Raw genomic sequence first — 55561 nt, forward strand, 5'->3', positions numbered from 1 at the left:
CCGGCGGTCGAGTTCGTCCAGGACGATGCCCGGCTCCACCACACACGTGCGGGCGTCGGCGTCCACGGAGACCAGCGCGTCACAGTGCTTGCTCCAGTCGATCACCACGGCCGCGTTCGTGGTCTGCCCGGCGAGGCTCGTGCCGCCGCCGCGGGACAGCACCGGGACGTCGAAGCGCGCGCACAGCTCAACCGCGCGCGCACCGGCCTCGACCGTGCGGGGCACGACCACGCCCAGGGGGACCTGCCGGTAGTTGGAACCGTCCGTGGAGTAGGCACCCCGGCTGCCGGGATCGAAGCGGACCTCGGCGTCGGTCCCGGCGCGCAGGGCCGTGACCAGGCCGTCGAGGGGCTCTCCAGGGACGCTTGTGCTCATGGCCGGCCTCCGGGCTGGTGCGCGGTTCCCTCCGTTACGGGCCATCGGGTACCCCGGAAGTCGACTTCCTTCGCCCCGACGATGCGGGCGCCCATGTTGCGCTCCATCATTTCCAGTGCGGCGGCCGCCAGATGGGGGTGGATCGCGGCGACCGCGTCCTGCGGCACCGTGACGTCCAGGTGGCGGATGTGCGCGTCCAGGGCGGAGTACAGGACGCACTGCTCGGTGACCTGACCGCTCAACACCACTGTCCCCACGCCGAGTTTCCACAGCAGATACGACAGGGGCGTCTCGTAGAAGATCGAGTGCCGGGCCTTGACCACGAAGAGGGATTCCTCGTCCGGCTTGATCGGCTCGACCAGGTGGGCGTGCGGGCGGGACAGCGCGGTCTCGACCAGTTCACCGTGGTGGGAGCGCCAGCGCCCGAAGTTGTCGTTGGCGTAGATCACCGGTATGCCCGCCTCCCGGGCCCGGCCGATCAGCTCCGCCAGAACGGGCACGACCCGCTCGGCGGCGGGCAGCAGCAACTCGGCGTCCTCGTGGTCGTAGGTGTTGATCATGTCGATCACGACGAGCGCGCTGCCGTCGGTCTGTCCCTGCCCGGACATGGCGTTCACCACCTCTGTGCTCAGCCCCGCAGCCGCGGCAGGACCTTGGTGCGGTAGAAGTCGAAGAACCCCTGCTGGTCCTTGCCGATCTGGTTGACGTACACGGTGTCGAACCCGGCGTCGACGAACGCCGACAGCGCCTCCGCGTGCACGTCGGGGTCGTCGCCGCACGGCACGGACCGGGCCACCTGCTCCTCGGTGACCAGCTGTGACGCCTGCTCGAAGTGGCTCGGGGTGGGCAGCACCTGCGGGAGTTCGCCGGGCAGTTGGTCATTGGCCCACAGCCGGTGCGCGGTGCGGACGGCCTCCCGCTCGTCGGTTCCCCAGCACACCTTGAGGCCGCCGTAGACCGGCTTGGCGCCGCCGCCCCCGCGCCGGAAGCGCTCCACCATGGACTCCTCGGGCATCATCGTGATCAGCCCGTCGCCGATGCGCGCGGCGACCTCGGCGGCCTGCGGGCCGAAGGCCGAGACGTCGATCGGCACCGGCTCCTCGGGCACCGTGTACAGACGGGCGTTCTCCACCGTGTAGTGCTTGCCGTGATGGCTGATCTGCTCCCCGGTGAACAGCCGCCGGATGATCTGGAGGGCCTCTTCCAGCATCTCCAGCCGTACCGGCGCCTCGGGCCAGACGGTCCCGAGGATGTGCTCGTTCAGCGCCTCACCGGTGCCCACGCCCAGCCGGAACCGCCCACCCAGCTGTACCGCGCTGGTCGCCGCGGCCTGGGCGATCACGGCGGGGTGGGTGCGCACCAGCGGGCAGGTCACCGCCGTCTCCACGGGCAGCGAGACCGCCTGGGACAGGGCGCCGATCACCGACCACACGAATGGGCTCTGGCCCTGGGCGTCGTGCCAGGGATGATAATGATCAGATATCCACAGCGACTCGAAACCGGCCTGCTCGGCCATCCGCGCCTGGTCGACGAGTTCCGCCGGGGTGTGCTCCTCACAAGACAGGAAGTATCCGAAGCCCGCCATGTTCTCTCCTGAACCACGTGTGTGACTGGGGTCCGCTGCCGAGTACCCGGTGGCCACCAGGTTGTGCACGGCGTGTCGCCCGGATGAGGAGGGGTACCGGAGAGGCGGGTCCTGGAAGACCGATCACACGGAGGTTTCCCATGGCACTGCGCGTGCTGCCCAGGAAGGCCTGGCGGAACTGGCGGCGCTCCGCCGACCTGCGGATCCCGCTCCACTCGACCGAGGTGGAGGACGCCGGCCGGCGGTTCCTGCTGTACGGCGTCCTGCCGCTGTGGGTGGTGCCCGGACTGGCGGACTGGTGGATGCACCGGCGGACCCGGATCGAGCACACCAGCGGCACCAAGGAGTCCGTGGTCCACGCGCTGATGATGACCGAGGCCGGAGTGCCGGTGCTCATGGGTCTGCTCGCCCGGGTCAACCCGCTGGTGCTCTCGGTGATGGGCGGCGCCGCCCTCGCCCACGGCGCGACGGCCCTGTACGACGTGTCGCTGGCCGTCGGCAAACGCGAGGTCCGGCCCATCGAGCAGCACATCCACAGCTTCCTGGAGGTGCTGCCGCTGACCGCCCTGGCCTTCACCGCCTGTCTGCACTCCGACCAGGTCCGCCGCACCCTGCGCGGCGGCCAGGGCCCTCAGGACTGGCGTCTGCTCCCCAAGGAGCACCCGCTGCCGGCCAAGTACCTGGCCGGGCTCGCCGGGGTGATCGTGGCCGGGGTCGCCCTGCCGTACGCGGAAGAGCTGCGTCGCTGCCTGCGCGCCGCGGCGCGCGAAAGGAGCCGTTGATGAGAAGCGGACAGGGCGCGGCGCAGGCCTCCGGCCTCCAGGTGCCCGGCCAGGATCCGCAGACGGCCGCGCGGGGACAGTTCCCGCCCGACCGCAGCCAGGCCATCCTGGAGGCCACCAAGCAGGTGGGCGCCATCCTGAAGCGGGCGGGGCACAAGTTCGCGCTGGCCGGGAGCGTGGCGGTGTACGCCCACGGCGGCAGCGGCACCCTGCAGCACGACGCCGACTTCTGTGTGCTGCCCGAGGACGCCGAGGCGGTGGCCGGGTCGTTGCGCTCGGCCGGTCTGACCGTGCGCGTCCCGCCGGAGGACTGGCTGGTGAAGACCACGTGCTTCGACCAGGACGTCGACCTCATCTTCGAACTCGCCCATCGGCCGGTCACCGTGGACCTGCTGGCCCGCGCCGAGGAACTCCCCGTCGACTCCGTGCACATGCCGGTCCTGTCGGCCACCGACCTGCTGGTGAGCCTGAGCACCGCCTTCTCGGAGCACCACTGCGACTTCGGAGCCGTACTGCCGGTGGCCCGCTCGCTGCGCGAGAAGGTCGACTGGCCGGAGGTTCGCCGCCGCTGCGGTGACGAGCCGATGCCCGCCGCCTTTCTCTACCTCCTGGAGCGGCTGGACGTCATCGACCCCGCACAGGAGCGGTGATGAACCTCGAATACCGGGTGGCCCACGTCGCCGAACGGCTCGCGGAGGGGCGGTGCGGCGAGCTGGGGGTACGGGCCGAGATCCGTGGGGAATCGGTCCTGCTGACGGGTACGGTCCCGTCGGCGGGCTGCCGCGAGGACATCCTCCGTATCGCCCACGAGGAACTGGCGGACGTACCGGTGCACTGCGACATCGTCGTCGCGGAGAACGCCCCGCCCGACCACCCGGAGGAGCTGACATGACCCGGGTCGCGGCCGTCGGCGACATCCACATGGGCCCCGACAGCCAGGGCACGCTCCGCCCGGCCTTCGAGACGCTGCCCGAGCACGCCGACGTACTCCTGCTGGCCGGCGACCTCACCCGGCACGGCACACCCGAGGAGGCGCGGGTGGTCGCCCGGGAGATCGAGGACCTGGGCGTCCCGGTCGTCGCCGTCCTCGGCAACCACGACCACCACGACGACCGCCCCGACGAGGTCACGGCCATCCTGCGGGACGCCGGAGCGCACGTCCTGGAGGGCGAGGCGGCCGTGGTGACCCGGGGGAACCTCCGGATCGGCGTGGCCGGTACCAAGGGGTTCGGCGGCGGGTTCGTGGGCCGGTGTGCCGGCGAGTTCGGCGAACCCGTGATGAAGGAGTTCGTACGGTACTCGCGCCGCCGCGCCGACGGTCTGCGCGCGGCCCTCGAAGAGCTGCACCGGCGCGAGTGCGACGTACGGATCGCCCTCACCCACTTCGCCCCCGTGCCCGACACCCTGGCCGGCGAACCTCTCGAGATCTACCCGTTCCTCGGCAGCTACCTGCTCGCCGAGGCCATCGACACGGCGGGCGCCGACCTCGCCGTCCACGGACACGCGCACGCCGGCACGGAACACGGCATGACCGGCGGGGGAGTGAGGGTGCGCAACGTCGCCCAGCCCGTCATCGGGCGGGCCTTCCACGTCTACTCCCTGAACACACGGCAGCCCGGGGAATGATGCCGCACCAGGGGTACCCGGTCTCCGACAGACACCGTCGAACAGTGAGAAGGAGGCCGGTCATGGCCCAGCACGTACGTGACATCATGACCAGCGATCTGGTGACCGTCGAACCGCAGGCGTCGGTGGCCTCCGTCGCCCGGGTGATGCGGGACGAGGACGTCGGTGCGGTCCTGGTGACCGAGGAAGGGCATTTGCGGTGCCTGGTGAGCGACCGCGACCTGGTGGTGCGGGCCTTCGCCGAGGGCGCCGACCCCGAGCAGACCACGGTGACGGAGGCGTGCAGCGCGGACCTGGTCACCGTGACCCCGGACGACAGCCTCGACCGGGCGGTCCGGCTGATGCGCGAGCACGCCGTACGGCGGCTGCCGGTCGTCGACGGCGACCGGCCGGTGGGCATCCTGTCCCTGGGTGACCTTGCGATGGAACGCGACGAGCAGTCCGCCCTGGGAGACATCAGCGCGGCCCAACCCAACACCTGAGGCGCCGGCGTTCTCAGCCGATCGGGTGCCGCCGCCCAGCCGGGCGGGTGTTTCGCGGCGGGGTGGGTACTCGCCCCGCCGCCTGCCGGGAAGGGAATGGCGGGAGTACGGCGGCGGGCCGTCGGAAGGAGGGCGCGGCGTGAAGCCTGGGCCAGGTGAGGCGGGAGAGCGGTTAGCCGACGCGGTCGACGCCCGACTGCCCGTCCACGACGGAGCCGGCCGGCTGCTGCGCAAGGCGTTCCCCGACCACTGGTCGTTCCTGCTCGGCGAGATCGCCCTCTACAGCCTGATCGTCCTGGTGCTGACGGGCGTGTGGCTGACGTTCTTCTTCACGCCTGAGATGCGGGAGGTCGTGTACCAGGGGTCGTACGTCCCTCTGCGCGGGCAGCTGATGTCGGGGGCCTTCGACTCCACCCTCCACATCAGTTTCGACGTCCGCGGCGGCCTGTTGATGCGGCAGGCCCACCACTGGGCCGCGCTGGTCTTCGTCGCCGCGATCGGGGTGCACCTGCTGCGGATCTTCTTCACCGGCGCCTTCCGCAGGCCCCGGGAGATGAACTGGGTCATCGGCGTCACGCTCTTCGTGCTCGCCCTGGCCGAGGGTTTCGCCGGCTACTCGCTCCCTGACGACCTGCTGTCCGGCACCGGACTGCGCATCGCCCAGGGCATCATGCTCTCGATCCCCGTGGTCGGCACATATCTGAGCATGTTCGTGTTCGGCTCCGAGTACCCGGGCCACGACATCGTCCCCCGGCTGTACAGCCTGCACATCCTGCTGCTGCCGGGCGCGCTGATCGCCCTGGTCACCGTCCACCTGATCCTGGTCTTCTACCTGAAGCACACCCATTGGCGCGGCCCGGGCCGCAGGAACTCCAACGTCGTCGGAAAGCCCCTGTACCCCCAGTTCACGGCCGCTTCCCTCGGCCTGTCCTTCGCCGTCTCCGGGCTGCTGGTGGTGCTCGCCGGGGTGGCCCAGATCAACCCGGTGTGGACGTACGGCCCTTACCGCTCCGACCAGGTGTCGACCGGCTCCCAGCCGGACTGGTACGTCGGTTTCCTGGAAGGCGCGCTGCGCCTGGTCCCGCCCTGGGAGACGAACTTCGCCGGGCACACCCTCATGTGGAACGTCCTGCTGCCGGCCGTCGTCCTGCCCACGCTGCTCTTCGGCGTGCTGTACGCCTACCCCTTCGTCGAGCAGCGGGTGACGGGGGAGTGGCGGCAGGAGCAGCACTTCTGCGACCGGCCCCGCGAACGGCCCGTCCGCACCGGCCTCGGCGCGGCCGGCGTCACCTTCTACGGGGTGCTGGTGCTGGCCGGCGGCAACGACGTCGTGGCGCAGACCTTCCGGATCTCGCTGAACGCCCTGACCTGGATCCTGCGCGTCTCCCTCGTCGTGGCCCCGGTCGTCGCCTTCTTCGTCACCCGCGCGCTGTGCCACGCCCTGCTGCACGCGGAACAGGAGCGGCTGACCGAGGGCGAGGAGACCGGAGCGATGCGCCAGAACATCGCCGGCGGCTATGAGAGCGACCATCGCCCGGTCACGTCGTTCCGGCCCGGCGCCCCACGCCGACCGCTCAGCCCTCCTGATCAGCCCCTCGGTTCACGTACTGGAACACCAGCCCGGCAACACCCCGGGCCAGAACACCGAAGCCGATGAGGAACAGCCACAGCCCGAACACCACCCCGGTCGCCGCGAGGGCGAACCCGAGCGCGGTGACGATCGGCCAGGGGCTGTGCGGCGGGAAGAACTCCAGCGGCCCGGCGGCGTCCGCCACCTCCGCGTCCGTACGGTCCTGCGGGCGCTGGCCCCGGCGGACGTAGTTCGTCGCGCAGAAGAACGACACCAGCGCGGCCATCCCGAACGCCACGATGAGCGCCGCCGTACCCGCCGGGTCGGCGTGCGACCACACCCCGTAGAGCGCGGCGGCGGCACCGAAGAAGAAGGCCACGCCACCGAAGAGCAGTGCCTCGACCTTCACCGCAGCCCCTCCCTCTCCGCCTGCCGGACGATCTCGGGATGGTGCAGGTCGAAGGCCGGCGACTCCGACCGCACCCGGGGCAGCGCCACGAAGTTGTGCCGCGGCGGCGGGCAGGAGGTGGCCCACTCCAGGCCACGCCCGAACCCCCACGGGTCGTCCACCTCGACCTGCCGCCCCTGGTGGGCCGTACGCCACACGTTGTAGAGGAACGGCAGCGTGGAGACGCCCAGCAGGAACGCACCGGCCGACGAGAGGGTGTTGAGAAGGGTGAACCCGTCGGCCGGCAGATAGTCGGCGTAGCGGCGGGGCATGCCCTCCGCACCGAGCCAGTGCTGCACCAGGAACGTCAGCTGGAACCCCGGGAAGAGCAGCCAGAAGTGCAGCTTGCCGAGGCGTTCGTCGAGCATCCTCCCCGTGAACTTGGGCCACCAGAAGTAGAACCCGGCGAACATCGCGAACACCACGGTCCCGAACAGCACATAGTGCAGATGCGCCACGATGAAGTACGAGTCGGTGACATGGAAGTCCAGCGGCGGCGAGGCGATCAGCACCCCGCTCAACCCGCCCAGCAGGAACGACACCAGGAAGCCCATCGCCCACAGCATCGGCGTCTCGAACGAGAGCGAGCCCCGGTGCATCGTCCCGATCCAGGCGAAGAACTTGATCCCGGTCGGCACGGCGATCAGGAACGACATGATCGAGAAGAACGGCAGCAGCACCGCCCCGGTCGCGAACATGTGGTGCGCCCAGACGACCGCCGACAGCATGGTGATGGCGATCGTGGCCCCGATCAATGGCAGATAGCCGAACAGCGGCTTGCGCGAGAACACCGGCAGGATCTCGGAGACGATCCCGAAGAACGGCAGCGCGACGATGTACACCTCGGGGTGCCCGAAGAACCAGAACAGGTGCTGCCACAGCAGCGCCCCGCCGTTGTGCGCGTCGAAGACGTGCGAGCCGAACTTCCGGTCGCACTCCAGGGCGAGCAGCGCCGCCGTGAGCACCGGGAAGGCGGGCAGTACGAGGATGGACGTGAACAGCACGTTCCAGGTGAAGATCGGCATCCGGAACATCGTCATGCCCGGGGCGCGCAGACACATGATCGTCGCGATGAAGTTGACCGCGCCCAGGGTCGTCGACACACCGGTGACCACCAGCCCCATGACCCACAGGTCCGCGCCCGCGCCGGGGGTGTAGTACGCGCTGTTGAGGGGCGCGTAGGCGAACCAGCCGAAGGAAGCGGCACCGCTCGGCACCAGGAACCCCGACACCACCATCAGGCCGCCGAACAGGTACATCCAGTACGAGAGCGCGTTGAGCCTCGGGAAGGCCACGTCCGGGGCGCCGATCTGCAGCGGCATCACGGCGTTCGCGAACCCGGCGAACATGGGGGTCGCGAACAGCAGCATCATGATGGTGCCGTGGATGGTGACGAACTCGTTGTAGGTCTCCTGGCTTACGAACTGCAGCCCCGGACGGGCCAGTTCGGCGCGCATGCCCAGCGCGAGCAGCCCGGCGAGAAGGAAGAAGCAGAACGCCGTCACCATGTACAGCCGGCCGATCGCCTTGTGGTCGGTCGTCGTCGCCCATCCCAGCAGCCGGCGCCCCAGCGGCGCCCGAGCGACGGGAGGCGTGGACTCTTCGGCGTCGCGTTGCGAGAGTTCGCTCATGGTCCTCCTCAACCGTGCCGAGCGCGGGAAGCGCCCTCGCGGGTACCCTGCCCGGCGCGGAGAGAACCGCTGGTTCCCGCAGGCGGGCGGCACACCCTGCCACGACGAAACCGGTATGCCGGACAGACGGTGCCTTATTGGCTCCGGGGCGACGCTACCGGTGACCTGGCGAATGCCACGTCCGCCACGCCTCGCTTCCTGGGCATTCGCCGCCTCGCTGTGGGTACCCGGGGCAGATGGACATGACTCTTGAGCAACTGGCCGCCGCCGGTTCGGTGGCGGGGATGACAGTGATCGTCGTGTGCGGTCTGCTCGTCACGGCCGCACTGGTATGGGCCGTCCGGCTCGGCATCGGGGTGCGACGGCGGGAGCCCGCGCCGCCCCGGCGCTCGGAACATCCCATGCCGCCCCGCACGGGACCGGTGCGCGAGGAACGTGAGATGCGTGAGCCGAACGAGGTGCCGCAGGCCGGGAGCGAGGGTGAGCGTCTCACCCCGCACCAGCTCAGCAACGCCCCCAGCAGGCCCAGCGGCAACCAGGACCGCCCGCGCTGGCAGCCCGGCTCCAGCGGCTCCTTCGGCGGCGGGGGCGGCGGCGCGAAGTGACCGGTCGCCCGAACCCCGGCCCCGGGCCGTGAGGCCCGGGGCCGGGGTTCGCCGCTTCTGTCAGAGCCTTCAGAGAAGCGAGCCGGGATCGCCGGTGTCGCCGGGGCGGATGCGACCGCGCCACGCCCCGGTCTCGCCTCCGCGCTGCTCGATGTAGTCCTTGAAGCGGTGGAGGTCTCCGTTGACGCGGCGGTCGATCAGGCCGAGCGCGTCGGCACCCTTCTCGGCCATACCGCTGGGCTCGACGTCCATCGTGAGCTCCACCCGGGTGTGCGTCTCGTCCAGGGGCTCGAACCGGACGGATCCCCGCTGCTGGGTGTCACCCTCGATCGCCCGCCAGGTGATCCGGTCGTCCGGCAGCTGGTCGACGATCTCGGTGTCGAACTCGCGCCGGATCCCGCCGATCCGCGTGGTCCAGTGGTTGTGCCGGTCGTCGAGCTGCCTGACCTCCTCGACGCCCTCCATGAACTTCGGGAATTCCTCGAACTGGGTCCATTGGTTGTAGGCCGTGTGGACCGGGACGGCGACATCCACGGCTTTCTTGACCGTGCTCATCTGTTCCTCCTTGTCGGAACGGCTCCTCACCGGGGCGCTGTCGAGTCCGACGCGCTCTCCCGTGGCGGCCGGGTACCCGGTCCCGCTTCGCGCACCCTTCCTCGTGCGGTGGAGATCCCCGATCGACCGAAACGCTGGGTACCCGATGGGGGAGAGCCGTCCTGATCGGTCCTACGTCCGTACAGTCAGGAGGACGCCGTGAACGCGGTCGTGGAGAGCGTGCGGATATCCGCCGCGGGTGTGCTGCTCGAAGCCGATGTGACCGTCCCGGAACCCGCGAAGGGCGTTGTGCTCTTCGCGCACGGCAGTGGGAGCGGCAGGCACAGCCCCCGCAACCGCTTCGTCGCCGGGGAACTGCAGGCGGCCGGGATCGGCACCGTTCTCGCCGACCTGCTCACCCGGGAGGAGGAGAACGTCGACAGGGTCACGGGGAGGCTCCGCTTCGACATCGGCATCCTCGCCGCGCGCCTGATCGACCTCGCCGACTGGCTGCGGTCGTACCGGCCCGCCGCGCACCTCGGGCGCGGGCTCTTCGGTGCGAGTACGGGTGCCGCGGCCGCCCTGGTCGCGGCCGCGGAGCTTCCGGACGCGATCCGTGCGGTCGTCAGCCGGGGCGGCCGGCCGGATCTGGCCGCAGGATCACTGGCGTCGGTCCATCAGCCCACCCTGCTCATCGTCGGTGAGCGGGACCCGGAGGTCCTGCGCCTGAACCGGGCGGCGATGCGGGAGATGCCCGGCGAGACCCGGCTCGAAGTCATACCCGGCGCGACCCACCTGTTCGAGGAACCCGGCACCCTGGAGCGCGTGGCCCGGCTGGCCGGTGACTGGTTCACGCGCCATCTGCCCGCGTAGGCCACCGCCGGTCACGGAGCGGCCCGGAGTCGGTCGCTGTACGGGGAGGACGTCAACCGCCCGGGCGCCTGACGGTTTCCCCGCACGGACTCAGAGGGCGTGGAGCAGCCAGGTCAGCCGCAGCTCACGGGCCGTCAGCGTGGCCGCCTCGCGGAGCTGGTCCGCCTCGGATCCGGGCGGGAGCTCGCCCGCGAGGGTGAGGGCCGCCGCTGCCGTCTGCGGACGGGCCCCGAGGGCTGCCCGCAGGTGGTAGGAGCGGCGCAGGCCGGCGATGCCCTGTTCACGGTCCTGCTCCAGGAGGTGCCCGCCGAGGTGGCGTGCGGTGTACGACTCCAGCAGCGTGTCACCCTGCTCCAGGGCGTGCTTCTGGGCCCGCTGGTAGGCCGGTACGGCCGTGGCGGGGTCCTGGTCGACGTTGTCGGCGAGCACGCCGAGCCAGAACGTGGCCCAGCCGGCCAGCCGCGCATCGGCCGCCGCGGCGGCGAAGTCCTCGCGGGCCCGCCGCCGGTCCTCGGGCAGCGGGTCCAGACCGAACAACAGCCGGGCATAGCGCACTTGCGCGCCGAGGAACCCGGCGAACACCGGGTCGGACGGCAGCAGCGCGCCCACCGCCTCCTCGGCCGCCGCGGCTCCTTCCAGCCGCCACCAGAAGCGGTCCACCAGGATCTCGGCCCGCTCCGCCGGCGCCTCCGCCGGCAACAGCGCGAGCGCCTCGTCCCACCGGCCCGCACGGTGCAGCATTCGCGCGAGGGCGGGTCCACCGTCCATCATGTAGGCGGCATCAGTAGTCATGGTGCCTACCCTTCCGGCGCGGTAGGTAGGTGGTCAAGTGCGTTACGTCGACTACATCGGGAACCTGACCCGGCTCGCGGTCGAATTCGTCAACGGCGACGGTCCCAGCGAACTCCGCCAGGAGATGTTCCGCCAGCACCGGGTCCGCGAACCGGACAGCGCCCGGCTCGCCACGTTCCTGCCCGGGCTGCGCGACGCCGTCGCGGCCGCCGCCCAGGGCGCGCCGACCGGCCCCGTCAACGCCCTGCTCGAACAACACCCACCGCTGGTCCGGGTCGACGACCACGACGGTGAGGGCTCGCCGCATCTGCACTTCGCCCCGAACGGCGAGGACGCCGTGACCTGGCTCGGCCGCAGCTGCGCCGCCGCCCTCGCACACGTCGTCTGCGGCGACCCGGCCGTGACCATCGGCCGCTGCCACGCCGCCGGCTGCGAGCGCTTCTATGTCGACGACTCCCGCAACCGCGCCCGGCGGTTCTGCTCCAATGCCTGCGCCAGCCGCACCACGGTCGCCGCTCACCGCGCCCGCCGTAGGGCGGCAAGCTGACCCGTGGCGCGGGGCGCGGGGCGTGACCAGCCGGTGATGGCCCACTGCGGCGCCAAGCGCCGGACGGCGTCGGGCTCGTCCGTCTCGCCGCTCAGTCGGTGTGGGCGGCGCAGTGTTTCAACAGGTCGGCGACGACCGGGTCGACGACTCGGTAGCGCACCACCCTGCCCTCCTTGTCGCCCGCGACGGTGCCGGCGGCACGCAGCAGGCGCAGGGCCTGGGAGACGGCCGGGTCGTTCATGCCGGTCGCGATGGCGAGGTCGGAGACGGCGAGAGGTCCTGCCTGGTGCAGGGCCAGCAGAAGGGCGAGGCGTCCTGGGTCGGCGAGCAGGGAGAAGCGGTCGGCCCAGGTGCGGACGTGGGCAGGCTCGCCGATGGCGGCGATCGCGTCGCAGACACGGTGGCCGTCGATGGTGCGGCGGTCCGCACGGTCGGCCGGGACGAGATGCATGAGCTCATCCTCGCAGGCGCCCGTATGTGATCTTCAATACCTGCACACCTACGCAGCTATGCAGGGGAGTGCAGGCCCCTCTAGGGTGGGCGGGCTGCGGTGTTCGGGAAGCCGGTGCGAAGCCGGCGCGGCCCTCGCCACTGTGAATCGGGGAGTTCCCCGCCCATGTCCCGGAAGGGACAGCCACTGGCCGTCTTATCACGGCCGGGAAGGCGGGCGCGGGAACGCACGACCCGTAAGCCAGGAGACCGGCCGCGGCATCTCACGAGTTGATCCACGAGGTGCTGGAGCGTGACCGAATGACCCTGCCCAAGACATCCCTGCCCGCGACCAAGCCCGCCGCCTTCCGCTGGCGACGCGAGGACACCGTCAAGACGGCGGGGCTGATGGCGGTGATCGCCGCCCTGCATGTCCTCGCCTTCGGCATCCTGTTCCTTCTCGTCGTCCCCGGACACTACGAGGTCGGCTCCAAAGCCTTCGGCATCGGGCTCGGCATCACCGCCTACACCCTCGGCATGCGGCACGCCTTCGACGCAGACCACATCGCCGCGATCGACAACACCACCCGCAAGCTGATGGCCGACGGCAAGCGGCCGGTGTCGGTCGGGTTCTGGTTCGCGCTCGGGCACTCCAGCGTGGTGGTGGTGATGGCCGCGCTGGTGGCGGGCGGCGCCCAGCTCGCGGGCACGCTCATGAACGACGACTCCCGCACCCACCAGACGCTCGGTGTCATCGGTACGACCGTCTCCGGGTCCTTCCTGTACATCATCGCCGCCCTCAACCTCGTGGCCCTGCTGGGCATCCTGAAGGTGTTCCGGGCGATGCGGGCCGGGACGTACGACGAGGCGGAGCTCGAACAGCACCTGGATTCCCGCGGTTTCATGAACCGTGTCCTCGGCCGGCTCACCAAGTCCATCACCCGGCCCGGCCAGATGTACCCCCTCGGCTTCCTCTTCGGCCTCGGCTTCGACACCGCCACCGAGGTCACGCTGATGGTGATGGCCGGCTCGGGCGCGGCGGCGGGCCTGCCCTGGTACGCGGTCCTCAGCCTGCCGCTGCTCTTCGCCGCCGGTATGAGCCTGTTCGACACCCTCGACGGCACCTTCATGAACTTCGCCTACCAGTGGGCCTTCTCGAACCCGGTCCGCAAGGTGTTCTACAACCTCACCATCACCGGCCTGTCGATCGCCGTCGCCTTCTTCATCGGCACCATCGAACTGGTCGGCGTCCTGCACGACAAGCTCGGCCTGAGCGACGCGGTCACGGGCTGGATCTCCGGCCTCGACCTGGACAACGTCGGCTATGTCATCGTCGGCCTGTTCGTGGGCGTGTGGGCGGCGGCCGTGGCGTACTGGAAGGTGGCGAAGGTGGAACAGAGGTGGACGGCCCGGCCGGCCGGGGGTGGCTGACGTTGCGCCGGCGAACCGCCGGCGGGCCGGGAAGCCTCGACGCCTCCCGGCCCGCCCCACGTCCTGCGCCGCAGGCGCATGCGTCAGGGCAGGGCGATGCCGTCCAGCTTGCCGGCCTTCGCGTCGGAGACCAGGTTGGAGAACTGGTCGAAGCTCATCTGGACGCGCTGGCCGAAGTCGTCGGTCAGGACGATCCGCTGTTCGGCGGGGGCTTTGGGGTCGACGAAGAGCTGGGGACAGCCGCAGTCGCACTCGCCGCAGAACGTCGCGACGGGTTCAAGTCCGCTGGTGTCGGTCATGGTGCTCCACCTCCGTGGGCGTGGGATGGCGATGCGCCGCTGTCGGGGGTCGGCGGTCGCGGGGGACTGCCCGGGGGATACCCCGCGTGAGCCGGATGGACGCCCGTCCCCCGGTGGATGCGGGGGCGCGACCGGCGGGGGCGTGCGCTTGTGCTCCTTCGGCCGCTTCCGTTGCCTCGATTCCTCCGCAAGAGCCGGGAACTGAACGGTGCCCGCGTCCGACTCGTATGGAGGAGGCAGGTTGACCAGGTGGGACTCGGGCGGTGGTGTCATGCGAGGGCAGAGGGAGAGACCCTCGGGTCGCGTGGCAAGATCGGCGGACATGAGTGTGTCCCTCCCGGTACGGAGCCTGCGCGCGGCGGTGTTCGCCGTGCTGTGCGTGCTGCTCGCCGTCGGGGCGCATGTGCTGGCCATGGGCGGGGCCCCACGGGTGTGGGTGCAGGTCGCCGGCGGCGTGCCGGTCTTCGTGAGCGGCTGTCTGCTGGGCGGCCGGGAGCGGTCGCTGGCCGGCATCGGAGGTGGGACGCTGGCCGCGCAGGGCGGACTGCATCTCGTGTTCGACGCGGTACGGCCCCATGCCGGAATGACCCTGCAGGGCATGCAGCGCATGACGATGGCTCCACACGCCCATGCCCAAGCCCACGCGCTGACTCCGCACGCCACCGCCGCTCACGTCGGAGCGGCCCTGGTGCTGACGTGGTGGCTGCGGCGCGGAGAGGCCGCGCTCTGGTCGCTGCTGCGGCGGGCGGTCGCGTTGGTGCCGGGGCTCGCCGCCTGGTGGCAGGTGGAGCGCGGGCTGCGGGGCCGCCCGGTGGCGCCGGGCCCGGCCATGGTGCGGGCTGCCGACGGGACGCGGTCGCCGCGGCCGACGCGGCTGCGGTACGCCGTGCACCGGCGCGGGCCGCCGACAGGGATGTCGTACGCCGTCAGACCCCGACATCCCTTCCTCAGCACGGAGATCACTCACCCATGTCCACGACACGTACCGCCCTGCGCCGCGCCGGCGCCATCACCGCCCTGACCGCCGCCGGAGTCCTCGCCGCCGCCGGTGTCGCCTCCGCGCATGTCACCGTCCACCCGGAGAGCTACGCCAAGGGAGCCACCGACGGTGTGCTGACTTTCCGCGTGCCCGACGAGGAGGCCACGGCCTCCACCACCAAGGTGCAGGTCTTCCTGCCCACCGACCACCCCGTCCTCGGCGTCCTCGTCTCCCCGCAGGACGGCTGGACCGCCAAGGTGACCAACACCAAGCTCAAGACGCCCGTGAAGACCGATGACGGCACCATCACCGACGCCGTCTCCGAGATCACCTGGACCGGCGGGAAGATCGGGGCCGGGGCCTACGAGGACTTCGACGTCGCCTTCGGGCAGCTTCCCGACGACACCGACCAGTTGACCTTCAAGGCGCTCCAGACGTACTCCGACGGCAAGACCGTCCGCTGGATCGAGGAGGCCCAGAGCGGTGGCGGCGAGCCGGCGAACCCGGCGCCGGTCCTCAAGCTGACCGCGAAGGGTGCCGCCGACAGCAGCGCCGTCGCCACCTCGTCCGCGGCCCCGAAGAACGCCGGCACCTCCACCTCGAACACGGCCGGCAGTGACTCGACGGCCCGGAGCCTCGGCAGTGCCGGGCTGATCGTGGGCGTGCTGGGGCTGGCCGCGGCGGGGTACGCCGTCGTGCGCGGCCGGTCGAGCACAGGATCACGGGGCGAGTGAGGGGCCGTCCTGCCGACGGGGGCCCGTCGGCAGGGCAACGCCCCATCGGCAACAGCCTTACGCCCAAACGGCGCCCGTCACACGTTTGCCACGGAACTCGGGCCCCGTCCGCTCCGACTACTGAAGCGGTACGGCTCGATCCGACCGACGCCGTACAACGCGATCTGGAGACCCGGTGATGGACGAGTCCCTGCCTTCCTCCTCCGGCTCGGGCGCGGTGGCGCTGCGCAAGCTGGTGCCGCCGCCCGCGCTCTGCGGCTTCCTCCTGATGCTGGCCCTGATCTTCACGGTGTCATACGCCGTCGGGGCCTCCGCGGGACCCGTCGCACCCGGCATGCACGGCACCGGCACAGGCACGAGTTCCGGCGATGGCGGCGGCACGCACACCGGCACCGGCACCGGCGACGGGGGCGGGACGGACGACGACACGGACGACATGGGGAACATGCACGGGGGAGGCAACTGATGAGTGCCGAACCAGTGGTGACCGTAGTGACCACCCACCTGACCGTAGGCGGAATGACCTGCGCGGCCTGTGTGAAGCGCGTCGAGATGAAGCTCGGCAAGCTGGACGGGGTCACGGCGGCCGTCAATCTGGCCACCGGGCGGGCCCGGGTGAGCCATCCGCCCGAGATCAGCCCCGGCGAACTCGTCGCCGCGGTCGAGAAGGCCGGGTATACGGCAGCCCTGCCCGAGCCGCCGAGGAAGGATCGGCGCGAGGAGGCCGTGGACCAGGAGTCCGAGGGCGCCCGGCAGGAGCGCGAGCGGCTGCTGATCACCGCGTTGCTGGCGCTGCCGGTGCTCATGCTGTCGATGGTGCCGGCGCTCCAGTTCCGCAACTGGCAATGGCTGTGCTTCGTGCTCGCCGCGCCGGTCGCCGTGTGGGGGGCGTGGCCGTTCCACGCCAGGGCCGTACGGGGCCTCCGGCACTCCGCGGCCACCATGGACACGCTGGTGTCGCTGGGTGTGGTGGCGTCCTTCTCCTGGTCGGCGTACGCGCTCTTCCTCGGCGGCGCCGGTGATCCCGGGATGCGGATGCCGTTCAGCCTGGTGCCCTCGGCCTCGGACGGCGTGGCGCACCTCTACCTCGAAGCGGCCGTCGGCGTACCGCTGTTCGTGCTCGCCGGGCGGTTCCTGGAGGCTCGGGCGCGGTGCGGAACCGGGGCGGCGCTGCGGTCGCTGGCCCAGCTCGCGGCCAGGGCGGTCGCCGTACGGGAGGGAGATTCCGAACGGCTCGTCGCCGTCGAGGAGTTGAGGGTCGGGCAGGTCTTCGTCGTACGGCCCGGCGAGCGGATCGCCACCGACGGCGAGGTGACACAGGGAAGTTCGGCGGTGGACCTGTCCCTGGTCACCGGGGAGACCGAACCGGTCGAGGTCGGGCCCGGCTCGGCGGTGGTCGGCGCGGCCGTCAACTCCGGCGGGCTGCTGCTCGTCCGGGCCACCGCGGTCGGTGCGGACACCCAACTCGCCCGGATCACCCGGCTGGTGACCGAGGCGCAGGCCGGCAAGGCGAAGGCGCAGCGGCTGGCGGACTCGGTCGCCGGCGTCTTCGTACCCGTCGTGATGGCGCTGGCCGTCACGGTGCTCGGGTTCTGGCTCGGCGCCGGGGCCGATCCGCAGGCGGCGATCACCGCGTGCGTCGCCGTCCTGGTCGTGGCCTGCCCCTGCGCGCTGGGCCTCGCCACACCGACCGCGCTGCTGGCCGCCACCGGGCGTGGTGCCCAACTCGGCATCCTCGTCACCGGCCCGCAGGCCCTGGAGGGGCTCCAGCACCTCGACGCCGTCGTCCTGGACAAGACCGGCACCCTCACCACGGGCCACATGAGCGTAGCCCGGATCACCGCCGTACCGGACGGACTCGGCCGGGAAGCGGCACTGCGGCTGGCGGGAGCCGTCGAGCGGGCTTCCGAGCACCCCCTGGGACACGCCATTGCCGGCTACGCCCGGCGCGAGCTGGGCCAACCACTCCCGGAGGTCGACGAGTTCCGCGCGCTGCCGGGGCGGGGCGTACGCGGCCGGGTCGAGGGACGGCTGGTCGAAGTCCTCGCGCCCGACGACGAGTTGCCCGCCGGTCTGACGGTGGACGAGGCCGCGGCGTACACGCCGGTGCTGGTGTTCGTGGACGGTGTCGCCGAGGCCCTCGTCGAGGTGGGGGACGTCGTGCGATCCGGCAGCTACCGGGCCGTCGACCGGCTGCGGCGGCTCGGCGTACGGCCCGTGCTCGCCACCGGCGACCGGGAGGCACCCGCCCAGGCCGTCGCCAAGGCCCTGGGCATCGACGAGGTGCACGCCCGCTGCGCCCCCGAGGACAAGGCCGACCTCGTACGAGACCTCCAGGAGCAGGGCTACCGGGTCGCCGTCATCGGCGACGGCGTGAACGACGCCGCCGCACTAGCCTCCGCCGACCTCGGCATCGCCATGGGCACCGGCACCGACGTGGCCATCGGCGCCGCCGACGTGACCCTCGTGCGCGGTGACATCGAGGCCCTGGCGGACGCGGTACGGCTGGCCCGGCGCACCCTGGGCACGATCCGTGCCAACCTCGTCTGGGCCTTCGGCTACAACGTCGTCACCGTGCCGCTCGCCATGGTCGGCCTGCTCAACCCGATGCTGGCGGCTGCCGCGATGTCGGTCAGCTCGCTGCTGGTCGTCAGCAACAGCCTGCGGCTGCGCGGCTGGCAGCCCTCGCCCGTCGCCGCCCGGAGGCCTGCCCGATGACCACACCGTCCCTCCGGCGGCCGACCCGCCGCCGCCTCACCGACACCCTGCCCGCCGCCGTCGCACCGGGCGCCGCGTTCAGCCTCCCCCTCGGGGCCATGGCGACATGGGTCGCGGCCGGACGCCAGCACCGCTCACCGTGAATCCCTTTCTTCACGCCTTGACTTAACATCGGGGACATTGCTTGGATCTGAAGTCGGCGTTCCCTGTGAGCCGTTGGCGACGCAGCGGTCACGCGCCTGGTTCGGCACGGCAACAACTCCCGATCCACCAGAGCCCAGGAGCAGCTGTGAGACGTACGCTCACCACGATCTCGGCCGTAGCTGTCATGACACTGCCACTCATCGGAGCGGTCCCGACCGCGCGGGCCGACCGAGCCGCGGACGGGCACACCGGGCACGGCCAGGTCGTGACCGGCACCTACTCCACCGCCGGCGTGCAGGCATGGCGGCCCCTGCCGATCGTCAGGACGGGCACGGACACCGGCGGACCCGTCGACGCCACCGTGGTCGCCGACCCCAGCGCCCTCCGGCAGCAGTACACGGGCATCGGCTTCTCCCTGGACGAGACCAGCGTGTCCAACCTGTGGAAGCTCACCCCCGCCGAGCGAACGAAGGCCATCCGGCTGCTGGTCGACCCCGAGCACGGCGCGGGACTCGACCGGTTCCGGCTGACGATCGGCAGCCCCGACCTCATCGAGCACCTCCCGTTCTGGTCGGAGGACGACCTGCCCGCCGGAGTCACCGAGGACTTGGGCCTGAAGCACTTCTCCATCCAGCGGGACCTCGACCTGCACATCATCGACACGATCAAACTGATCCGGCGCTACAACCCCCACGCCACGTTCTTCGCGTCGGCGTGGAGCGCGCCGGCCTGGATGAAGACGAACAACCGGTTCCTCGGCGAGGTCGCCCTCAAACCCGGGAGCGGCACGGACTACTACCAGGTCGGCAAGTTGCGGGACGACTGCATCGGCGTGTTCGCCCGGTACTACGTCAAGTTCGTGCAGGCGTACGCCCGGCAGGGCATCCGCGTCGACGCGCTGACCCTGCTGAACGAGCCGGGCATGGACGTCGTCTACCCGGCCATGGACATCAGCGTCGCACAGCAGCAGAAGCTGGCCCTGGCCATCAAGCGTGAACTCCGTACCGCCCACCTGGGCACCCAGCTCTATGTGCATGACTTCAACTTCTGGGACTGGCACGACCCCAACAGCACCGCGACGAAGAACTACTACCGCATCCTCGAGGACGCCCCGGACGGCTCGGTGACCGGCGCTCAGGTGCGCAAGGCGGCGGACGCCATCGCCTTCCACCCCTACTGGGGCGACCCACGCGTCATGCGCGACGCCTACGAGGAGACCGGAAAGCCGGTCCAGCTCACGGAGACGAGCGACCTGTCGCCCACGACCGTCCTCGACGACTTCCGACTCGACGCCGGTTCCTACATCCTGTGGGCCCAGACCACGGACCAGGACGGCGGCACCCTGCACTGGACGCCGTCGAGGGACAACAACATCGACTGGGACCAGGTCGCGGCCACCACCAAGTGGCCCGACCGGCTGGTCACGGTGAACACCGGCACGCGGGACTTCACGGTCCGCGACGAGCTGTATCAGCTCGGGCAGTTCGCGAAGTACCTCTCACCCGGTGATGTGCGCCTGGAGTCCAGCGCCGCGGAAGACGGTGTCAGCAATGTGGTCTACCGGACCCGCGACGGCGGTTACGTGGCCGTCCTCGGCAACGGCGCAGCCACCGACCGCACGGTCCGGATGGCCGTCGGCGGCCAGACGTTCGTCGTGACCGTACCGGCGGGCTCCTTCGCCACCTACCGGTGGCAGGGCAAGGCCCCCACGGGCTTCCGCAACCACGCCCCGGTCCTCGCACCGGCCGCCGACGTCGTCGCCGACCAGTACGGCACCACACAGACGCAGTTGAAGGCCACCGACCCGGACGGCGACCGGCTCTCCTACTACGCCACCGAGCTGCCCGACGGTGTCACCCTCGACCCGGCGACCGGCCTGGTCACGATCCGCCCGACGGCCACCGGTGAGCATGACCTGACCTTCTACGCCACCGACGGCAGGGCGCACGACAGGGTGACCCTGCACCTGACCGTCCGCCCGCACGCGACACCCGTGGGCGAGAAGATCGAGGCCGAGTCCTACACGGACCAGCACGGCTGGCCGGCCGACGGCAGCAACTTCATCGAGAGCAACCCGGCCGCCAGCGGCGGCAGGAACGTGGGCTGGACCGCCGCCGGCCACTGGCTGACGTACCGCGTCGAGGCGCCGCAGACCGGCTCGTACGATCTCGAACTGCGCGTCGCCAACGGCACGGGCGCCACCGCGGCGAACGCCGTGTCCCTCCGCGAGGACAGCGGCACGACCCTGGCGACGGCGTCCGTGCCGTCCACGGGCGGCTGGGGAAGCTACCAGTCGGTGCACGTTCCCGTCGCTCTCCGGGCCGGAGAACAGACGATCACCGTCTACTGCGAGACCGGCGGCGTCAACCTCGACTACCTGCGCCTCACCGCTTCCTGACAGCCTCGCCGCGTTCTTCGAGCGCTGACTGCGCGGCCGTACCGGCGAGCAGGAAGAGCGTGGCGCTGAGTTCGGTGGCGGCGGCCCCGATCAGTACCGCATGGGCAGGCCGAGCAGTCCGCGGGTGCGCATCGAAGGGCGCCGGCGCAGTTCGTCTGCAGGGACGTCGAGCTCGAGACCGGGGAGGAGTTCCAGCAGCGCGGCGAGGGCGATCTCGGTCTCCAGACGGGCGAGTGGTGCGCCTAGGCAGTAGTGGATGCCGTGGCCGAGGGCCAGGTGACCGGAGGCATCACGGCCGATGTCGAGCCGGTCGGGCTCGGGGAAGCGGCGCGGGTCGCGGTGGGCCGCAGCCAGGGACAGCAGCACTGTCTCGCCCGCCGGGACGGTGACCAGCTCCGCGGGGTCAACGGCGGCCGGGGCAGGGGGTGTTGTACGGGCGTCCATGGCCGCACCCTAGACAGCGGACCGGGGCACCGGGGCCTGGCGGGGCCTCGGTTGCTTCATGCGGGGAGCCAGGACAGGCCGTGGGCGGACGGGGGGCCGGGGCGTCCAGTGGAGCCCCGCATGGTGGTCGCCGGGGACGTCCACGCCGTCGTGCGGCCGCGGCTGGTGCGGCCGCCAGTCTCCGTCGGGTGCGATGCGCAGCGTCTCGGCGGTGGACCGCCCGCGCGTCAACAGGGCCGGGACCGAGGACGGCCGGGGCAGCCAGCCCTCCGTCACCCGCGCATATCCGCCCCGACGAGCAGCAGGCGGCGTTCCAGGGAGGCCGAGCACCACCTGCACCGTCCTGCCGTCGGCGGACCGGCCCGGTGGCGCACCGCGCCGCTCCCGGCCCCGGGCGGCGCGAGGCAGGCGCATGGTGCGGTGCTGGACCCGCCCGAGGGGCCACGGCGCGGTCCGGGCCATCGAGACGCTGGAACCGTGGTGGCTGCCCGCTTTGCGGGTCGGTCTCCGACGGTTCGGGCTGAAGATCCGCCCCAGGAAGTTGCAGTGGCTGCCAGAGCGGCGTTTTCTGGAAGTATCCGAAGGTGAAACATGAGCGCCTAGGGTTGCGGCATGAACCGGGGGCTCTGTCTCGGTGTGTTTCTCCTGGCCAGAGCCTCGGTCTGTGAGGTCCGTCGTCGTCACCCGGCGTTCGACGCGGAGGTGAACCAGGTGAAAGCCGTTGTCTACGAGAAGCCCTTCAGCGTTGCTGTCAGGGAAGTCGAAGATCCGCAGATCCAGCACCCGAACGACGTGCTGGTACGGGTCACATCGACCGCCATATGCGGATCCGACCTGCACATGTACGAGGGCCGTACCGCAGCCGAGCCGGGCATCGTCTTCGGGCACGAGAACCTCGGCATAGTCGAAGAGGTCGGCTCCGGCGTGGTCTCGCTGTCCAAGGGCGACCGCGTGGTCATGCCCTTCAACGTCGCCTGCGGATTCTGCAAGAACTGTCTGGCCGGCAAGACCGGCTTCTGCCTCACGGTCAATCCGGGCTTCGCCGGCGGAGCCTACGGCTATGTGGCCATGGGCCCGTACACGGGCGGCCAGGCAGAGCTGCTGCGGGTGCCGTTCGCCGACTTCAACTGTCTGAAGCTGCCGCCGGGCGACGAATTCGAGACCGACTTCGTCCTGCTCGCCGACATCTTCCCGACCGGCTACCACGGCTGCGAACTCGCCAAGGTGAGTCCTGGCGAGAGCGTCGCCGTCTTCGGAGCCGGCCCGGTCGGGCTGATGGCCGCGTACTCCGCGCTGCTGCGCGGTGCGGCCAAGGTGTTCTCGGTCGACCGCGTGCCCGAGAGGCTCGCCAAGGCCGAGGAGATCGGTGCGATACCGATCGACTTCACCAAGGGCGACCCGGCCGAGCAGATCAAGGAACAGACCGGAGGCGAGGGCACCGACAAGGGCGTCGACGCCGTCGGTTACCAGGCCCAGTCGCACGACGCCAGCCACGAGGAACCCGCCGTCGTCCTCAACAGCCTCGTCGAGACGGTACGGGCAACCGGCATGCTCGGCGTACCGGGCCTGTACGTCCCGTCCGACCCGGGCGCACCCGACGAGCACGCCAAGCGCGGCCAGCTACTGGTCTCCATCGGCAGGATGTTCGAAAAGGGCCAGCAGATGGGCACCGGTCAGTGCAACGTGAAGCTGTACAACCGCCAGCTGCGCGACATGATCATCGCGGGGCGGGCCAAGCCCAGCTTCGTGGTCTCCCACGAACTGCCCCTGGAGGAGGCGCCCGTCGCGTACGAGAAGTTCGACAAGCGGATCGAGGGCTACACCAAGGTCGTCCTGCATCCCGGCCACGCCCTCGCGGCGTAGGACCGTCAACACGGCGCGGCGGGTCGGCTCCCGTGGCCGGCCCGCCGCGAGCCGCGTCCTCAGCGCTCGGCGGCACGGCCCGGAGGCGGCTCCGGCTGCCGGGACCCGTTCCCGCCGGTTCCCGCGTCCGCAGGAGCCGCGGCGAGGGCGGTGATCCACTCCCCGGGCGAGGGCTCGCTCACCCGTTCCTCTCCCTGCGGCACGTGTACGACCGTGTATCGACCGGACGCCGCGAGCCGGCGCGGGCGGCTGTCGGTCTCCTCACCCGCGCGTGGGTGCGGCACCGAAGTAGCCGACGACACCCCGCCCGCGTACCAACGCCGCCTCGGCCGCCTCCACGAACCGCACCCCCGCCGCATTGTGATAGTGCCAGGAAGGTGTGTCTCGTACTTTTCACGGCCGTCATGCAGTCAATACGCGCCCTGTCGTCAGCGGGCCCGGACCCCGACAGAGCGAAAGGGGCGACGTGAAACTCGCGTCCCTGGCCGTCGACGGCGCCCGGCGCTCCGGCGTCGTGAACGGATCCGAGCAGACGGTCATGGTGCTGCCGACGGAGACCGGCACCGCCGACGACATCGTCCGCGGCGGCCAGGAAGCCCTCGAAGCGGCCCGTACGGCGGCACCCGGCGGGACCGTGCCGTCGCCCCAGGTCCGCCTGGAATCCCCGCTGCACCGCTTCAACCGCGACATCCTGTGCACCGGCTGGAACTACTGGGACCACTTCGAGGAGTCGAAGGGCAGGCGCGAGGGACAGCTCCCGGACGGGCGGCCCGAGCATCCCACCTTCTTCACCAAGGGCCCCGACACGGTCATCGGCCCGGCCGACGACATCGCCTACGACCCCGACCTCTTCGCCCAATGGGACTACGAGGCCGAGATCGCGCTGGTCATCGGCCGCGACGGACGCTCGATCCCCGAAGCGAAGGCCGTGGACCACGTCTTCGGCCTTCTCGTCGCCAACGACGTCTCCCAGCGCGATCTCCAGCGGGCGCACGGCGGCCAGTGGCTCAAGGGCAAGAGCATCGACGCGACCATGCCGCTCGGGCCCTGGCTGACGACGGCCGACGAGATCGACGACCTCGTCGGCCTGCGGGTGCGGTGCGAGGCCAACGGCCGGCTGCTGCAGAACGCGACCAGCGGCCAGATGGCCTTCTCCTTCCCCTGGATCATCGCCGAACTCAGCCACCGTATGACCCTGGGCGCCGGGGACGCGGTCCTCACCGGCACACCGAGCGGCATCGGCAGCGCCCGCGAGCCGCACCTCTTCCTCGCCGACGGCGATGTGGTCGCGACCCGGGTCAGCCGGCTCGGCGAACTGCGCAACACCGTGCGCCTGACCCGAGCCCGGAGTCCGGGACGCCTACCTCGACGAGGGGTCCGGACCGGTCGAGTTCGCGCGGACGGTGTCCGCGCACGCCCGGTACCGGTTGATCGCCCGCTGCAGCTCCGCCCCTTCCAAATCCGGTACGGAAGCGCCCTGTGCGTACTTCAGGACGTGCTCGGCGACGGTGCGGAGCTTGGTGTTGGTGCGCTGGGACACATCACGCAGCACCCGCCAGGCTTCCTCCGGGGGGATCCGCCCGTAGGCGACGACAGCGCCGATGGCCTGGTCGATGACGGCATGCGAGGTGACGGCCTGCCGCAACTGGGCGTTCTCGGTCAGGAGCTGCTCGTGTTCCGCAGCGAGAGCGGTCGCCGACAGGAGCCGCAACGGCTGCGTGCGGGAGATCGCGAAGAAGGCCATGAGCCGCCTCTACGAGGGATGGGCACCGGGGTCGGTTCTACGACTGCCCCCGGAGAAGTCCCGTACGCGAACCGAATCCGGCCTGGTGGAGCGGGCAGGCGTCTGCCGGACCACAAGGCCCGGCAGACGCCCGCCCGTCCGGTCCCGTCGCCGCTAGCCGTGACGCCCCGCGGCCTGGTACTCGTCCGTGGCGGGAGAGGAGCCGGCGTCGGCCCCCGGCTCCGCCCGGTCCGCGTGGCCCGGCCACCAGGCCGCGTGACCGATGAGCGCGGTGAGGCTCGGGGTGAAGAACATCGCCATGACGAAGGCGGCGACCGCGATGCCGAAGGAGACTGCGAAACCCATCTCCGTGAGCAGCGCGTTGCCCGCCAGCATCATCGTGGCGAAGGTCGCCGCAAGGATGAAGCCGGCCGCGGCCACCGTCGGCCCGGCGTGCCGCAGCGCCATCCCGGCCGCCTCTCGCGGGTCACGGCCCTCGCGGGCCTCCTCACGAAGCCGGGCGATCATGAGAATGTTGTAGTCCGTGCCGATGGCGACCACGAAGAGATACATGATCACCGGAAGCATGAACATCAGCCCGGGTTTGTTCTGCGCCTCCTGGAAGATCCAGACCGTCGCACCGAGCGTGGCACCGAAGCCCAGTCCCACCGAGGCGATCAGGTACCAGGGAGCGACCACGCTGCGCAGCAGCAGCCCCAGGATCACCATGATGAGCAGGGCGGCGACGGGGAACACCGTCCGGTAGTCGTGGTTGACCGCGGAGTCGATGTCCTTGTAGATCGAGGACATGCCGCCGACGAGCGCCTCGGCGCCCTCCGGAGCGCCGGCGTGAGCGACATCCCGCACCCGGCCCACGGCGTCGATCGCCTTGCCCGTGGACGCCTCGTACTTGAGCGTGACGGTGAAGTCCGCCGTGGTGCCGGCCTTGTTCACCTGGGTCATCCGGGCGCTCGCGACACCGTCCACGGCCCCCAGCTTCGACGCGTAAGCGCCGAACGCGGACGTGTCCAGCGGCCTGCCGTCGGTGCTGGACAGATAGACGTCGGTGGGTGCGGCGGCACCCGCCGAGTACGCCGTCTGCATCTCGTCCTGGACGACCATGGACTCCTTGGTCTTGGGCATCGAGCCCGACGCCAGGTCGAACGTGGCCTTGTAACCGAGCGTGCCGAGCGACAGCGCGACCAGGACGAGACCGGAGACCACGGCGGTCAGCGCCGGGCGGCGCTGCACACCACGGCCCAGGGCCGCGAAACGCGCGTTGGCCGGCTCCTGCTGCCAGGACTTGGAGGGCCAGAACACCTTCGGGCCGATGAGCGAGACGACGGCCGGGATCAGGGTCAGACCCGCGATCAGGGTGACCGAGACCGCGATGGCCAGCGCCGGGCCCATCTGCTTCAGGAAGCCCAGCGTGGACAGCACCAGCGCGAGGAAGGCGATGATGACCGCGCCGGCCGCCGAGGCGATGGCCTCACCGACCCGGCCGACCGCGTTGACCATGGCCTGCTTGGGTTCGTCACCCGCGCGCAGGCGTTCGCGGTAACGGAACATCAGGAACAGGAAGTAGTCCGTGCCCACGCCGAAGAGCACGACGATAAGGATCGACGAGACGGAACTGTTGGCCTGAAGGTGGAACAGCTTGGTGGCGTACGCGATCAGCCCGTTGGCGATCGCGGACACCACGCCGATCACCACGAGGGGCAGGAAGGCCAGGATCGGCGCCCGGAAGATGATCAGCAGGGTCACCAGGATGATCACGAAGGTGCCGATGCCGATCAGCGCCGCACCCCGCTTGGACGAGTCCTGCTGGTCCAGGGCCTGCGCGGCCGAGCCGCCGAGCTTCACCTCCAGGTCGGTGCCCTTGGCCAGTTGTTTGACGTCGTCGCGCAACGCCTTGGCCGCGTCCGCCTGTACGGGCTGGCCCGCCTTCTTGCTGTCCATCTGCACCAGGGTCAGGGTGTACCTGCCGTCCTTGGACGGCGGGCCGGGGACGACCTTCTGTACCTGATCGATGTGCTTGCCGCCCAGTTCGGTGGTGATCCGGGCGACGTCCTTCAGATCGGCGGCGCTGAGCTTGCCGCCGTCGGTGCGCTGGTACAGCGCGATCGCGGACGGCGTGAAGGCGCTGGGGAACGCCTTCTGCTGGAGACTCGCCGCTTTGATGGACTCGTAACTCTTGGGCAGGAAACTGCTCTCGTCGCTGTTCGAGGGCAGGCTCGGGGCGGTGGCCACGATCGCCACCGCCGCGATCAGCCACGCCACGATCGTCCAGACAGGATGCCGGACGACGGCAGTGCCAATACGTCGGAACATGCGGAAGGTCCTCCTGGGTAGGAAGATCACCGCAGCCCGGGGAGCGGACCCTGGCATCGGCGACCCCGACCGGCCCGCATCCTACGGGCCGGTCGCATGGTTGTCTTGCCGTCATATGGTAGGGATCACCTATGAAGATCGGTCCAGTGAGTTTTCGGCAGACCGACGACGCGCTCGCGCGCGGCCCTGTCATCTGTACGGCAGCGGCCCGGTCGGCGACCATCGGAGACGTGATCGCCGTACCGTAGTCCGGGCCTCGCTCCCGCGTCCGGCGCCGGCCCGTTCCGCCCCGCGGCCCACGTCGTGTGCGTCCCCTCACGTCGCCGGGAGCCGCTTCGCGATGTTCCCCACGACGACCGCCGCGAGGTCCTCGGCGTCCTCGCACAGCTTCTTCTCCGGCAGCGGTGCGTACACGGTCAGCTGGAACAGCTCCACGGTGTGGTCTCCGGCGGAGTTCGTGTACGTGCGGTGGGGGGTCCGTACGGTGCAGCTGTCGTCCTCGGCCTCGTCCGCGACGAAGTAGCCGCGCGCTCCGGCGACTTCCACCGGATGCCCGTCGTCGGAGTCGAGCGAGTTGTCGCGACTGAACTGGATCTCCACCTCACGGTTGCCGTCGTCGCTGGACCAGTCGCAGTCCCACCCGCCGAAGCCACGGTCCCGGTTGCCCACGTCGACGCCGGGCACGCGTGTGAGGCCGTCCGCGCCGAGCAGGGTGCAGGCGTCGACGCGGGCCAGGGAGTCGGCGGCCGGCTGGGCGGTGCGGCGGGGCACCGGGCCGTCGTCCAGAACGCCGACGACGTGGTCGGTGGCGGCATCGGCCAGGTCACAGGGATGGGGCGCGATCTTGCCGAGCTTCTTCCCGACGATCCGGATCTGCTGGTGGTCGGCGGTCAGAACGGCCCGCTCGCAGGAATCCTGGTCCGGCTTGAGGTCGACGACCGTGACGTGCCCGACGACCCGGGTGGTGAGATCGCCCTCGTAGTTGTCCTGGTGCGCGTCGAGATTGACCTGGACGTCGGCGTTGTCGTCGCCGTCGTTGTTCTTCATGAGGACGTCGCAGCGGTCGATCTCCCCGTAGTCCGGGTCCAGTTCGGTACCCCCGAACCGGCTGAGGGAGGCCGCGTCGAGCAGTGTGCAGGGGTCGGCCGTGCGGGCCTCGCCCATCGTGCCGGCGGCCCGCACTCCGGCCTGGGCCTTCGCGTCGGTGGCGGTGCTTCTGTCGCCCTCGTCCTTGGTGTCCCACGGGGCGAGCAGGATCAGCCCGGCCGTGACCGCGGCCACCGTGGCCACGGCCGCGACGAGCAGCGGGCGGCGGCGACGGCGTACCGGGCGGGGCAGCCGCAGCGTGAGCGGAGTGAGGTCGATGGTGCGCCGGTCGTGCGGGTGCCCGGGAGGGGCGGCCGCCTTCAGCAGGAGCTTGCGCGCCCGTGCGGCGTCCGGGCGGTGCCGGGGCTCCAACTCCAGCAGGGCGGCGAGCGGTTGGGCCAGCGGACCCGCCCGGCGCGCGGTCTCGATACGGCCCTCGATCGCCCGGGCGACATACGCCATGGGGTGCTCGGCCTCCCCGTACGGCGACCGGCCCTCGACCGCCGCGAACAGCGCGGCACCCAGCGAGAACACGTCGGCCTTCTCACCGGGTTGCCGCCCCCTGGCCACCTCGGGCGCCAGATAGCGGGGTTTGCCGCGCACCCCGCCCGTCAGGCTCTGTGTGGCTTCGCTCCACAGGGCCCGGGAGATCCCGAAGTCGGTGAGGCGCGCGACCCCTTCGGCGGTGACCAGGATGTTCTCCGGTGTCACATCGCCGTGCACCACACCCTCGGCATGCGACTTCGCCAGCGCGTCCGCCATCTGGCACCCGATGGAGCCGACGTCCTCCGGGGAGAGGGGACCTTTCTCGGCCATGAGCTGGGCGAGGCTGCGCGAGGGCACGTACTCCATGACGATCCAGCAGGTGGCGCCCTCGTCGACGAAGTCGAAGACGCCCACGATGTTCGGATGGTGCAGCCGCCCCGCGTTGCGGGCCTCGCCCATCAGCCGCTGCGCGGCCCTGGGGTCGTCCAGGCGCGCGCACTTGACCGCGACCAGCCGCCGCAACCGCTCGTCCCAGGCCCGCCAGACGACGCCCATGCCGCCCCGGCCGATGGCCTCCCGCAGAACATACCGGCCGGAGATCCTGTCTCCGGCCCCGGGTTCTCCCAGCACCGCCCCGCCCTTCGCCGCACGTCACACGCGTGGTGGTAACTCACGGTGGCGGAGTGTAGTCACCCGTGAGATGGCCCACAGTGCCTCGTGGAGACCGGCCCAGAACCCTCACACCACGCGTCACGGCAGCGGGTCGCCGAACGCCCCGGCGCCCGCATCGTCGTGGCCGCCGCCCGGCGTATCGGCCGCTCCCTCGGGCAGCAGGAAGGCGGTGAGCGCGGCCGTGTCGTCCCGCAACCGGTCGTGGCTGTAGGCCAGCAGATCCTCATGGAGCCGTTCCAGCAGCTCCTGGGGCGGCATCGGCCCCCACGAGCGCAGCCGCTGAAGCAGGGGATAGAAGGAACCGCCCGGGTCGCGGGTCTCGGTGACACCGTCCGTGTAGAGCAGCAGCTGGTCGCCGGGGCCGAAGGGGTAGGCGTCGACGCGGTAGGGGTCGCCTACCAGCATGCCGAGGTTCAGCGGCGGCCCCGGCCGCCCCCGGTCCAGCTCGCGGACCTCGCCGGGGCGGATGAGCAGCGGCGGCGGATGGCCGCAGTTGAGGACACGGACGACCCTTTCGCCCTCGGGGATCTCGGCGAAGACTGCCGTGACGAACCGCTCGCCCGTCTCGCTGCCGCCCAGCTGGTCGGCTCGGCGCGTCATGCTGACATCCAGCCGCTCCACCAGGGCGTGCAGGTCGGGTTCGTCGTGCGCGGCCTCACGGAACGCGCCTAGCAGAGTGGCCGCGGTCTCCACCGCCAGCAGCCCCTTGCCGCGCACGTCACCGATGAGCAGCCGTACCCCGTACGCGGTCGGCACGGCCTCGAAGAGGTCGCCGCCGATCCGTGCCTCGGCGGCGGCGGACAGGTAGAAGCTCTCCAGCACCAGGTTCCCGATCCGGTGCGGGAGCGGTCTGAGCAGGACGCGCTGCGCGATCTCGGCCACGAACCTGACGTCGGCCAGGGTGCGTTCCCGGCGGATCCGGTGCGCTGCCAGGATCGTGCCCAGTGCGCCCACCAGGGCCGTACACGCGTACGCGGCCACGTAGTGCCGTTCCCAGATGAGGCCGACGGACCGTCCTGCACAGCACGGGGTTCCGGCCAGTAAAAGTTCGAAGCCGATGGCGAAGGCGGTCGCGCCGGCGACGACGACGGGCGGGTGCGCGAAGGCGGTCACCAGGGGCAGGGCGATCAGCGCGAAGCTGACCGGCCAGTCCACGGGGGTGACCGGTTCGACCAGCAGTACACCCACGACGTACAGGACCGGAAGCCAGCGCATCCACGCGGGGGGCGCGGGCAGTGCTGGGTTGCGACCGTCGTGCCTCACCCGGGACTCCTGGCATACGAATCTCGACAAGACGCCCAGCCTGCCGGGCTGCCGCCCGACGCACCGGTGATTGCTCCACTCAGCGGCATGTTCCGGCCCTCGGGGCGGCGTTCGCATTCTGCTTCGGGCTGACCGAGATTGTCTGGGACGTCGACTCGCAGGACTGGAACGACGCGAGCACCGACGCGATCGTGCAGGCCGTCTCCCGGCTCACCAGCGGCCGGATCATCCTCATGCACGAGTGGCCGGCCAACACGCTCGCCGCGATCCACGCATCCCGCAGACCCTTGCGGCCACGGGACTGTGCTCCGGGCGGATCTCCACGCAGACCGGCCGCGCGGTCGCTCCCTGAGAACAGTGGCGCGGCCGTCTGTCAACCGCCGCGCCACCCTCATTGGTTCGGATGAACGGGAATCGTTCGCACACCGTCCGCCACTAGGGCCTGTCGTTTGGATCAGGCCGCAGGTCAGTGGCGGTGCGGTTCGATGCCGGGGAGCGGGGGCTGGTGCGTGTGGCTGCAAGGCGGAGGAGGCGTGGCCAATCAGCCGCTGCCGCGGCGGGCGACGCGGTGGCGGCACCCCCCCCGGCCGAAGGCTGGGGGACGTCGGCGACCGACGACAACGCGGCAGATGCGCGCACCAGCCCCCGCGTCTGCGGACTGATCCGAACGACAGGCCCTAGGTTCGTCGCCGTGGACTACTACGACCTGGGCAGTCACAGCCGGCGCGTGACGACGTCGTCCCCCGAGGCGCAGACGTGGTTCGACCGGGGGCTGATCTGGACCTACGCCTTCAACCACGAGGAGGCCGTCCGCTGTTTCGAGGCGGCCGGCGCGGCGGACCCGGACTGCGCCATGGCCGACTGGGGCGTGGCCTACGCCCTCGGCCCCAACTACAACAAGCCCTGGGACTTCTTCGACCGGGAGGATCTGGCGCGCACGGTGGAGCGTACGCACGCCGCCGTGGAACGCGCCCACGCCAAGGCCGCCCACGCGACTCCCGTCGAGCGAGCCCTCGTCGAGGCGCTGCGCGCCCGCTACCCGCAGGCCACGGCCCCGGACGCGGAGGCCTGCTCGGTGTGGAACACGGCCTACGCCGACCGCATGCGCGGTGTGTACGAACTGGCGCCCGACGACCTCGATGTCGCCACCCTCTACGCCGACGCCCTGATGAACCTCACCCCCTGGCAGCTCTGGGACATCCGCAGCGGCCGACCCGCCGAAGGCGCCCGCACGACGGAGGCCAAGGCCGTACTCGAGCGGGCTCTGGCGACCGAGTCGGGCACCCGGCACCCCGGCCTGTCGCACCTCTATATCCACCTGATGGAGATGTCACCCACCCCCGAGGCCGCCCTGCCCGTCGCCGACCTGCTGCGCGACCTGGTCCCGGACGCCGGGCACCTCCAGCACATGCCCTCGCACCTGGAGGTCCTCTGCGGCGACTACCGGCGCGTGGTCGCCGACAACACCGCGGCCATCGCCGTCGACGAGAAGTACCACGCCCGGGCCGGCGCGATGAACTTCTACACCCTCTACCGCTGCCACAACCTCCACTTCCGGATCTACGGCGCGATGTTCCTGGGCCGCCTCCAGGACGCCCTCGCCACGGCCGAACGGCTCGAAGCCGCCGTACCTGAAGAGCTGCTGCGTGTGGACAGCCCGCCGATGGCCGACTGGCTGGAGGGCTTCCTGGCGATGCGGGTGCACGTCCTGATCCGCTTCGGCCGCTGGGACGACATCCTGAGCCTGCCGCTGCCGACGGACCCCCGGCTGTACTGCGTGTCCACCGCGATGCTGCACTACGCGCGGGGCGTCGCCCACTCCGCCACCGGCCGGATCGCCGAGGCCGAGCAGGAACGCGCCCGCTTCCGGGATGCGGCCGCCGCCGTACCCGGGACCCGCATGCTGTTCAACAACACCTGCGCCGACATCCTGGCGGTCGCCTCCGCGCTGCTGGACGGCGAACTTGCCTACCGCAACGGGGACTTCGACACCGCCTTCGCCGAACTGCGCCGCTCCGTCGACCTGGACGACAACCTCCCCTACGACGAACCCTGGGGGTGGATGCAGCCCACTCGGCACGCCTACGGTGCCCTGCTCCTGGAGCGCGGCAGGGTCGAAGAGGCCGAGGCGGTCTACCGGGCCGACCTCGGCCTGGACGACACCCTGCCCCGGCCGTTGCAGCACCCGGGCAACGTCTGGTCCCTGCACGGCTTCCACGAGTGTCTGCGGCGGCTCGGCAAGGAGGGCGAGGCGCGGATCGTGGCCCAGCAGCTGAAGCTCGCGGCGGCGACGGCGGACGTGCCGATCAGGGCGTCCTGCTTCTGCCGTACGGACTGTTGCCGTACGCGTTAGAGCGTCCGCGCGACCAGCAGCGCCACGTCGTCGTGGTCGTCCGGGTGACGCAGTCCGTGCAGCAGCAGGTCACAGGTCTCCTCCAGCGGCCGGTGGGGCTCGTCCAGGAAGCTGAGCAGAACACCGAGACGGTCTTCGATGGGGTGACGGCGGGTCTCGACGAGGCCGTCGGTGTACAGGACCAGGAGGTCACCCGCGGCGAGGTCGACGGTGGTGGTCTCGAAAGGGATCCCGCCGACCCCGAGCGGGGCGGCCGGCGGCAGCTCCAGCAGGGCCGGTGCCTTCCCGGAGTGCACCAGCGCCGGCGGCATATGGCCCGCGTTGGCGATGTCGCAGCGCCGGGCACGCGGGTCGTACACCGCGTAGAGACAGGTGACGATGTAGTGCTCCAGATCGCAGGTGATCCGGTCCAGGTGCTGCAGCACCGCGGCCGGGGGCAGCTCCAGGTCCGCGTAGGCGCACGTTGCGGTGCGCAGGCGGCCCATGGTGGCGGCCGCGTCGATGCCGTTGCCCATCACGTCGCCGACGACCAGCGCGGTCCGGTCGTCCGACAGCGGGATCACGTCGTACCAGTCGCCGCCGACCTCACTGGTCGCCTGGGCGGGCTGGTAGCGGGAGGCCACTTCGAGACCCGTGTGGTGCGGAGGATGGTCGGGGAGCAGGCTGCGCTGGAGGGTGAGAGCGGTGTTGCGGACGCTCTGGAACCAGCGGGCGTTGTCGATGGCCACGGCGGCCCGCCCGGCCAGCTCGGTGGCGAGGACCACGTCGTCCTCGTCGAAGGGCAGCGGATTGCGGGTGCGCTTGAGGTCGAGGGCGCCGAGCACCTCCCCATGGGCGATCAGCGGCACCGCCAGATACGAGTGCACACCGGCTTGTGCCAGCAGCTCGCCCGCCTCGGCGTCACGGGCGATGCGCGGCAGATCCTGTGCGCCGACATGCTGGACCAGGACCGGCCGCGCGGTGTGCACACACAGCGTGACCAGCCGGTCGCCGTCGTAGGCCGCCAGGTCACCGGGCGGGTCGGCGGCCCGCAGCGCGACCGTGGGATGGGCCGCCTTGAGGGCCAGCGCGCGGAACAGCTCCGGGCCGTTCTCCGGTCTGCGGGAGCGACGCAGGGCCAGCGCCGCGTCCAGCACGTCCACGGCGACCACGTCCGCGAGGACCGGGGTGGCGATCTCGGCAAGCTCGTCCGCCGTGCGCTCCACCTCCAGCGAGGTGCCCACCCGGGCCGAGGCGTCGGCGATGAGGGCGAGACGGCGCCGCGCCCGGTCGGCCTCCGCGGCCGCACGGTGCCGCTCGGTGACGTCGACGACCGAGGTCGCCGCCCCCAGGACGCGGCCGCCGGGATCCTCCAGCCGGTAGAACGACAGCGACCAGGCGTGCTCGTGCTCGGGATCGGCCGGCGTACGGCCCACGTGGTACTGGTCGAGCAGCGGAGTGCCGGTGGTGAGCACCTGGCGCAGCGCAGATTCGATGGTGTCGATGTCGGGCAGCGGCATGGTCTCCCGCAGATGGCGGCCGATGTGCTCCTCGGCGGGGACACCGTCGATCCGCTCCAGTGCCGGGTTCACCAGGAGGTAGCGCAGATCCGGGTCGAGGAGGGCCAGGCCGATCGGGGACTGGTTGATCAGCCGCTCGCACAGCGCCAGGTCGGTCTCCACCCGCTGGAGCATGGAGTGGTCGGCCACGATCCCCAGCGCGTACACGTCGCCGACATCGTCCAGCAGCCGCATGGTGCGGAACTCCATCAGCCGGCTGCCGCCGTCCTTGCGCCGCACCGGGAAGGCACCGGCCCAGCTGCGGCCGGTCTCCAGCACCTCCACGAACAGTTTCACCGCCGCCTTCAGATGCTCCGGCTGAACGAGCAGTCGCGCCGCGTTCTTGCCCAGGGCGTCCTCGGCCGTGTAGCCGAAGAGTTCCTCGGCCTGCGGGGTCCAGAACACGATCCGGCCCTGCGAGTCCAGCGCCATCGCGGCCACGCTCAGCACGTCCAGCAGACCCGTCGGACGCACTCCGCCGGGGCCGTACCCCCCACCGTCGGCGCCGTCGGAGCCACCGGACCGCAGGAAACCCACAGCCATGCCTCAACCACCTCCACCGGCCGGGCAGATACCGCTGCCAGGGCGCTTCCATGCGGCCCCCGGCCGCCCGCCCGCGCCGACCCGGACCGAGTACCCCGCTCCGCACGGGCCTCCCGCCCCGCCCCCGCGCGACCTCGAAGCCCATCCCCCTTCCCCTCAGGGCCGTGCGCATCGCGTGGGCAAGCAGGAACATTGGGGTACGTAGAGGATGTAGCCAATGGATTTTCCGCGAGAAGATTTCGACGTGCCGCCATCCGTGGGCCCGCGCGACCTCCTCGACGCCTCCAGCGACGCGGCGGCGGTGCTGTCGGCCGAGGGCGTCGTGATCGCCTGGACCCGTGGCGCCGAGGCCCTGCTCGGCCGTCCGGCCGCCGAGGTGGTCGGCGGTCCCGCGGTACGGCTGCTCGCCATGCGCGCCGACCCGGCCCGCGCCGCCGGCGTCGCCGAGCGCTGCCGCTCCGGCATGGGATGGAGCGGGCTCATCCCGGTACGGCACCGCGACGGCCACACCCTCGACGTGGACCTGCGGGTCTCCGCGTCCTTCCGCATGGGCGGCGAGGAGTGCTTCCTCCTCTCCGCCCGTGAACGGCGGCCGCAGTGGACGATGGGCCAGTCCGTCCTCGACGGATTCCTGACCCGCTCGCCGATCGGCATGGCCGTGATGGATCCGGAGCTGCGCCACGTGTGGCTGAACGACACCCTGGAACGCTTCGGCGGAGTGCCCCGGGAACAGCGCCTGGGCCGCCGGCTGAGCGAGGTGCTGCCCGGGCTGCAGGGGACCGCCGTCGAAGGCCTGATGCGCAAGGTGCTGACCACCCGGGAGCCGATCACCGAGTACGAGTACCTCGGCTGGAGCTGGGCCGATCCGCACCGCCAACGTGCCTACTCCACCTCGTTCTTCCCGCTCGTCGACGCCGACGACTCCGTGACCGGCGTGTGCTACACGGTCTCCGACGTCACCGAGCGGTGGAATGCCCGCCAGCGGCTGTCGATGGTCAACGAGGCCGGCCCCAGGATCGGCACCACCCTCGACGTGCTGCGCACCGCCCAGGAACTCGCCGACTTCGCCGTCCCCCGCTTCGCCGACTTCGTCGTCGTCGACCTCCTGGAGCCCGTCCTCAGCACCGAGGGCCACGGCACCTGGCTGACCGACGCGGGCCCGGCGGCCGTCGGGCCGGTGATGCGGCGCGCCGCACTGCAGACGGTCCGCGAGGGCAGCCCCGAGGTCGTGGCGTACATCGGCGACCCGGTGAACTTCCTGCCCCCGGCGCACGGCATCGACCTGCTTGTCAACGGCGAGCCCGTCCTCATCCCCGAGCTCGACCCGGAGGACCCGCTGTGGCTCACGGAGCAGCCGGAGCGGACCGCGCGCATGAGGGAGTTCGGACTGCACTCCCTCATCTCGGTCCCGATGCGGGCACGCAACACCGCCCTGGGCCTCACCACGTTCGCCCGCTCGCTCAACCCGGTCCCCTTCCAGCCCGACGACGTCCTGCTCGCCGAGGAACTGGTCGCGCGCGCCGCCGTCTGCGTCGACAACGCCCGCCGCTACACGAGGGAGCACACGGCGGCGGTCACCCTGCAGCGCAGTCTGCTGCCCCAGGCCCTGACGGGCGGTGCGGCCCTGGATGTGGCCTCCTTCTATCTGCCGGCGGACGCGACGGACGGCGTCGGCGGTGACTGGTTCGACGTGATTCCGCTGTCCGGCGCCCGCGTCGGCCTGGTCGTCGGCGACGTGGTCGGCCACGGTCTCTCCGCGGCGGCGAGCATGGGCCGGCTGCGCACCGCCGTCCAGACCCTCGCCGACTTGGAGATGCCGCCCGACGAACTCCTCGCCCACCTCGACGACCTGGTGCTGCGGCTGGGGGAGGAGGAGAGCGGGAGCGTGGTCTCCCAGGGCAGCACGGCCACGTTCGTCGGAGCGACCTGTCTGTACGCGGTCTACGATCCGGTGACCCGGCGCTGCTGCATGGCCCGGGCCGGACATCCGCCGCCGGTCGTCGTGGCACCCGACGGGCGGGTCTGGTTCGCCGAGATGCCCGCCGGTCCGCCGCTCGGGCTCGGCGGCATGGCCTTCGAGGCCACCGAGATCGAACTCGCCGAGAACAGCCTGTTCGGCCTCTACACCGACGGCCTCATCGAAGGCGCCGACCAGGACATCGAACGGGGCATGGCCCGCCTCCGCGCCGCACTGGCCCACCCCGACGCCGACCTCGCCACGTTGTGCACGGCCACCGTGCAGCAACTGGTCCCCGCGCCCCAGCCCGACGACATCGCCCTGCTCCTGACCCGCACCCACGCGCTGGGAGCCGACCACGTCGTCTCCTGGGACGTGCCCGTGGACCCGGCCGCCGTCGCCGACGTCCGGGCCCGGGCGGTACACCAGGTGGTGGCGTGGGGCTACGACGAGCTGGCGATGACCACCGAACTGGTCGTCAGCGAACTCGTCACCAACGCCATCCGCTACGCCGAACCACCCATCCGGCTACGGCTGTTGCGCGACTCCCGGCTGACCTGCGAGGTCGCCGACGCCAGCAGCACCGCACCCCGGCTGCGGCACGCCCGCAGCACGGACGAGGGCGGCCGCGGCCTCTTCCTGGTGGCCCAGCTCGCCCACCGCTGGGGTGCCCGTTACACCGGCGAGGGCAAGATCATCTGGGCCGAGCTGGAGGTCGCGGACACCGCTTCGAATGCGCCCTCGACAGACAAGTGACCGCGTTGCGGGCGGAGCTGGCCGGAAGCGCGTAAGGGCGCTGCCCGACGCGAGTCCTCACCTGCCGCACGTTTGCCAGGCGTTGACGAGGCAGGCGTCAGCGGCGTTCACCTTAGGTTGCATCGGTATCGCGCTCGCCGTGGCGCCGATCACCACCATCGCCATGGACTCCCTGCCGCACCGGCTCGGGGGTACCGCCGACGCGGCCAACAGCGCGCTCCGCCAGATCGGCAGCGCGCTAGGACCCGCCGTCTTCGGTGTCATCCTCACCCACCGCACCCTGGCCACCCTGCCCGGACGCCTCGCCTCGTCCGGGCTGAGCCCCGCCGACCAGGGGCAGGTCGGCGGACTGGTGTCCAACGTCGGCATCCAGGCCGGGGCGTTCCTGCACCTGAACACCCCCGAGAGCACCGGACAGGCCCATGCCGCCTATGGCGCCGGCTTCACCGACGCCCTGCACACATGCGCACTCGTCGGCGGGATTTGGATGCTGGTGGCCGCGGTGATCGCCGTATCCCTGATCGGGATCCGCCCGGCACGGGCCCCGCCGGCGGCGCCGGAAGCGGCGACGCACCCCGCCGGCGCCGCGAGCTGAGGCCCAGCGGAGAGCGGCCGGCCATCCAACGGTGGCCGGCGGCTCCGCACCACCCGCTACCGGGCGAGCAGTTCCAGGGTGTCGATCACCCGGTTCGAGAAGCCCCACTCGTTGTCGTACCAGGCGACCACCTTGACGTGGCGGCCGTCGACGCGGGTGAGGGCCGAGTCGAAGATCGACGAGGCCGGGTTGCCCGTGATGTCCGAGGAGACCAGCGGGTCGTCCGAGTATTCGAGGATGCCGGCGAGCGGCCCCTCCGCGGCGGCGCGGTACGCCGCCAGCACCTCGTCGCGCGTCACCTCACGGGAGACCGTCGTGTTGAGTTCGACGATCGAGCCCACCGGAACCGGCACCCGGATCGAGTCGCCGGACAGCCTGCCGTCGAGGTTCGGCAGCACCAGGCCGATCGCCTTGGCGGCGCCGGTCGTGGTCGGCACGATGTTGACACCGGCGGCACGGGCGCGACGGGCGTCGCGGTGCGGGCCGTCCTGCAGGTTCTGCTCCTGCGTGTAGGCGTGCACCGTCGTCATGAACCCGTGCTCGATACCGGCGAGTTCGTCGACTACGGCGGCCAGCGGCGCGAGCGCGTTGGTCGTGCACGAGGCGTTGGAGACGACCGTGTGCCCGTCCGGGTCGTAGGCGTCGGTGTTCACGCCGTACGCGAGCGTGACGTCGGCACCGTCCGACGGTGCGCTGACCAGGACCTTCCTCGCGCCCGCGTCGAGGTGGGCGCGGGCCGCCTTCGCGGAGGTGAAGCGGCCGGTCGACTCCAGCACGATGTCCACACCGAGAGCGGCCCACGGCAGCTGCGCCGGCTCCCGCTCGGCGAGCACCTTGATACGACGGCCGTCGACGACGAGGACGTCCCCGTCCACCGTCACCGGGCGCCCGAGGCGCCCTGCCGTCGAGTCGAAGGCGAGCAGCCGCGCGAGAGCCGCGGGCTCGGTGAGGTCGTTGACGGCGACGATCTCCAGGCCGCTGTCCCGCTCCAGCAGGGCGCGCAGCACATTGCGTCCGATGCGGCCGAATCCGTTGATGGCGATACGAGTCATAGGTGGCGTCCCTTCGCTATGCCACCAGGTTCGCTGGCCGTACTCACCCACAACAGCGGCGAGACCGCCACGGTTCGAAAGGATCCCGCCACGGCCCGCCGCGCCGTCGGCCGACCGCTACTCACCCTTGGTGAAGGTGCGCCGGTAGTCGCTCGGCGTCGTACCGAGAATGCGCTGGAAGTGCAGGCGCAGATTCGTGCCGGTGCCGAGACCGACGTCGTCGGCGATCTGCTCGACGCTGCGCTCCGAACGCTCCAGCAGCGCCCGGGCCAGGTCGATCCGGGCGCGCATCACCCACTGCATCGGGGTGTAGCCGGTGTCCTCCGCGAAGCGCCGCGAGAATGTACGCGCCGACACCCCCGCGTGCCGGGCGAGCGCGTCGAGGGTGAGGGGCTCGCCGAGCCGGTGCAGCGCCCACTCGCGGGTCGCCGCGAACCGCTCACCGAGCGGCTCGGGAACACTGCGCGGCACGTACTGCGCCTGGCCGCCGCTGCGGTAGGGGGCCGCGACCAGCCGCCGGGCCGCGTGGTTGGACGCGGCCACGCCCAGGTCGCCGCGCAGGATGTGCAGGCACAGGTCGATGCCCGAGGCGGCACCGGCCGACGTCAGCACGCTGCCCTCGTCGACGAACAACACGTTCTCGTCGACTTTCACGAGCGGATGCCTCTCCGCGAGCGACCGCGTGTAGTGCCAGTGGGTCGTGGCACGCCGGCCGTCGAGCAGCCCGGTCGCGGCGAGCGCGAAGGCCCCGGTCGAGATGGCGGCCAGCCGCGCGCCCCGCTCGTGCGCCGCGAGCAGCGCGTCGACGACCGCCCGCGGCGGGTCCTCCCGGTCCGGGAACCGGTAGCCGGGCACGAACACGATCTCCGCCCACTCCAGCGCGTCCAGGCCATGCGCGACGTGGTACGACAACCCGTCGCCGCCGGTGACCAGACCTGGCGCCGCCCCGCACACCCGCACCTCGTACGGCATGCTCGCCCGGGTCGTGAACACCTGCGCCGGGATGCCGACATCGAGGGGCTTCGCCCCTTCCAGCACAAGGACGGCGACACGATGCAGTCGGGTGGGAGGCACGTCAGACAGGGTACGAGGAGACGCCCGGCGCCCAGCGCGGCCCGTCCACCCCGGTCGACGGGGTCAGAGACAGGGTCAGAGCTCGTCTTCCATCCCGATCACCTTGCGCAGCTCCTCGGCCGCTTCCTCCGGGCGGTCGCCCGCACGCTGCTCGAGCAGCGCGGCGGCGATGCTGTCGAGCTTGCGCTGGATGGCGTGCTCCGCGCGACGCTCGGAGTTCTTCAGCAGGGCGAGCAGCAGCAGGTTCACGGACGTCATGACATCGCCGACGAGGAGCTGCCAGGTCAGGTCGAGGCCCGCGGCATGGACGGCGACGAAGGCCGCGACCAGGGCCACGCAGAAGCACATGAAGGGCACGGAACTGGTGAGGTTCGAGGCCGCCTCGGCCAGCCGTTCGAACCAGCCCCGGCCGTTGCGGGAACGCTCGGCGGGATGCGTCGTGGACATGGGAGCTTCGCCGCCTTGCCTTCCACACCCGTGCGGTGCCGTTCACCGCGATGGGCGACCGAGTACCCCACGCTACGTCCCGCATCCGCCCTCCGGCGCCGCGCCACAACCACGAACGCGGATCGCGTATGCGGCCACCTGGGGTCATCGCACCTCCGCCCCACCAAGTGACTCGTTCGGGTGCAGGCGCATCGGCGGTGGTTGCGACCGGCCGCCGGGGCTGGATGATCGACCCATGCCTGAAGCGGACGTCGAGGTGCCGGTACTGATCGTCGGCGGTGGACCGGTCGGCCTCACCGCCCGTGCGCTGCTGGACCGCTGGGGCGTGCCGACCCTGCTCGTCGAGAAACACCGGGAGCTGTCCCCCTTTCCGCGGTTCCGCCTGGTCAACGTCCGCTCCATGGAGATCTTCCGTCAACTCGGGATCGCCAGCAGGATCACCGCCGGCGTGTTCGCACCCGAGTACGGCCGCGTCCGCTTCCGTGACACCCTGTACGACGCCGACTTCGCCACCGCCGCGATGGTCGGGGTCCAGGCGCCGACGAACCCCGGCCTGCCGTCGTGCCGCAGCAGCGGCGCGAGCGCGGAGGCGGGGGCGTGCTCCGGGTGTACGGCGAGCAGGGCAGCGTCTTCGGCAGGGGCCGCCGCGGCGGCGGACATCGACTGCGGACAGCTCGGCGATCTCATGCACCCCGACTCGATGAGCCGCTCGGCCTGCGTGCCGAGGGACGGGAACGCGGGGAGGACGGTGGGCGTGGCGGACGCGCATTCGGGCACGACGCTCCCAGGTGTCGGGGACAAGGTGAGCCCCGGGGCAACGAGGCGGCTCACCGGAAGGTTCCCGCGAATCCCTGGAGATGGCGCACATACGTCAGACCCGGGCGGCCGGAGAGCCGTGTCTCGCCGGTGACGGCGAAGCCGGCATGGGACAGGACGGCTCGGGACGCCGTGTTGTCGAGGGTGGCGGCGGCGCGCAGGACGGTCAGCCCGTACCTGTCGACGGCGAGCCCGCAGATGTCCCGCACGGCCGAGGTGGCCAGTCCCCGCCCCGCGGCCCGTTCCGCCACCCGGTAGCCGAGGTCGGCGCCCCCGTCCGCCACGTCCACCAGATTGAACCGCCCCAGCACCCCGCCGGCATCGCCGACCAGCACATGGAAGTAGCAGGTCCCGGCCTCCTGTTCGGCCAGCAGCGCGCGGTGCCGTTCGTCGAACCGGGCGAAGTAGTCGTCTCCGCGGTCGGGGACGGACGCCGCGAAGTAGGCGCGGTTCTCCTGCTCGAAGGCGAGGAGCGCCGGGGCATGGTCCGGACGGAGCAGATGCAGTTCGGGCATGGGGAGGACAGTAGGCACCCCGGCCGTGCGCCCGCCAGCGCATTGGACGTCGTCTCATGCGGCGTGATCGGTGGTCTGGGCTGGTGCTGGTCCTGGCACGCTTGGCGCCGGACGACTTGTGTGACCTCTTCCGGCGGGTGGTGCCTCCCGCCCCTGTGCGGCGGCAGGGCGGGGCCGGCGACGGCAGGTCGATCGTGAGGTCCTCGCGGCGATCATCTTCGTCGCCATGACAGGCTGCACTTGGCGGCAGTTGCCGCCGGTCTTCGGCCCGTCGGGACTGCGTACCGGCGCTTCACCTGTGCGACTTGGTCCCGCTCGCGCGGTTCCTGATGTCGTGCGGCTTCCCGCACGGACTGCCGGGCGCCGTTGGGCAGTTCGGCTGTGCTTTTCCGGGCCTCACGACTGGTGCAGTGCCGTGCCCGCCGGTCCGATCGGGAAGCCGGTGAAGCGCACGTGCGGTCGCTCAGCGGATCGGGACTTGCAGGACGACGGTGGTCTCGTCGACGTCGTCGGTGCGCACGGTGACGCTGAGCTGCCAGGATCCTGCGATCAGGGTCGGCACGGTGCCGCTGTAGGTGCCGGGGCCGGTGGCGGTCAGCGTGATCGGCAGCGGGCCGATGGACCGGGTGGGCAGGGTGAGTGCGGCGCGGACCTCCGGCACGGTCCGGGGGCGTCCTGCCGGGTCGAGGACGGCCAGGCGCAGGCTGGTGCCGTCGGTGCCGGCTCGGGTGACGGCGGCCTTGACGGTTCCGGTGCCGTGTGTGCCGCCGGTGTCGAAGGACGCGGTGGCGGCTGCCGGGCTGGGGTGGGCTTCGCGGGCCGGCGCGGTGTTGACCAGCACCGCGCTCAACGCCAGCACGCCGACGGCGATGGCCGTCTCGAGGGCCACGGATCGGCGGATCCGGGCGGTCGGCAGGCGGGGCTGTGGACCGGGTGGCGGGCTGCTCCTGCGGCCACGGCCGACGTGCACTGTGGTCCAGGTGCGCGCGCGGTAGCCCAGTGCGATCAGCGCGGCCATGCCCAGTGTCTTGAACAGCAGCAGCCGGCCGTACTGGGTTCCGGTCAGCGCGGACAGGGAATCGACCTGGCGCAAGGCCTGGTACAGGCCGCTGGCCGCGAGGACCGCCACGCACCCCAGCGCGATCGCGGAGAAGCGCGGCAGTGCCGTGGCGAGTTCCGGCTCCGCGGCGGCGGACCCAGGGCGGAGCACCACGCAGGCGAGCAGGACCAGTCCGCCGAGCCAGAAGGCCATCGCGGTCAGGTGCAGTATGTCGGCCGGCATGGCGAGCAGTACCTGCGGGCCGGTTCCGGCGTGGTCGGCGACCGCCCAGGTGGCGGCGGTCGCGGCGGTGAGCACGGTGGTGGCGGTGCCGGCGGCCGACCGGGTCCGGCCTGTGGCGCCGGGCAGGCGGGTGGCGATCCACAAGAGCGCGGGGGCGGCCGCGGCCAGCAGTCCCAGCCGGACCGACAGCGCGGTGCCCAGGCGGGTGTGGGCGGTGGCGCGCAGCAGGGCGGGGTCGAGCGCCGAGCCGAGTCCGGCGGCGGTGCCGTAGGGGCCCTGCAGGGCCCAGATCGCGAGCGTGGCCGCGACCAGGACGGCCCAGGAGCCGCCCAGCAGTCGTCGTGCTCCTGGGGTTCGGGCTCCGGCCGGCCAGCACAGGGTCAGGAACGCGGTGACGCCGGCCAGGACCGCGAAGGCGGCATAGGCCACGGTGCGCGCGGCCGCATATACGGTGCCGACCAGCGTGCTGCCGCGGGCCGACACCGTGCCCACGCCGACCGCGGTGGCCGAGGGCGCGCCGATGGCAAAGGTGAAAGCGCCGGCCACCGGGTGGGAGTCGGCGGAGATCACCCGCCAGGACGCGGTGTAGGTACCGTGCGGCAGGCCCCGTGTGAGGCCGACGGTGACGGTCTCGACGTTGCCGTTCGGCTGCTGTACGGCGCCGTCGTCGACCCGGGTGCCGGAAGGGGAGAAGACCTGCAGGGAACCGGCCGGTATCAGTTCCACCGGTTCGTTGAACGTGACCGACACCGCTGCCGGCGCGGTCGGCGTCACCTGGTCATCGCCGGGCGAGGTCGCCATGACGGTGGAGTGCGCCGCGGCCGGCCCCGCGAGGAGCAGCAGCACCGCCCAGGCCACCGCGAGCAGCATGGCCGGACGGCCCGCCCGACGCGGGCGCCATCGAGAGGGACGGGCCGGGAGGCCGCGCCCGGCTGCCGGACGGCCGGTGCCGCAGGTCACGAGCCGCGCTTCGGACGGGTGCGCAGGGCGGCAGTGACGCGAAGTGTCCAGGCCAGCAGCCCCAGTGCTCCGATGGCGATCCCCCCGATGCCCAGGGCGCGGGCGGTCATGTCGCCGCTCGCAGCGGCCGGGCCCGGGGATTGCGCGGTGGCCGAGACTCCGCCGACGGCCGGCGTGCCCGATGCGGTAGGTGTACCGGCGGTGGTGAGGGCCAGTACGGGTGCGGGGTGGTCGGGGCCGGGCTGCCCGGCCTGGGCGGTGTCGATCCAGCGGACGATGTCGCCATTGGCGTAGGTCTGCACGGCCTTGAACGTCAGCTGGTCCACATCGGAGGGGAGTTTGCCGAGCATCACCCGGAAGCCCTGGTACTGCCCGGGCCGCAGCCGCCCGCCGGTCCAGGTGATCTTCTGCACGGTCTGGCGGACGGTTCCGTCGTCGGTGGTGACCGGGGTGGGCAGGGTGTAGTTCCTGACGGTGGCGGTCCAGCCGGGCACCGGCTCGGGCAGGACGCCGGTGATCGGGTGGTCGGTGGGGAAGTCGACTTCCACGCCGGTGGTGTCGGCGGCCGCCTGCTCGTTGGGGACGCGGAAGGTCAGTTCGACGTCGGCGGCGCCTTTGGCGGTGGCGGCGGGGCCGATGGTGACATGGGCCGAGGCCGGGCCGGCCAGCGCGAGCACCGCCGCGCCGGTCATCGCGGCCAGGGCGGCAAGGGATTTCGGGGACACGTTCGCTCCGTGCACGGTTGGGGAAGGGTTTCCGGTTTCAGGGCCGGGCCGGGCTGCCCCCGGCGAGGCGGATCAGGCCGTGGTGACCTGCCCGTCGACGACCTTCACCGGGATCTTCGTCAGCGGCGCGTTCGCCGGTCCCCCGGTGACCTGCCCGTTCTGGTCGAAGGTGGAGCTGTGGCACGGGCAGTGGAATCCCGGCCCGACGAACGACACCGGGCAGCCCTGGTGGGTGCACGCGGCGTCGAAGGCCGTGAACGTGCCGGGCGTCGGCTGCAGCAGGAAGGCAGGGGAGCCGTTCGGGGCGGTGAACGCCTTCGATGATCCGACCGCGACGCCGGCGGCGGCGGCGATCACCTTCCCCGCTCCGGTACCGGCCCCTCCATGGCTGACTGTTGCGGCCGGCGGCGCGGTGGCCGTGGAGCGGCGGCGGGTGAGCGACACGGCGCTGCCCGCGGCGGCGACGACCGCGCCGGCGGCGGCCGCGGTCAGTGAGCCGCGCAGCAGGGTGCGCCGTTCGACGTCGTCGTGGACGGCCGGGCTTTCGTCCGGTGCGGGGTGGGCGGGCAGGCCCTGCGTGCGGCGCACGGCCGAGCGTATCCGGGCGGTGAGCGAGAGGACCCCGGCGTCGCCGGCGATCAGCAGGGGGGTGAAGGCGAAGGCGAATCCGATGTCGGGCCCGTAGTAGTACGGCCGGGTGGTCCAGCTGACGGTCAGCCAGAAGCTGAGCGCGAGGACGATACCGCCGCCGGCCGCCGCCCGGGTGAACAGTCCCAGCAGGGTGCCGAGACCGACCGCGATCTCGGCGAACGCGATGAGCAGTCCGACGGTGGTGAAGTGGTGGGCGCTCAGCGACACCAGGGAGCTGATCGGGGAGGTCGTGGCGGCGTGCAGCATCTGGGCGTGGACGCCGAGTGGTGAACCGCCGTCCAGGTAGTGCGTGTCGAAGATCTTGGACAGGCCCGCGTAGAGGAAGGTCGGCCCGAGGAAGGCGCGCAGCGGCAGCAGCGCCCAGGCCGGGGGGCCCGGCGGGGAATCCAGGCGCAACCGGGCCCACGACGTGCCGCGGGAGGGCCGGCGGCCTGGGGTGGGGGTGGCGGTCGGGGGGAACGGCACGGGGCAGCCTTCCTGGGGTGATTTCGCGCATACGGATGCGGGCGTTCGGCGCCGGTGGAGGCCTGCCTGCCGTCGGCGGGCAGGCCGGTGCGCGCTTCCCGGGAGGGCCTGCTGGGAGGAGGCGTGTTCCTCCCGGGAATCGCGCGGTGCACCGGCGCGGGGTCACGCAGCGCCGGGGGTCCGGGGTCGGACCCCGGTCGGCTAGGTCACTTCTTGACCACGGCGGTCAGCAGGCCGAGGCACATCTCGTCGCTGGTGCCGTCGCCCCAGATGACATAGCGCGGGGGCAGGCTCTTGAGCTGGGGCAGTTGCTGGCGCAAGGTGGGGTCGTGGTTGCAGGTGACGCGCACCGTGTCGCCGGGCTTGACGTCGACCGGAGCGATCGGCGTGAACTTCTGGTAGTCGAAGTTGAAGGCCGGGACATTGAGCAGGGTCTTCGCATGCGGCGTGCCGGGATTGACTTCGATCTTGATGGAGTGTCCGAGCAGGTGCATGTGTCCCAGCGACGCGTAGACCGTCATGGGCACCGGCACCGGGTAGTCGCAATGCTGGGTGTCACCGGGTACCGGTGTGCCGTTGCCGCACTGGCTCAGCAGCTCCGCCTCGGTGTTTCCGGCGGCCCCGAAGCGTTTGATGACGTCCGCCTGAGCTGCGGCACGGTTGCACAGCGGGCCGGACACCCCGGCCGGGCAAGGCAGTTCGACCGGGACCTGCAGCGGCACCGTCCTCAGCGCCTGGGTGGCCGCGTCGCCCTGGGTCAGCCGCAGCCGCACACCGGACTGGTCCGATCCGGCGGCGCGGCCGGCGGATCCCATGAGGTTGTAGTGGATCTGGACGACCATCAGGCTGCCGGCCTGCAGCGGGAACCCGACGTCCTGCTTCAGGTAGGCCTCGCCGGCGTTGGGGGTCCAGGTGTCGACCCAGCTCTCCTTCGTGCCCTCGCCCAGGGCGCTGTTCCCGAAGCAGGTCCAGCCGTGCCCCCCGGACGCGGCGTCCTTGGAACGAGCAAGCGCGGCCTCGCCCGGCGGGATCGCGAACACGATGGCGTGGTGCACGAGTTGCTGGTTCCCAACCGTGAACTGCGTTCCGGTCAGGTACGCCGACTTGGCCAGATGCGGATCGATCACCAGGCAGCGGTACTCGTCGGTGCCACCGTTCGGTGCCACCGGCGTGTAGGGCTTCGCCATCTTGAGGTTGGAGAACTGCTCTCCGGGCCGCAGCGGGAGTGTCGGCGGCGGCGCGCCGACAACGTGGCCGCCCGCGTGGGAGGGAGTACTGGCGGCCGTGGCCGGGGACGCGCTCGAAGTCGCCCCAGGGGCGGAGTTCGTGGAGTTCGACGCGCAGGCGGCGACCAGCATTGTCATCAAAGCGGCGCACGCCGCCGCGAATGCCCGCAGGGCACTGGTCTTCTTCATGACGTACCGCCGGCCATCGCTGCGGCGGTCTGGATCGAACCCTCGGCCGGACGCGTGAACACGGTCCGCGGGCCAGGGCTGAATTCCGTGAGCGGATGATTCATGGCGCGACGTTAAGACGGGGGACCTTTCGAAATGCTTAACGTCAATTCATCAGCAAGGAGCGGTCCTGCCCTACTGGCGGAGTGTCAACCACGTCTCAGGCCTTGCGCAGGTCCTTGACCCGGCGGAGCTTGCCGAGTGAGCGCTCCAGGGTCTCCGGGTCCACGACGGCGACCTCCACGGTGACTCCGACGCCGTCCTTGATGCCCTGGGCGATGGTCCTCGCGGCTGCCTCGCGGCCGGCGGGACCGGCGTCGGCCCGTGCCTCCACTTGGACGGCCATATGGTCCATCCGTCCCCGCCGGCTGATCTGGATCTGGAAGTGGGGGGCCACGCCAGGGGTCCGCAGCACGATCTCCTCCACCTGGCTGGGGAAGACATTGACCCCGCGGAGGATGATCATGTCGTCGCAACGGCCGGTGATCTTCTCGATACGGCGCAGTCCGGGACGCGCGGTGCCGGGCAGCAGTCGCGTCAGGTCCCGGGTGCGGTAGCGGATGATGGGCAGCGCTTCCTTCGTGAGCGAGGTGAGGACCAGCTCGCCGCTCTCGCCCTCGGCCAGCACCTCGTCGGTCAGCGGGTCCACGACCTCGGGGTAGAAGTGGTCCTCCCAGACGTGCAGACCGTCCTTGGTCTCCACGCATTCCTGGGCGACCCCCGGGCCGATGACCTCGGACAGCCCGTAGATGTCGACCGCGTGGATGTCCAGGCGCTCCTCGATCTCACGGCGCATCTCCTCCGTCCAGGGCTCGGCGCCGAAGATGCCGACCTCCAGGGAGGTGGAGCGGGGATCGATGCCCTGGCGCTCGAACTCGTCGAGCAGGGTGAGCATGTAGGAGGGCGTGACCATGATGATCTCGGGCCGGAAATCCTGGATGATCTGCACCTGGCGCGCGGTCATGCCGCCGGAGGCGGGAATCACGGTGCAGCCGGCGCGTTCCGCGCCGTAGTGGGCCCCCAGGCCGCCGGTGAACAGCCCGTAGCCGTAGGAGACGTGGACCTTGTGCCCGGGCCGGCCGCCGGCCGCCCGGATGGAGCGGGCGACGACGTCCGCCCACATGGACAGGTCGTTGTCGGTGTAACCGACCACGGTGGGGCGGCCGGTGGTGCCGCTGGACGCGTGCACACGCCGGACCTCGGACATCGGGACGGCGAACATGCCGAAGGGGTAGGTGTCCCGCAGGTCCGCCTTGGTCGTGAAGGGGAAACGGGCGAGGTCCGCGAGGGTCTGGCAGTCATCGGGGCGCACGCCTGCCGCGTCGAATTTCTTGCGGTACAGCTCCACGTTGCCGTACGCGTGCCGCAGTGTCGCGCGCAGCCGGGTGAGCTGGAGCGCCGCCAGCTCCTCGCGGGACATCCGCTCGGCGTCGTCCAGGAGGGCCTCGGGGAGAGGCTCTCCCCGGCGGGTGGCCCGGGGCTCTGGCGCGATCGCTTCACTGCTCACTGGTGCTCCTCGATCCGCGCGCGGAGGGTGCGACTGCGGCCGCGGAACTCCGCGATCACTTCGTCTCCGCGCGCAACGCTCACGTCGTAGACACCGCTGCGGCCGAACCGGACGCGCTCCCGCGCCGTGGCCACCAGCACATCACCCTCGTACGCGGGCGCGACGAAGTCGATGTCGGCGCCGGCGGCGACGGTGACGGGGCCGTGGCTGTTGCAGGCACAGGCGAACGCCGTGTCGGCGAGGAGGAAGAGATAGCCGCCGTGGGCGATCCGGTGCCCGTTGACCTGGGAGGACGTCACGGTCATGCGGAGTACGGCGGTCCCTTCGCCGTGCTCCAGCAGCTCGATGCCGAGCCCGCGTGACGCCTCGTCCGCGGCGAACATCGTCTCGACGGGGCCAGGCGTCGTATCCGGTACCCGGGTCGTCATTTCCACCACCTTGTGGACCGACCGAACATTCGGTTAGCGTGCGGTGTGCTCAAGTAATCCAGCAAGCCCTCCGCATGTCAAGAGGTGCACCGCATGCCGCACAAGACCCCTGAGGGGCCCGACTACTTCGAGCGTCACGGCACGCTGATCGAGCGTGCGGCGGACGCCGGTGTGAGCTGTGGCCACCCCGGCGAGACCGCGACGTCGCCCTCCGAGACGTCCCTGTACGGCTTCGGGCCCGGGATCCTGACCGCCGCCGAGGAGGCGGCCCTGGATGCCGGAGTGCACCTGTCGGAGAACCTCAACGGCGGCGACTTCGCCAACCAGTCGGCCGCCTTCAGCGACTTCCACGGCAGCGCCGCCCACCCGGTCGCCGGCGCCACCCTGTCCGACACCGCTTTCGTCAACGGCCGCTTCGCCGTCCTGCAGTCGCGGCGCCCCGTCCCCGCCGAGGCAGAGGAGGCCGCCTGATGCCGGACGTCTACCTGATCGACGGGGCCCGTACCCCGCAGGGCCGCTACGGCGGCGCCCTGGCCTCCGTACGCCCCGACGACCTCGCCGCCCTCGTCGTGGGCGAGGCCGTCCGGCGTGCCGGTGTGTCCGGTGAGGCCGTGGACGAGGTCGTCCTCGGAGCCGCCAACCAGGCGGGCGAGGACAACCGGGACGTGGCCCGGATGGCGGTGCTGCTCGCCGGGCTGCCGCACACCGTGCCGGGCTACACCGTCAACCGCCTGTGCGCCTCGGGCCTGACGGCCGTGGCCTCGGCGGCGCAGACGATCCGGGCCGCAGAGGCGGACCTCGTGGTCGCCGGGGGAGTGGAGTCCATGACCCGGGCGCCCTGGGTGATGGAGAAGCCCGGCACTCCGTGGGCCAAGCCGGGGCAGGTCCACGACACCGCCCTCGGCTGGCGGTTCACCAACCCGCGCTTCACCGCCGCCGACCGTGCCGTCCCCGGGGACGCCGGACCGGAGGCGGTCAAGGTCACGCTGTCCATGGGCGAGACCGCGGAAGAGGTCGCGGCCCTGGACGGCATCACCCGCTCCGAGTCGGACGCCTTCGCCCTGCGCAGCCACCAGCGGGCCGTGGCCGCCCAGGAAGCGGGCCGCTTCGACCGCGAGATCGTCCCCGTACCCGTCCGCGACGGCGAGGTGAGCCGGGACGAGGGCCCCCGCCCCGCCACCACCCTGGAGAAGCTGGGCTCACTGCGCACGGTCTTCCGCGCGGACGGCGTCGTCACCGCGGGCTCGTCCTCCCCGCTGTCCGACGGCGCGGCGGCCCTGGTGGTCGCCGGTGCCGAGGCCGTGGAGCGCTACGGCCTCACGCCCCGGGCGCGGATCGTCGCCTCGGCCTCCGCCGGTGTGCAGCCCAACCTCATGGGGCTGGGCCCGGTCCCCGCCACCGAGAAGGCGCTGGCCCGGGCCGGATGGCAGACCGGCGACCTGGACGCCGTGGAACTCAACGAGGCCTTCGCCGCGCAGGCCCTGGCCGTCATCCGTCGGCTCAGGCTCGACGAGGACAAGGTCAACGCCGACGGCGGCGCCATCGCCCTCGGGCATCCGCTCGGCTGCTCCGGCGCCCGCATCCTGCTGACCCTCCTCGGCCGGCTCGAACGGGAGAACGGCCGCCGCGGCCTGGCCACGCTCTGTGTGGGCGTGGGCCAGGGCGTCGCACTGCTCGTGGAGCGGGTGTGACTACTTCTCTGTCGTACGACACGCTGCTGCTGGTGTCGGAGCGAGCCGACCGGGTCGTCGTCACCTGGCACCGCCCCGAGGCCCGCAACGCCGTCAGCGGCCGCGTGATCGCCGAACTCCACCAGGTGCGCGAGCGACTGGAGCGTGATCCCCGGCTGCCGCTCCTGACCGGCCACGGCAGGGTCTTCGCGGCGACCGCTTCGCACCGCCGCGGCTGCTGCGGGACAAGGTGGCCCGCGGCGAACTCGGACAGAGGACGGGCCAGGGTTTCTACACCTGGTGACCGGAGTGGGTCGCAGAGTCGTCTTCCTGGGTGGCGCGGCAGCCGTCTTTTGCCGGGCACTGAGCCGGTGCGGCCCTTGCCAGACCAGGGAGGGAATACCTTATGATGAACCGAACGAATGGTCGGTAGGGAGTGGGTGGAGATGACTGAAGCGGCCGGAAAGGACGCCGAGCACGACCTGGCGTCCCATTTCGAGACGACGATCTCGCGTGACCAGCGGATCGAGCCGCGCGACTGGATGCCGGAGGGCTACCGCAAGACGCTGGTCCGGCAGATCGCCCAGCACGCGCACTCGGAGATCATCGGCATGCAGCCGGAAGGCGAGTGGATCACCAAGGCGCCCTCGCTGCGCCGCAAGGCGATCCTGTTCGCCAAGGTCCAGGACGAGGCCGGCCACGGCCTGTACCTGTACTCGGCCGCCGAGACCCTGGGCGCCGACCGGGCGGACCTCACCCAGCGCCTCCTCGAAGGCCGCCAGAAGTACTCGTCGATCTTCAACTACCCGACGCCCAGCTTCGCGGACGTCGGGGTCATCGGCTGGTTCGTCGACGGCGCGGCCATCTGCAACCAGGTGCCCCTGTGCCGCAGCTCGTACGGGCCCTACGCCCGCGCGATGGTGCGGATCTGCAAGGAGGAGTCCTTCCACCAGCGGCAGGGCTACGAACTGCTGATGACCATGATGCGCGGCACCGACGCCCAGCGGCAGATGGTGCAGGAAGCGGTGGACCGCTGGTGGTGGCCGTCCCTGATGATGTTCGGTCCCCCCGACGACGACTCGCCCAACTCCGCGCAGTCGATGGCCTGGAAGATCAAACGGCACAGCAACGACGAACTGCGCCGGCGCTTCGTCGACATGACCGTGCCCCAGGCGGCCAAGCTCGGCGTGACCCTGCCCGACCCCGAACTGCGCTGGAACGAGGAGCGCGGCCGCCACGACTTCGGCACCCCCGACTTCTCCGAACTCAAGGAAGTCATCAGCGGCAACGGCCCCTGCAACGCACAGCGGGTGCAGCGCAGGCGCGACGCCCACGAGGAGGGTGCCTGGGTGCGCGCGGCCGCCAGTGCGCACGCCGCCAAGCAGGCCGCCCGGGCGCGTAAGGAGGCAGTGGCATGAGCGACTCGGAGAACTGGCCCCTGTACGAGGTGTTCATCCGCGGCAAGCGCGGCCTCAACCACGTCCACGTGGGCTCACTGCACGCGGCCGACGATGAGATGGCCCTCACCCACGCCCGCGATCTGTACACCCGGCGCAACGAGGGCGTCAGCATCTGGGCCGTGCGCTCGGACCACATCGCCGCCTCCTCCCGGGACGAGAAGGACCCCTTCTTCGCCCCCAGCGCCGACAAGGTCTACCGGCACCCGACCTTCTACGACATCCCCGACGACATCCCGCACATCTAGGAGCCGGTGATGAGCGACGACCACGTCTACCTGACCCTGGCCGAGGGCCACGACGACGGCGACGCCCGCTGGGCCTTCGGCACCGGCTTCGAAGACCCTCTGCACGGCGTCGACACCGCCGTACCCGAGGGCGTCGACGCCGCCGAACTGGCCGCCCGCTGCCTGGTGCTCGGCGACGACGCCCTGGTGCTGGCCCAGCGGCTCGCCGAATGGGTCACCCTGGCCCCCGAGCTGGAGGAGGAGGTGGCGCTGGCGAACATCGGGCTCGACCTGCTGGGCCAGGCACGGCTGCTGTACGCGCGCTGCGGCCAGACGGACGGCACCAGCCGCACCGAGGACGCCTACGCCTACTTCCGCGACGCCGGCGAGTTCCGCAACGTACGCCTCGCCGAACTCCCCAACGGCGACTTCGCCTTCTCCGTCCTGCGGCTGCTCGTGTTCGCCAGCTGGCGCCTCGCCCACTTCACCGAACTGGCCACTGCACCCGACCCGGTGCTCGCGGCGATCGCGGCCAAGGGCGTGAAGGAGCTCACCTACCACCGGCAGTACGCCGCCGAGTGGGTCGTACGCCTGGGCGACGGCACGGAGGAGTCCCACGCGCGCATGCTGACGGCCCTGAAATGGCAGGCTCCCTACTGGGCGGAACTGTTCGCCGCGCAGGATGTGCGCGACGCGGTCCTGGCGGATCTCCAGCAGGTCCTGGACGCGGCCGGACTCCCCATGCCGCACACGGCGCCCCTGCCCGGCCACGGCCGGCACGGCGGACACACCGAACACCTCGCCCCGCTCCTGGCCGAGCTGCAGAGCGTGGCCCGCGCCCACCCGGAGGCGACATGGTGACCGTCCTGTCCGACGTCCGGCGGGCCCGGCACATCGCCGAACAGGTCCCCGACCCCGAACTTCCCATGCTCACCCTGGCCGACCTCGGGGTGCTGCGGACCGTGACGATCGAGGCCGACGGCACGGTGGTCGCCGGCCTCACGCCCACCTATTCGGGCTGCCCCGCCATGGCCGAGATGCGGGCCGGGGTCGCCGCCCGCCTTCGGGACGCCGGCTTCGACCGCGTCGAGATCCGCACGGTCCTCGACCCTCCGTGGACGAGCGACTGGATCACCCCCGAAGGCCGCCGCAAGCTCGCCGAACACGGCATCGCACCGCCCACGACGGCCCCGCGGCACCCCACCGGCCCCGTCCCACTGAACCTGTCACCGGCCCGGCGCACGGTCGCGTGCCCGCGCTGCGGATCGGTGGACACCGAGGAGACCTCCCGCTTCGCGGCCACCTCCTGCAAGGCGCTGTGGCGGTGCCTGGCCTGCCGCGAGCCGTTCGAGTACGTCAAGGAGATCTGATGGCAGAGCTGATGGCACCGGCCGCCGGTGCCCCCGCGACGACAGCACGCCGGCGCCGCCCAGCCTTCCATCCCCTGCGCGTCGCCGCGGTCCAGCGCCTGTGCGAGGACGCCGTCGCGGTCACCTTCGACATCCCCGCGGCCCTGGCCGAGGAGTTCGCCTTCGGCCCCGGCCAGTCACTCACCCTGCGCCGCGAGATCGACGGGCGCGACGAGCGGCGCTCCTACTCGATCTGCTCGCCGGCCGGCGCACCCCCCCGCATCGGCGTCCGGGAGGTGCCCGGCGGACTCTTCTCCTCCTGGCTGGTCCACGAGGTGCGCCCGGGCGACACCGTTCAGGTGATGGCCCCGACCGGAGCCTTCACGCCCGACCTCACGGTGCCCGGCCACCATGTGCTGATCGCGGCCGGCTCGGGCATCACCCCCATGATGTCCATCGCCGAGTCGGTCCTCGCGGCCGACGACCGCTCCAAGGTCACCCTGTTCTACGGCAACCGGCGCAGCGACACCGTCATGTTCGCCGACGAACTGGCCGACCTGAAGGACGAGTACCGCACCCGCTTCCACCTCGCCCACGTCCTGTCCCGTGAACCCCGCGAAGCCGAACTTCTCTCCGGCCGCCTCGACGGCGACCGCCTCGCCGCCCTCATCGACGGACTGATCGACGTTCCCTCCGCCGATCACTGGTGGCTGTGCGGGCCGCACGGCATGGTGCTCGACGCCCAACAGGTCCTGGCCGGCCTGGGCGTCCCCGCCGGCCGGATCCACCAGGAACTCTTCTTCGCCGACGAGCCGATCGAACCCGTCCGCCACGAGGAGGCCGCGGCGACGGGCCCGGCCAGCGAGGTCACCGTCACCCTGGACGGCCGC

General features: G+C 71.4%; 51 protein-coding genes, 9 pseudogenes and 1 riboswitch (2 of these 61 only partly in view). Of the genes and pseudogenes, 33 read left to right on the forward strand and 27 right to left on the reverse strand.

Features of this window, described 5'->3' with window-relative positions; all coding sequences use genetic code 11:
- The 3 genes in view from ABZ396_RS21805 to ABZ396_RS21815 are tightly spaced (at most 20 nt apart) and all read right to left on the reverse strand, a layout consistent with a single transcriptional unit that may run on beyond the window.
- Positions 1-375, reverse strand: the 5' end (the start) of a protein-coding gene (locus ABZ396_RS21805; RefSeq protein ID WP_358917920.1) for an FAD-linked oxidase C-terminal domain-containing protein. It extends 2679 nt beyond the left edge of the window; only the first 375 of its 3054 coding nucleotides appear in the window; its start codon is at positions 373-375; the stop codon falls past the left edge of the window.
- Entirely contained in the window at positions 372-983 is a 612-nt protein-coding gene (locus ABZ396_RS21810; protein WP_358917921.1) for an isochorismatase family cysteine hydrolase, read from the reverse strand. Before ABZ396_RS21810 ends, ABZ396_RS21805 begins: the two co-directional genes overlap by 4 nt.
- 20 nt (positions 984-1003) lie before the next feature.
- Positions 1004-1960 (reverse strand): LLM class F420-dependent oxidoreductase, encoded by a 957-nt coding sequence (locus ABZ396_RS21815; RefSeq protein ID WP_358917923.1) that lies wholly within the window; start codon positions 1958-1960, stop codon positions 1004-1006.
- Positions 1961-2100: 140 nt separating this feature from the next.
- Between ABZ396_RS21815 and ABZ396_RS21820 the strand changes: the two genes are divergently transcribed.
- The 6 genes and pseudogenes from ABZ396_RS21820 (at position 2101) to ABZ396_RS21845 (ending at position 6507) form a co-directional block, all read left to right on the forward strand.
- Positions 2101-2742: a diguanylate cyclase gene (locus ABZ396_RS21820; RefSeq protein WP_358917925.1), complete on the forward strand. Its 642-nt coding sequence runs from the start codon at positions 2101-2103 to the stop codon at positions 2740-2742.
- Positions 2739-3392: a hypothetical protein gene (locus ABZ396_RS21825; protein ID WP_358917927.1), complete on the forward strand. Its 654-nt coding sequence runs from the start codon at positions 2739-2741 to the stop codon at positions 3390-3392. Before ABZ396_RS21820 ends, ABZ396_RS21825 begins: the two co-directional genes overlap by 4 nt.
- Positions 3392-3634, forward strand: a complete 243-nt coding sequence (locus tag ABZ396_RS21830) for a hypothetical protein (protein ID WP_358917929.1) — start codon at positions 3392-3394, stop codon at positions 3632-3634. The genes ABZ396_RS21825 and ABZ396_RS21830 overlap by 1 nt, the downstream gene beginning before the upstream one ends.
- Positions 3631-4368, forward strand: coding sequence for a metallophosphoesterase (locus ABZ396_RS21835; RefSeq protein WP_358917931.1), 738 nt, complete (start codon positions 3631-3633; stop codon positions 4366-4368). Before ABZ396_RS21830 ends, ABZ396_RS21835 begins: the two co-directional genes overlap by 4 nt.
- 62 nt (positions 4369-4430) lie before the next feature.
- On the forward strand, positions 4431-4850 hold the full coding sequence (locus ABZ396_RS21840; protein WP_358917933.1) for a CBS domain-containing protein: 420 nt from the start codon (positions 4431-4433) through the stop codon (positions 4848-4850).
- Positions 4851-4946: 96 nt separating this feature from the next.
- Positions 4947-6507, forward strand: a pseudogene (locus ABZ396_RS21845) (ubiquinol-cytochrome c reductase cytochrome b subunit).
- On the opposite strand, the gene ABZ396_RS21850 reads toward ABZ396_RS21845, so the two are convergent.
- Positions 6425-6829 carry a cytochrome c oxidase subunit 4 gene (locus ABZ396_RS21850; protein ID WP_358917935.1) on the reverse strand — a complete coding sequence of 135 codons (405 nt, stop codon included), beginning with the start codon at positions 6827-6829 and terminating at the stop codon, positions 6425-6427. The pseudogene ABZ396_RS21845 and the gene ABZ396_RS21850 overlap by 83 nt on opposite strands.
- Positions 6826-8499 carry a cytochrome c oxidase subunit I gene (gene ctaD, locus ABZ396_RS21855; protein ID WP_358917936.1) on the reverse strand — a complete coding sequence of 558 codons (1674 nt, stop codon included), beginning with the start codon at positions 8497-8499 and terminating at the stop codon, positions 6826-6828. Before ctaD ends, ABZ396_RS21850 begins: the two co-directional genes overlap by 4 nt.
- Positions 8500-8735: 236 nt before the next feature.
- Here ctaD and ABZ396_RS21860 point away from each other — a divergent pair, with 236 nt between their 5' ends.
- The gene (locus ABZ396_RS21860; RefSeq protein ID WP_358917938.1) at positions 8736-9104 is read left to right on the forward strand and encodes a DUF6479 family protein; all 369 of its coding nucleotides are present in this window, start codon (positions 8736-8738) and stop codon (positions 9102-9104) included.
- Between the two features lie 69 nt (positions 9105-9173).
- On the opposite strand, the gene ABZ396_RS21865 is transcribed toward ABZ396_RS21860, so the two are convergent.
- Positions 9174-9659 carry an SRPBCC family protein gene (locus tag ABZ396_RS21865; RefSeq protein WP_358917939.1) on the reverse strand — a complete coding sequence of 162 codons (486 nt, stop codon included), beginning with the start codon at positions 9657-9659 and terminating at the stop codon, positions 9174-9176.
- A 198-nt stretch (positions 9660-9857) separates the two neighbouring features.
- Here ABZ396_RS21865 and ABZ396_RS21870 point away from each other — a divergent pair, with 198 nt between their 5' ends.
- Positions 9858-10511, forward strand: a complete 654-nt coding sequence (locus ABZ396_RS21870; protein WP_358917941.1) for an alpha/beta hydrolase — start codon at positions 9858-9860, stop codon at positions 10509-10511.
- Positions 10512-10601: 90 nt separating this feature from the next.
- Here ABZ396_RS21870 and ABZ396_RS21875 read toward each other — a convergent pair whose 3' ends face one another.
- Complete coding sequence (locus ABZ396_RS21875) at positions 10602-11303, reverse strand: hypothetical protein (RefSeq protein WP_358917943.1); 702 nt, start codon at positions 11301-11303, stop codon at positions 10602-10604.
- Between the two features lie 37 nt (positions 11304-11340).
- On the opposite strand from ABZ396_RS21875, the gene ABZ396_RS21880 reads away from it, so the two are divergent.
- Entirely contained in the window at positions 11341-11850 is a 510-nt protein-coding gene (locus tag ABZ396_RS21880; RefSeq protein ID WP_358917945.1) for a CGNR zinc finger domain-containing protein, read from the forward strand.
- Between the two features lie 91 nt (positions 11851-11941).
- Here the strand turns inward: ABZ396_RS21880 and ABZ396_RS21885 are convergent, their stop codons facing one another.
- A complete protein-coding gene (locus ABZ396_RS21885) occupies positions 11942-12301 on the reverse strand; it encodes a metalloregulator ArsR/SmtB family transcription factor (protein WP_358917947.1) in 360 nt (119 codons plus the stop codon).
- Positions 12302-12381: 80 nt separating this feature from the next.
- A riboswitch (cobalamin riboswitch) is annotated at positions 12382-12573 on the forward strand.
- 27 nt (positions 12574-12600) lie between these two features.
- On the opposite strand from ABZ396_RS21885, the gene ABZ396_RS21890 reads away from it, so the two are divergent.
- Positions 12601-13710, forward strand: a complete 1110-nt coding sequence (locus tag ABZ396_RS21890) for a HoxN/HupN/NixA family nickel/cobalt transporter (protein WP_358917949.1) — start codon at positions 12601-12603, stop codon at positions 13708-13710.
- Between the two features lie 83 nt (positions 13711-13793).
- Here ABZ396_RS21890 and ABZ396_RS21895 read toward each other — a convergent pair whose 3' ends face one another.
- Positions 13794-14009 (reverse strand): hypothetical protein, encoded by a 216-nt coding sequence (locus ABZ396_RS21895; protein ID WP_358917950.1) that lies wholly within the window; start codon positions 14007-14009, stop codon positions 13794-13796.
- Positions 14010-14331: 322 nt separating this feature from the next.
- Here ABZ396_RS21895 and ABZ396_RS21900 point away from each other — a divergent pair, with 322 nt between their 5' ends.
- The 6 genes from ABZ396_RS21900 (at position 14332) to ABZ396_RS21925 (ending at position 20982) form a co-directional block, all read left to right on the forward strand.
- Positions 14332-15030, forward strand: a complete 699-nt coding sequence (locus ABZ396_RS21900) for a hypothetical protein (protein WP_358917952.1) — start codon at positions 14332-14334, stop codon at positions 15028-15030.
- A complete protein-coding gene (locus ABZ396_RS21905) occupies positions 14979-15722 on the forward strand; it encodes a YcnI family protein (protein WP_358917954.1) in 744 nt (247 codons plus the stop codon). The genes ABZ396_RS21900 and ABZ396_RS21905 overlap by 52 nt, the downstream gene beginning before the upstream one ends.
- Positions 15723-15900: 178 nt before the next feature.
- Positions 15901-16188, forward strand: a complete 288-nt coding sequence (locus tag ABZ396_RS21910; protein WP_358917956.1) for a hypothetical protein — start codon at positions 15901-15903, stop codon at positions 16186-16188.
- Positions 16188-18440, forward strand: a complete 2253-nt coding sequence (locus tag ABZ396_RS21915; RefSeq protein ID WP_358917958.1) for a heavy metal translocating P-type ATPase — start codon at positions 16188-16190, stop codon at positions 18438-18440. Before ABZ396_RS21910 ends, ABZ396_RS21915 begins: the two co-directional genes overlap by 1 nt.
- Positions 18437-18583, forward strand: a complete 147-nt coding sequence (locus ABZ396_RS21920; RefSeq protein ID WP_358917960.1) for a hypothetical protein — start codon at positions 18437-18439, stop codon at positions 18581-18583. Before ABZ396_RS21915 ends, ABZ396_RS21920 begins: the two co-directional genes overlap by 4 nt.
- A gap of 146 nt (positions 18584-18729) precedes the next feature.
- On the forward strand, positions 18730-20982 hold the full coding sequence (locus tag ABZ396_RS21925) for a carbohydrate-binding protein (protein ID WP_358917962.1): 2253 nt from the start codon (positions 18730-18732) through the stop codon (positions 20980-20982).
- Positions 20983-21072: 90 nt separating this feature from the next.
- On the opposite strand, the pseudogene ABZ396_RS21930 reads toward ABZ396_RS21925, so the two are convergent.
- A pseudogene (locus ABZ396_RS21930) lies at positions 21073-21369 on the reverse strand (cytochrome P450); the annotation flags it as partial.
- A 768-nt stretch (positions 21370-22137) separates the two neighbouring features.
- Between ABZ396_RS21930 and ABZ396_RS21935 the strand changes: the two are divergent.
- Positions 22138-23289, forward strand: coding sequence for a glutathione-independent formaldehyde dehydrogenase (locus ABZ396_RS21935; RefSeq protein ID WP_358917964.1), 1152 nt, complete (start codon positions 22138-22140; stop codon positions 23287-23289).
- A 59-nt stretch (positions 23290-23348) separates the two neighbouring features.
- On the opposite strand, the gene ABZ396_RS21940 is transcribed toward ABZ396_RS21935, so the two are convergent.
- Positions 23349-23471 (reverse strand): hypothetical protein, encoded by a 123-nt coding sequence (locus ABZ396_RS21940; RefSeq protein WP_358917966.1) that lies wholly within the window; start codon positions 23469-23471, stop codon positions 23349-23351.
- A 356-nt stretch (positions 23472-23827) separates the two neighbouring features.
- Between ABZ396_RS21940 and ABZ396_RS21945 the strand changes: the two are divergent.
- Positions 23828-24610, forward strand: a pseudogene (locus tag ABZ396_RS21945) (fumarylacetoacetate hydrolase family protein); the annotation flags it as partial.
- A 39-nt stretch (positions 24611-24649) separates the two neighbouring features.
- Here the strand turns inward: ABZ396_RS21945 and ABZ396_RS21950 are convergent.
- The 4 genes from ABZ396_RS21950 to ABZ396_RS21965 all read right to left on the reverse strand — a co-directional run bounded on the left by ABZ396_RS21950 (position 24650) and on the right by ABZ396_RS21965 (position 30850).
- Positions 24650-25033, reverse strand: a complete 384-nt coding sequence (locus tag ABZ396_RS21950) for an ANTAR domain-containing protein (protein WP_358917967.1) — start codon at positions 25031-25033, stop codon at positions 24650-24652.
- A gap of 153 nt (positions 25034-25186) precedes the next feature.
- A complete protein-coding gene (locus tag ABZ396_RS21955; RefSeq protein WP_358917969.1) occupies positions 25187-27343 on the reverse strand; it encodes an MMPL family transporter in 2157 nt (718 codons plus the stop codon).
- Between the two features lie 315 nt (positions 27344-27658).
- A complete protein-coding gene (locus tag ABZ396_RS21960; RefSeq protein ID WP_358917971.1) occupies positions 27659-29545 on the reverse strand; it encodes a protein kinase in 1887 nt (628 codons plus the stop codon).
- A gap of 120 nt (positions 29546-29665) precedes the next feature.
- Positions 29666-30850, reverse strand: coding sequence for a PP2C family protein-serine/threonine phosphatase (locus ABZ396_RS21965; protein ID WP_358917973.1), 1185 nt, complete (start codon positions 30848-30850; stop codon positions 29666-29668).
- Between the two features lie 122 nt (positions 30851-30972).
- Between ABZ396_RS21965 and ABZ396_RS21970 the strand changes: the two are divergent.
- Both ABZ396_RS21970 and ABZ396_RS21975 read left to right on the forward strand, forming a co-directional pair.
- Positions 30973-31199 (forward strand): annotated as a pseudogene (locus ABZ396_RS21970) (polysaccharide deacetylase); the annotation flags it as partial.
- 342 nt (positions 31200-31541) lie between these two features.
- Positions 31542-33203 (forward strand): hypothetical protein, encoded by a 1662-nt coding sequence (locus tag ABZ396_RS21975; RefSeq protein WP_358917975.1) that lies wholly within the window; start codon positions 31542-31544, stop codon positions 33201-33203.
- On the opposite strand, the gene ABZ396_RS21980 is transcribed toward ABZ396_RS21975, so the two are convergent.
- Complete coding sequence (locus tag ABZ396_RS21980; protein ID WP_358917977.1) at positions 33200-35284, reverse strand: SpoIIE family protein phosphatase; 2085 nt, start codon at positions 35282-35284, stop codon at positions 33200-33202. The two genes, ABZ396_RS21975 and ABZ396_RS21980, sit on opposite strands and share 4 nt — an antisense overlap.
- A 217-nt stretch (positions 35285-35501) precedes the next feature.
- On the opposite strand from ABZ396_RS21980, the gene ABZ396_RS21985 reads away from it, so the two are divergent.
- Both ABZ396_RS21985 and ABZ396_RS21990 read left to right on the forward strand, forming a co-directional pair.
- Entirely contained in the window at positions 35502-37997 is a 2496-nt protein-coding gene (locus ABZ396_RS21985; protein ID WP_358917979.1) for a SpoIIE family protein phosphatase, read from the forward strand.
- 82 nt (positions 37998-38079) lie between these two features.
- A complete protein-coding gene (locus ABZ396_RS21990; protein WP_359185516.1) occupies positions 38080-38592 on the forward strand; it encodes a transporter in 513 nt (170 codons plus the stop codon).
- Positions 38593-38648: 56 nt separating this feature from the next.
- Here the strand turns inward: ABZ396_RS21990 and gap are convergent, their stop codons facing one another.
- The 3 genes from gap to ABZ396_RS22005 form a co-directional block, all read right to left on the reverse strand.
- Positions 38649-39644: a type I glyceraldehyde-3-phosphate dehydrogenase gene (gene gap, locus ABZ396_RS21995; RefSeq protein ID WP_358917983.1), complete on the reverse strand. Its 996-nt coding sequence runs from the start codon at positions 39642-39644 to the stop codon at positions 38649-38651.
- Positions 39645-39761: 117 nt separating this feature from the next.
- Complete coding sequence (locus tag ABZ396_RS22000; protein ID WP_358917985.1) at positions 39762-40718, reverse strand: helix-turn-helix domain-containing protein; 957 nt, start codon at positions 40716-40718, stop codon at positions 39762-39764.
- 75 nt (positions 40719-40793) lie between these two features.
- Positions 40794-41165 (reverse strand): low affinity iron permease family protein, encoded by a 372-nt coding sequence (locus tag ABZ396_RS22005; protein WP_358917987.1) that lies wholly within the window; start codon positions 41163-41165, stop codon positions 40794-40796.
- A 235-nt stretch (positions 41166-41400) separates the two neighbouring features.
- Here ABZ396_RS22005 and ABZ396_RS22010 point away from each other — a divergent pair.
- Positions 41401-41550, forward strand: a pseudogene (locus tag ABZ396_RS22010) (FAD-dependent monooxygenase); the annotation flags it as partial.
- 29 nt (positions 41551-41579) lie between these two features.
- Here the strand turns inward: ABZ396_RS22010 and ABZ396_RS22015 are convergent.
- Both ABZ396_RS22015 and ABZ396_RS22020 read right to left on the reverse strand, forming a co-directional pair.
- Positions 41580-41942, reverse strand: coding sequence for a hypothetical protein (locus tag ABZ396_RS22015; protein ID WP_358918082.1), 363 nt, complete (start codon positions 41940-41942; stop codon positions 41580-41582).
- A 50-nt stretch (positions 41943-41992) separates the two neighbouring features.
- Entirely contained in the window at positions 41993-42496 is a 504-nt protein-coding gene (locus tag ABZ396_RS22020; protein ID WP_358917989.1) for a GNAT family N-acetyltransferase, read from the reverse strand.
- 56 nt (positions 42497-42552) lie between these two features.
- Here ABZ396_RS22020 and ABZ396_RS22025 point away from each other — a divergent pair.
- A pseudogene (locus tag ABZ396_RS22025) lies at positions 42553-42776 on the forward strand (transposase); the annotation flags it as partial.
- A gap of 183 nt (positions 42777-42959) precedes the next feature.
- Here the strand turns inward: ABZ396_RS22025 and ABZ396_RS22030 are convergent.
- The 6 genes from ABZ396_RS22030 to paaI form a co-directional block, all read right to left on the reverse strand.
- The gene (locus ABZ396_RS22030; protein ID WP_358917990.1) at positions 42960-44648 is read right to left on the reverse strand and encodes a FixH family protein; all 1689 of its coding nucleotides are present in this window, start codon (positions 44646-44648) and stop codon (positions 42960-42962) included.
- Positions 44649-44734: 86 nt separating this feature from the next.
- The gene (locus tag ABZ396_RS22035) at positions 44735-45463 is read right to left on the reverse strand and encodes a YcnI family protein (RefSeq protein WP_358917992.1); all 729 of its coding nucleotides are present in this window, start codon (positions 45461-45463) and stop codon (positions 44735-44737) included.
- Between the two features lie 72 nt (positions 45464-45535).
- Positions 45536-46579: a Rieske 2Fe-2S domain-containing protein gene (locus ABZ396_RS22040; protein ID WP_358917994.1), complete on the reverse strand. Its 1044-nt coding sequence runs from the start codon at positions 46577-46579 to the stop codon at positions 45536-45538.
- 206 nt (positions 46580-46785) lie between these two features.
- Entirely contained in the window at positions 46786-47994 is a 1209-nt protein-coding gene (locus tag ABZ396_RS22045) for a hypothetical protein (protein ID WP_358917996.1), read from the reverse strand.
- Between the two features lie 199 nt (positions 47995-48193).
- A complete protein-coding gene (paaK, locus tag ABZ396_RS22050; protein WP_358918072.1) occupies positions 48194-49453 on the reverse strand; it encodes a phenylacetate--CoA ligase PaaK in 1260 nt (419 codons plus the stop codon).
- 83 nt (positions 49454-49536) lie between these two features.
- The gene (paaI, locus tag ABZ396_RS22055; RefSeq protein ID WP_358917998.1) at positions 49537-49968 is read right to left on the reverse strand and encodes a hydroxyphenylacetyl-CoA thioesterase PaaI; all 432 of its coding nucleotides are present in this window, start codon (positions 49966-49968) and stop codon (positions 49537-49539) included.
- A gap of 243 nt (positions 49969-50211) precedes the next feature.
- Here paaI and ABZ396_RS22060 point away from each other — a divergent pair.
- The 9 genes and pseudogenes from ABZ396_RS22060 to paaE form a co-directional block, all read left to right on the forward strand.
- Positions 50212-50439: pseudogene (locus ABZ396_RS22060) on the forward strand (phenylacetic acid degradation protein PaaN); the annotation flags it as partial.
- Positions 50439-51659 carry a thiolase family protein gene (locus tag ABZ396_RS22065; protein WP_358918000.1) on the forward strand — a complete coding sequence of 407 codons (1221 nt, stop codon included), beginning with the start codon at positions 50439-50441 and terminating at the stop codon, positions 51657-51659. The pseudogene ABZ396_RS22060 and the gene ABZ396_RS22065, both read left to right, overlap by 1 nt.
- Positions 51656-51850: pseudogene (locus tag ABZ396_RS22070) on the forward strand (enoyl-CoA hydratase/isomerase family protein); the annotation flags it as partial. The gene ABZ396_RS22065 and the pseudogene ABZ396_RS22070, both read left to right, overlap by 4 nt.
- Positions 51844-51942 (forward strand): annotated as a pseudogene (locus tag ABZ396_RS22075) (3-hydroxyacyl-CoA dehydrogenase family protein); the annotation flags it as partial. The pseudogenes ABZ396_RS22070 and ABZ396_RS22075, both read left to right, overlap by 7 nt.
- A 142-nt stretch (positions 51943-52084) precedes the next feature.
- Positions 52085-53056: a 1,2-phenylacetyl-CoA epoxidase subunit PaaA gene (gene paaA, locus ABZ396_RS22080; RefSeq protein ID WP_358918002.1), complete on the forward strand. Its 972-nt coding sequence runs from the start codon at positions 52085-52087 to the stop codon at positions 53054-53056.
- Positions 53053-53343 (forward strand): 1,2-phenylacetyl-CoA epoxidase subunit PaaB, encoded by a 291-nt coding sequence (paaB, locus tag ABZ396_RS22085; protein WP_358918004.1) that lies wholly within the window; start codon positions 53053-53055, stop codon positions 53341-53343. The genes paaA and paaB overlap by 4 nt, the downstream gene beginning before the upstream one ends.
- Before the next feature lie 9 nt (positions 53344-53352).
- Positions 53353-54183: a 1,2-phenylacetyl-CoA epoxidase subunit PaaC gene (paaC, locus tag ABZ396_RS22090; protein WP_358918006.1), complete on the forward strand. Its 831-nt coding sequence runs from the start codon at positions 53353-53355 to the stop codon at positions 54181-54183.
- Positions 54177-54692: a 1,2-phenylacetyl-CoA epoxidase subunit PaaD gene (gene paaD / locus ABZ396_RS22095; protein WP_358918008.1), complete on the forward strand. Its 516-nt coding sequence runs from the start codon at positions 54177-54179 to the stop codon at positions 54690-54692. Before paaC ends, paaD begins: the two co-directional genes overlap by 7 nt.
- An 11-nt stretch (positions 54693-54703) precedes the next feature.
- A protein-coding gene (gene paaE / locus ABZ396_RS22100) for a 1,2-phenylacetyl-CoA epoxidase subunit PaaE (RefSeq protein WP_358918074.1) crosses the window boundary here: on the forward strand, positions 54704-55561 show its 5' portion. It continues 243 nt past the right edge of the window; 858 of the gene's 1101 nt are visible here — the first part of the coding sequence; the start codon lies at positions 54704-54706; the stop codon falls past the right edge of the window.

The sequence above is a fragment of the Streptomyces sp. NPDC005866 genome (genome assembly GCF_040629895.1).
Taxonomy (GTDB): domain Bacteria; phylum Actinomycetota; class Actinomycetes; order Streptomycetales; family Streptomycetaceae; genus Streptomyces.

Bases quoted from the DNA above. Each gene is read 5' to 3' on its own strand.
- ABZ396_RS21835 (WP_358917931.1), top strand. From the start codon at position 3,631: ATGACCCGGGTCGCGGCCGTCGGCGACATCCACATGGGCCCCGACAGC.
- ABZ396_RS21910 (WP_358917956.1), top strand. From the start codon at position 15,901: ATGGACGAGTCCCTGCCTTCCTCCTCCGGCTCGGGCGCGGTGGCGCTG.
- paaA (WP_358918002.1), top strand. From the start codon at position 52,085: ATGACTGAAGCGGCCGGAAAGGACGCCGAGCACGACCTGGCGTCCCAT.
- ABZ396_RS21920 (WP_358917960.1), top strand. From the start codon at position 18,437: ATGACCACACCGTCCCTCCGGCGGCCGACCCGCCGCCGCCTCACCGAC.
- ctaD (WP_358917936.1), bottom strand. From the start codon at position 8,499: ATGAGCGAACTCTCGCAACGCGACGCCGAAGAGTCCACGCCTCCCGTC.
- ABZ396_RS21810 (WP_358917921.1), bottom strand. From the start codon at position 983: ATGTCCGGGCAGGGACAGACCGACGGCAGCGCGCTCGTCGTGATCGAC.
- ABZ396_RS21980 (WP_358917977.1), bottom strand. From the start codon at position 35,284: ATGGCTGTGGGTTTCCTGCGGTCCGGTGGCTCCGACGGCGCCGACGGT.
- ABZ396_RS21985 (WP_358917979.1), top strand. From the start codon at position 35,502: ATGGATTTTCCGCGAGAAGATTTCGACGTGCCGCCATCCGTGGGCCCG.
- ABZ396_RS21860 (WP_358917938.1), top strand. From the start codon at position 8,736: ATGGACATGACTCTTGAGCAACTGGCCGCCGCCGGTTCGGTGGCGGGG.
- ABZ396_RS22065 (WP_358918000.1), top strand. From the start codon at position 50,439: ATGCCGGACGTCTACCTGATCGACGGGGCCCGTACCCCGCAGGGCCGC.
- gap (WP_358917983.1), bottom strand. From the start codon at position 39,644: ATGACTCGTATCGCCATCAACGGATTCGGCCGCATCGGACGCAATGTG.
- ABZ396_RS21820 (WP_358917925.1), top strand. From the start codon at position 2,101: ATGGCACTGCGCGTGCTGCCCAGGAAGGCCTGGCGGAACTGGCGGCGC.
- ABZ396_RS21900 (WP_358917952.1), top strand. From the start codon at position 14,332: ATGAGTGTGTCCCTCCCGGTACGGAGCCTGCGCGCGGCGGTGTTCGCC.
- ABZ396_RS22020 (WP_358917989.1), bottom strand. From the start codon at position 42,496: ATGCCCGAACTGCATCTGCTCCGTCCGGACCATGCCCCGGCGCTCCTC.
- paaB (WP_358918004.1), top strand. From the start codon at position 53,053: ATGAGCGACTCGGAGAACTGGCCCCTGTACGAGGTGTTCATCCGCGGC.
- ABZ396_RS22005 (WP_358917987.1), bottom strand. From the start codon at position 41,165: ATGTCCACGACGCATCCCGCCGAGCGTTCCCGCAACGGCCGGGGCTGG.
- paaI (WP_358917998.1), bottom strand. From the start codon at position 49,968: ATGACGACCCGGGTACCGGATACGACGCCTGGCCCCGTCGAGACGATG.
- ABZ396_RS21865 (WP_358917939.1), bottom strand. From the start codon at position 9,659: ATGAGCACGGTCAAGAAAGCCGTGGATGTCGCCGTCCCGGTCCACACG.
- ABZ396_RS21840 (WP_358917933.1), top strand. From the start codon at position 4,431: ATGGCCCAGCACGTACGTGACATCATGACCAGCGATCTGGTGACCGTC.
- paaD (WP_358918008.1), top strand. From the start codon at position 54,177: ATGGTGACCGTCCTGTCCGACGTCCGGCGGGCCCGGCACATCGCCGAA.
- ABZ396_RS21890 (WP_358917949.1), top strand. From the start codon at position 12,601: ATGACCCTGCCCAAGACATCCCTGCCCGCGACCAAGCCCGCCGCCTTC.
- paaC (WP_358918006.1), top strand. From the start codon at position 53,353: ATGAGCGACGACCACGTCTACCTGACCCTGGCCGAGGGCCACGACGAC.
- ABZ396_RS21885 (WP_358917947.1), bottom strand. From the start codon at position 12,301: ATGCATCTCGTCCCGGCCGACCGTGCGGACCGCCGCACCATCGACGGC.
- ABZ396_RS21830 (WP_358917929.1), top strand. From the start codon at position 3,392: ATGAACCTCGAATACCGGGTGGCCCACGTCGCCGAACGGCTCGCGGAG.
- ABZ396_RS21915 (WP_358917958.1), top strand. From the start codon at position 16,188: ATGAGTGCCGAACCAGTGGTGACCGTAGTGACCACCCACCTGACCGTA.
- ABZ396_RS21815 (WP_358917923.1), bottom strand. From the start codon at position 1,960: ATGGCGGGCTTCGGATACTTCCTGTCTTGTGAGGAGCACACCCCGGCG.
- ABZ396_RS21955 (WP_358917969.1), bottom strand. From the start codon at position 27,343: ATGTTCCGACGTATTGGCACTGCCGTCGTCCGGCATCCTGTCTGGACG.
- paaK (WP_358918072.1), bottom strand. From the start codon at position 49,453: ATGTCCCGCGAGGAGCTGGCGGCGCTCCAGCTCACCCGGCTGCGCGCG.
- ABZ396_RS21905 (WP_358917954.1), top strand. From the start codon at position 14,979: ATGTCCACGACACGTACCGCCCTGCGCCGCGCCGGCGCCATCACCGCC.
- ABZ396_RS22045 (WP_358917996.1), bottom strand. From the start codon at position 47,994: ATGAAGAAGACCAGTGCCCTGCGGGCATTCGCGGCGGCGTGCGCCGCT.
- ABZ396_RS21950 (WP_358917967.1), bottom strand. From the start codon at position 25,033: ATGGCCTTCTTCGCGATCTCCCGCACGCAGCCGTTGCGGCTCCTGTCG.
- ABZ396_RS22030 (WP_358917990.1), bottom strand. From the start codon at position 44,648: ATGCTGCTCGCGGTGGCCTGGGCGGTGCTGCTGCTCCTCGCGGGGCCG.
- ABZ396_RS21895 (WP_358917950.1), bottom strand. From the start codon at position 14,009: ATGACCGACACCAGCGGACTTGAACCCGTCGCGACGTTCTGCGGCGAG.
- ABZ396_RS21875 (WP_358917943.1), bottom strand. From the start codon at position 11,303: ATGACTACTGATGCCGCCTACATGATGGACGGTGGACCCGCCCTCGCG.